Below are 56,576 nucleotides of genomic sequence, written 5' to 3'. Positions count from 1 at the left end.
CCCCGGCCCCGGCTTCGGCCCCGGCTCCGGCTGCGCAGGCCGTCCCGCCGACGCCCCCGGCCCCGCCCGCGCCGCCCGCTCCCCCGGTGGACCCCCGGCTCGCCGCCCCGGCCCCGGCCGCCCCCGCGTCCACCGGCAAGATCAACCTGGACAAGGGCCGGGTCAACCTCCAGAAGAACCAGACGGTGTCCCTGGTCAAGGGCGGCCGTCCGCTGCTCTCCCAGGTCAAGATGGGCCTCGGCTGGGAGCCCGCCCACCGGGGCAAGGACATCGACCTGGACGCGTCCGTCATCGCGTACGGACCCCAGCGCAACCACCTGGACAGCTGCTACTTCGGCAAGCTGGCCATCCTCAACGGCTCGGTCAAGCACTCCGGCGACAACCTCACCGGCGAGGGCGCGGGCGACGACGAGGTGATCGTCGTCGACCTGGGCCGGCTGCCCGCCGAGGTCTCCGGCCTCGTCTTCACGGTCAACTCCTTCTCCGGCCAGAAGTTCACCGAGGTCGCCAAGGCCTACTGCCGGCTGATCGACGCGGCGACGGGCGAGGAGCTGGTCCGCTTCGACCTGACCACCGCCGAGCCGCAGACCGGCGTGATGATGGCGAAGCTCATCAAGCAGTTCTCCGGCGAGTGGGAGATGACGGCGATGGGCGAGTTCGTGAAGTCGCGGACCGTCCGGGGCATGGTGAAGCCGGCCGCCCAGGCCCTCTGAGCGACCGGAGAAGAGGGCTCCCGGGACGTCCCGGGAGCCCTCTTCCGCGCGGTGGACGGGTCGCGGGGGCCGCCTTCCCGCGCCGCGGCGAGCCCGCCCGGAGGCCACCGGCACACCGCCGGGGGCCGGACGACGCCGGGCGTACGGTCACTCCCGGCGTACGGTCACTCCCGGCTTACGGTCACTCCCGGCACCCGGCCGCTCCGGACGCCCGGCCGCTCCCCGCGCCCGGCGGGAGGCGACGTGCCGTCAGGAGGCGGCACACGGCAGGAGGCGGCGGGTCGTCAGGAGGCGGCACACGGCAGGAGGCGGCGGGTCAGGAGCCCGACCGGGAGCGGGCCTTGAAGGCGGCCTTGCGGGCGTCCTTCGCCACGCCCTTGTCCCGGTGCAGCCGGCCCATCGCCTCCAGGACCTCCGCCGTCGCCGGGTGCTCCACCCGCCAGGCCGCCTCGAAGAAGCCGCCGTGGCGCCCGGTGAGGCCCTCGATCAGCTCCTGGAGCTCCTCCAGGTCGCCGTCCGCGTCGAGCTGGGCCGCGATCGTGTCGATCGCCAGCCAGAAGATCATCGACTCCGGCGGCGCGGGCACGTCCGCCGCGCCCCGCTCCGCGAGCCAGACCCGCGCCAGGCCGCCGAGTTCCGCGTCGTCCAGGACCTCCCGCACGGCGGGCTCCGCCTCCGGGCCCACCAGGGAGAGCGTCTGCTGGCAGTGGAGGCGCCGGAGCGGGGAGCCCGCGTCGGAGCCGCGGGCGGCGTGCAGCAGTTCGCGGGCCGCCCCGAGGGCGTCGCGGCCGGCCAGCCAGGCGGCGGTCTCCTCGCGGGCCGCGGCCTCCGGGTAGCCCGCGATCCCGTCGAGGAGGGCGTCGGCGCCCTTGTCGGCCAGGTCGCCGACGGCGGGCGCGTCGACGCCGGCCTCCAGCATCCGGGCCCGGACGCCGTAGAGGCCGAGCGGGGTGAGCCGGACCATGCCGTAGCGGGTGACGTCCTCGTCGTCGACGGAGACGGCGGGCTCCTCGCCCTCCTCGACCATCAGGGCCTCGTCCAGGGGCTGGTACTCCACGAGCCCGATCGGCTCAAGGAGCCGGAACTGCTCGTCCAGCCGCATCATCGCGTCGGAGACCTGCTCCAGGACGTCGTCGGTGGGCTCGCCCATGTCGTCGGGGACGACCATCGACGCGGCGAGCGCGGGCAGCGGCACCGGGCCCTCGCCGGCCCCGCCCTCGCTGACGGTCAGCAGGTAGAGGTTGCCGAGCACGCCCTCCAGGAACTCCGCCTCGGCCTCGGGGTCCCAGTCGAGGGCGTCGACGTCGATCTCGCCGTCCTCCCCGATGAGGTCGTCGAGGTCGTCGAGGACGGGGGCGACGGCGTCCGCGAAGACGGTGTCGAAGCCGTCCAGCCAGAGCGCGAGCACGTCCCGGGGCGAACCGCCGGCGAGGAGCGCCAGGTTCTCGCCGGGCGCGGCCCGCCCGGGGGCGTCCTCCCCGCCGGCCTCTCCCGCCGCCTCGCCGTCCTCGACCTCCACGAGGCCGGTGTCGACGGCGAGCCGCCAGGCGTCGCCCGCCCGGAGCTCGCCCTCCTCGTCGGCGGAGAGGCCCAGGGCCTCGGCGGCCGCCGGGAGCTGCTCGTCGACGAGTTCGCCGCCCGCGTCGACCCGGGTGTCGGGCCCGGCCCAGCGGGCGAGCCGTGCCGCGTCGGCGAGGAGGGGGGCGGCCAGGGCGTCCCGCGCCAGCTCCGCGTCCGCACGCAGCCGAACGGGGGGAAGGGTGGGGTGGTCCGCTGACATCTGGGGGGTCTCCTCGGCGCGTACGGGGTGAGCGGGGGAACGGGGGCTCGGAAGAGCGGTCTCGGAGAGTGGTCTCGGAGAGCCGTCCCAGCGTAGACGCATCCGGGGGGAGGTCCGCCGGTTCACCGGCCCGTCAGCCTTCGTACACCCGTCGACCCTTGACAAGTGGGGTGCCCTGCCAAGAGATTGACGCGCGTAGACCCATCTGCCGTTCCTCCAAGCACCCTCGGAGTCCCTGATGTCTTCCTCCATACCGAGAAGCGCGGCCGTCGCCGCCGTCGTGTCCGCAGCCCTGGCCGCCGGTCTGCTCGCCGGTTCGGCGAGCGCGTCCGCCGAGGACGGCGCGGGTGTCCGCATCCACGACATCCAGGGCACGACCCGCGTCTCGCCCCTGGTCGGGCAGCAGGTCACCGGTGTCACGGGCATCGTGACCGGCGTCCGCGCCTACGGCTCGCGCGGCTTCTGGATCCAGGACCCCACCCCCGACGCGAACCCGGCCACCAGCGAGGGCCTCTTCGTCTTCACCAGCTCCGTCCCGACCGTCGCCGTCGGCGACGCGGTGAGCGTGAACGGCACGGTCACCGAGTACGTCCCCGGCGGCCTCGCCTCCGGCAACCAGTCGCTGACGCAGCTCTCCAAGCCTGTCGTCACCGTCGTCTCGCAGGGCAACCCGGTGCCGGCCCCGGTGACGATCTCGTCCTGGTCCGTCCCCGGCGCGTACGCCCCGGAGGGCGACCCGGCCGCGGCCGGCTCGATCAACGGCCTGACCCTGAAGCCCCGGAAGTACGCCCTGGACTACTACGAGTCCCTGGAGGGCGCCAACGTCCGGATCGGCTCCTCGCGGGTGGTCGGCGCCACCGACCCGTACTCCGAGCTGTGGGTCACGGTGAAGCCGTGGGAGAACGCCAACCGGCGCGGCGGCACGGTCTACGGCTCGTACGAGGACCAGAACACCGGCCGCCTCCAGGTCCAGTCGCTGGTGCCGACCGCCCAGCAGCCGTTCCCCAAGGCGAACGTGGGCGACGTGCTGGCCGGCGCCACCGAGGGCCCGCTCGACTTCAACCAGTACGGCGGCTACACCCTGACGGCCCGCACCCTCGGCACGGTCGTGGACCGGGGCCTGAAGCGCGAGACCACGGACAAGCAGCGCGGGAACGAGCTGGCCGTGGCGACGTACAACGTCGAGAACCTCGACCCGGGCGACCCGCAGGAGAAGTTCGACGCGCTCGCGAAGGCGGTCGTGGAGAACCTCGCCTCGCCCGACGTCATCGCCCTGGAGGAGATCCAGGACGACAACGGCGCCAAGAACGACGGCACCGTGACGGCCGGTCAGACGGTGAAGAAGTTCACCGACGCGATCGTGGCGGCCGGCGGCCCGGCGTACGAGTCGCGCTCGGTCGACCCGGAGAACAACAAGGACGGCGGCGAGCCCGGCGGCAACATCCGTCAGGTCTTCCTCTTCAACCCGGCGCGGGTCTCCTTCACCGACCGCCCGGGCGGCGACGCCGCCACCGCGACCGGCGTCACCGGCCGCAAGGGGCACGCGGCGCTGACCGTCTCCCCCGGCCGGATCGACCCGGCGAACGCGGCCTGGGCGGACAGCCGCAAGCCGCTCGCGGGCGAGTTCGTCTTCCGGGGCCGCACGGTCTTCGTGATCGCCAACCACTTCGGCTCGAAGGGCGGGGACGAGTCGATCGTCTCCCACCACCAGCCGCCGAACCGTTCCTCCGAGGCCAAGCGCCTGCTCCAGGCCCAGGCCGTCAACGGCTTCGTGAAGCAGCTCCTCGCGGTCGAGAAGCGGGCCGACGTGCTGGTGGTCGGCGACATCAACGACTTCGAGTTCTCCGGCACCACGAAGGCGCTGACGGCCGGCGGGGCGCTGTACCCGGCCGTGAAGTCGCTGCCGCGCGGCGAGCGCTACTCGTACGTGTACCAGGGCAACAGCCAGGTCCTCGACCAGATCCTGACCAGCCCGGGGATCCGCCGCTTCGAGTACGACAGCGTCCACGTCAACGCGGAGTTCGCCGACCAGGACAGCGACCACGACCCGCAGGTCCTGCGCTTCCGCCCGTAAGCGCCTCCGCAGGCCCCCTACGCGCCCGCGTCGAGACTCAGCGCGGGCGTGTACCACCGGGCGCCGGCGGGCCCGTCGGCCGGGACGTCCTCCCACTCGGTGAGGACGAGGACGCGGGTGCCGTCGGCGGACCGGTGGACGTGCGCCCCGATCCCGCCCCCGCTTTCGGGCTCGCCCCCGGTCTCGACGACCGAGACGGCCCCGGGCAGCGCGTCCCGGCCGGTCGTGCCGACCGGGCGGGGCGGCGCGTAGCGGTGCAGGACGACCCGCTCGACGCCGGGCACGGCCGCGTCGATCTCGGCGTTCCGGTCGTCGCGGTGGGTGCGGACGAAGTCCTCGTAGACCTCCTCGCCCGTCCACTGCGAGTAGTGCAGCAGCGTGTCCCCGTCCGTCCCGGCGTAAATGCTGTAGGAGAGCAGGCCCGGGTCGGGCCACTCCCGGGCCTCCCAGGTCTTCCGGACGGCCTCGACGGCGGCCCGCTGCCGCTCGGGCGTGCCGACCCGCCAGGTGCTGACGAGGACGGCGCCGACTCCGGGACGGTAGAGGTCGGGGCGGGCGTGGGGGTGCGCGACGGCGTGCATGGAAGGGTCTCCCGTTCTCGGAACTCCGTGTCGTGCGGACGACTCCACCGTCTTCCCTCAACCATGCTTGAGGTCAAGGGCTTCCGTGCACGCGTGCGCACCCTTCAGCAGCCCTTACCTTTCCGGCCAAGAAGATCTAAGTGGACCTTCACCGTCCGCCGCGCGCAGACTTCCGGCATGAGCACCGCACCTCCTTTCGGCCGCGCGCTCTGCGCGATGATCACCCCCTTCACCGCCGCCGGCGCGCTCGACCCCGACGCGGCGGGCGCCCTCGCCGTCCGGCTCGTGGCGGAGGGCTGCGACGGGCTCGTCCTCAACGGGACCACCGGCGAGTCCCCGACCACCACCGACGCCGAGAAGACCGCGCTGGTCCGCGCCGTCCGGGAGGCCGTGGGACCCGGCCCCTCGGTCCTCGCGGGCGTCGGCACCGCCGACACCGCGCACACCGCCGGGCTCGCCCGCGCGGCCGAGGAGGCGGGCGCGGACGGGCTGCTCGTCGTCACCCCGTACTACAGCCGCCCCCCGCAGGCGGCCGTCGAGGCGCACTTCCTGAAGGTGGCGGACGCGACCGGGCTGCCGGTGATGGTCTACGACATCCCCGGCCGCACCGGCACCCGCGTCGAGCCCGCCACGATGCGGCGGCTCGCCGCGCACCCGCGGATCGTGGCGGTGAAGGACTGCGCGTACGACCTGCTCGGCTCGGCCCGGCTGATCGCGGAGACCGGGCTCGCGTACTACTCGGGCTGCGAGGAGCTGAACCTGCCGCTGTACGCGGTGGGCGGCGCCGGGTACGTCAGTACGGTGGCGAACGTGGCGCCCCGTCAGCTGCGGGCGGTCCTGGACGCCTTCGACGCGGGCGACACCGCCGGGGCGGCCCGGCTGAACGCCCGGCTGCTGCCGCTCGCCGAGCGGATGATGGCCGCGGGCCTGCCGGGCACGGTGACCGTCAAGGCCCTCCTCGGCGGCCCGCCGCGGGACCCGCTGCTGCCCGCCGACCGGGAGACGGCCGACGGACTGCGCGCGCTCCACGAGGCGCTGCTGGCGGCGGATCAGGCGGAGTCCCCGCTGTAGGTGCCGCCGAGGATCGCGGCGTGTTCCAGGACGTCCTCCAGGGGGTCGTCGATCTGGCCGGTGGAGACCAGGGAGACGTTCGGGCCGTTGTGCGAGTGCAGGTGCGTCTCGTCCGCCGCCGCCGTCCCGGCGGACAGCAGGACCGCCACCGCCGCGCACACCCCGGTGGCCGTGTGCCTCGTCCTCATGTCGGCTCCTCGCCTCGTCTGCGTACGGGACTCTCCGCCCCGCACTGATAACGCAGCGTCACCGGATCGGTTGTCGTGCGCCCCGCGCGCGTGCTGCCGTGCGACGGGATCTCCACGGCGGCGTCCGGAGTTTCACGGCCCCGTCCCCGTCGCGCATCGTCCCGGGGCGGCGCGCGGCCTCCTGGTCGGCCTGGGGCCGCTCCGGGCGCCGGACGGCCGCCCGGCCGTGGGACGACGGCACGGGCGCGGTCGACACGTGGGTACGCGGCGGCCTCGGGCGGGCGCCTCGCGGCCCCGCGCGGGAAGCGGCCGACCGCCCTGCCGGCCGTCTGACGGCGGGGCGGGGGCGGTCAGTCGCCCACGGGGCCTCAGTTGTGGCTGTGCAGGACCTCGTTGAGGCCGCCCCAGACCGCGTTGTTCGGGCGGGCCTCGACGGCGCCGGTGACCGAGTTGCGGCGGAAGAGGATGTTCGAGGCGCCGGAGAGGTCGCGGGCCTTCACGATCTCGCCGTCGGGCATGGTCACCCGGGTGCCGGCCGTGACGTACAGGCCGGCCTCGACGACGCACTCGTCGCCGAGCGCGATGCCGACGCCCGCCTCGGCGCCGATCAGGCAGCGCTCGCCGATGGAGATGACGACGTTGCCGCCGCCGGAGAGGGTGCCCATGGTGGAGGCGCCGCCGCCGATGTCGGAGCCGTCGCCGACGACGACGCCGGCGGAGATGCGGCCCTCGACCATCGAGGTGCCGAGGGTGCCGGCGTTGAAGTTGACGAAGCCCTCGTGCATGACGGTGGTGCCGGCGGCGAGGTGGGCGCCGAGGCGGACGCGGTCGGCGTCGGCGATGCGGACGCCGGCGGGCGCGACGTAGTCGGTCATGCGGGGGAACTTGTCGATCGAGGTCACCTGGAGGTGCAGCCCCTCGGCGCGCGCGTTGAGCCGGACCTTCTCGACGTCGTCGACGGCGACGGGACCGAGCGAGGTCCAGGCGACATTGGCGAGGAGGCCGAAGACGCCGTCCAGGCTCTGGCCGTGCGGCTTGACCAGGCGGTGGCTGAGCAGGTGCAGGCGCAGGTAGGCGTCGTGGGCGTCGAGCGGCTTCTCGTCGAGCGAGGCGATGACGGTGCGGACGGCGACCACCTCGACGCCCCGGCGGGCGTCCACGCCGAGGGCCTTGACGGCGCCTTCGCCGAGGGCGTTGAGGGCCGCGTCGGGGTCGAGCCGCTCGGTGCCGGCGGGGCCGGGCTCGTCGGTCAGCTCGGGGGCGGGGAACCAGGTGTCGAGGACGGTGCCGTCGCCGGCGAGGGTGGCGAGGCCGGCGGCGACGGCGCCGGTGGTGCGAGGAGCAGTGGTCATGACGGAAAACCTAACCGGCGGGCCCCCGCCCGGGCCAACCGGTCTCAGGTGTCGGTCGGGCGCGCCGTCGGTTCGGACGAGCCGTGACGAGGGCGTTCCGGTGCTTCGTCCGGGGCCCGGGGATCCAGGATCCGGCCCAGCATCGCGCGCGCGTACTCCTCGTCGTACTCCCCGTCGGTGAGCAGGACCTGGAGGCAGACGCCGTCCATGAGGGCGACCAGGGCGCGGGCGGTGACGGGGTCGGTGCGGGGGGCCAGGGCGGCGGTCGCGGCCGCGGTCCACTCGGCGGCGACCGGGCGCAGGGCGGGGCGGCGCAGGGCGGCGAGGTAGAGCTCGTACTCCAGCTCCACGCCGGTGCGTTCGCCGCCCAGCCACTCCCCCAGGAAGCGGGCGAGGACGGCCGCGAGGTCGGCGTCCGGGGCGACGAGGGCGGAGCGCTCGCGCAGTTGGCGCCCGAAGTTCTCGTTGGCCGCGCGGAGGGCCGCGACGAGGAGTTCGTCGAGGGAGGCGAAGTGGTACGTGGTGGAGCCCAGCGGCACGTCCGCCTCGGCGGCCACCGTGCGGTGGCTGAGCCCGGCGATGCCGGCCCGTCCGACGACCCGGAGGGCCGCGTCCACGATGCGCGCGCGGCGGTCGGGGTCGTGGCGGCGGGGCCGGGCCATCAGTGGGCGCCGCCGAGGTTGAGGACGGCGACCCCGGCGACGATGAGGAGGATCCCGGCGACCTTGGCGAGGCTGAGGGTCTCGCCGAGGAAGAGGACGCCGATGGTGGCGACGGCGGCGGTGCCGACCCCGGACCAGATGGCGTACGCGGTGCCGACCTGGAGGGTCTTGAGCGCCTGCGCAAGGAGCGCGAAGGCGATCAGGTAGCCGACGCCGGTGACGAGCGAGGGCCAGAGCCTGCTGAAGCCGTCGCTGTACTTCATCGAGGTGGTGGCGAGGATCTCCGCCGCTATGGCGCCCGCCAGCAGTCCGTAACCCATGCGTACGATCGTACACATCGTTGCGTACGGGCGTACGCACAATTCCGTACGGGTGTGCGAGGCCGGACCGATACGGTGTCGCCCATGACCTATCCCACGGGGCCCTACGGCTACGGCCACGTCCCTCCGCCTCAGGCGCCGAAGCCCGGCGTGATACCCCTGCGACCGCTCTCCCTCAGCGAGATCCTGACGGGCGCCTTCAACACCCTCGGACGTCACTGGAAGCAGCTCGTCGGCGTCACCGCCGTCGCCTACGGGTTCGCCCTCCTGCTGACCGCCGCGGCGGTCGGCGTCGGCTATCTGGCCGTCGCGGACCACGTGTCCGACGTGTTCGACCTGCCGAGGGGCGAGGAACCGTCGCCGGACGACCTCCTGCCGATGCTGATCGCGTTCGGCTGCGTCTGGCTGGTCCTGGCGATCGGCGCGCTGGTCGCGAGCGCCGTGGTGTCGGCGGCGGTGCCCGTGGTCCTCCAGGAGGCGGTCCTGGGCGGCCGCGTCGCGTTCGGGACCGTGTGGGGGCGCGCGTGGGCGCGGATGCCCGCGGTCCTCGGCACGGTCTTCCTGACCGCGCTGTCCATGCTGGCGCCCCTCCTGCTCTTCGCCGGCCTGGCCGCCGGCCTGATGGCCCTGGTGATCGCCAACGACTCCGGCCCGGCCGCGTCGCTGCTGTTCATCCCCCTCTTCCTGCTGGTCCTCCCGCTCGCCGCCTGGCTCTGGGTGAAGTTCGCCCTCGCCCCGACGGCGGCGGTGATCGAGCGCCAGGGCGCCGTGGCGTCCCTGCGGCGGTCCTGGCGCCTGGTGACCGGCTCGTGGTGGCGGACCTTCGGCGGCCTACTGGTGACCGGCCTGATCACGGCCTTCGTCAGCGCGATCTTCCAGCAACTGCTCGGCACGCTGGTGAGCCTGCCCCTCGCCAGTGGTCCGGCGCCGGAGACGGCCGAGGAGTTCGTCGCCCTGATCGTGCCGATGGCGATCGTCATGGTCGTCGGATCGCTGATCGCCCAGGTGTTCTCCGCGCTCTTCCCGCCGCTGGTGTCCGGGCTGCTCTACATCGACCGGCGCATCCGCACGGAGGACCTGGCGACGGTGCTCGCCCGAACGGCGGAGGCGCGGGCGTACGGGTCCTGACGGCCCATCGGAATCCGCCGGCTCAGTCCGTGAGCGACCGCTTCGGCCGCAGCACGCAGAATTCGTTGCCCTCGGGGTCCGCGAGGGTGACCCAGGTCGCGTCCTCGCCCTGCCCGACGTCGATCCGGGTCGCCCCGAGGGCGAGGATCCGCTCCACCTCGGCGTCCCGGTCGTCGGGCGCGAGGTCGATGTGCAGCCGGTTCTTGACGGTCTTGGACTCGGGCACGGGCAGGAAGCACATCCCGGGCAGGCTGTGCTCGTCGGCCCCGACGACGACCTCGTGCTCGTCCTCGTAGAGGACCTTCCAGTCCAGGACCGCGGCCCAGAAGCGGGCCTGGGCGGCGTGGTCGTGGGCGTCGACGGCGAGGTGGTACATGCGAACGGCCGTGCTCCCCAGTCTGTCAGGGGAGCACGGCCGTTCGTACGAGGAGCTCGCTCGGACGTCGAACTCAGACGTTGAAGCCGAGCGCGCGGAGCTGCTCGCGCCCGTCGTCCGTGATCTTGTCCGGACCCCACGGCGGCATCCAGACCCAGTTGATCTTCAGTTCGCTGACGATGCCGTCCGTGGCGGACTTCGCCTGGTCCTCGATCACGTCGGTCAGCGGGCAGGCCGCCGACGTCAGGGTCATGTCCAGCGTCGCGACGTTGGAGTCGTCGATGTGGATGCCGTAGATCAGGCCCAGGTTGACGACGTCGATGCCCAGCTCGGGGTCGACGACGTCGTACAGCGCCTCGCGGACTTCTTCCTCGGAGGCCGGCTTCATGATGGCCCCGGCGTTCTCGGTCATGCCGGCTTCCTCTCTGACTTCTGGTCGTCGTCCCCCAGCGCCTGGGCGGTCGCGTCCTTCCACGCCATCCAGCTCAGCAGGGCGCACTTCACCCGGGCGGGGTACTTGGAGACCCCGGCGAACGCGACCGCGTCCTCCAGGACCTCCTCCATCGCCTCGTCCGGCTCGATCCGGCCCTTGGACTGCATCAGCTCCAGGAAGGTGCCCTGGATCTTCCGCGCCTCGGCCAGCTCCTTGCCGACGAGCAGCTCGTTGAGGACGGAGGCCGAGGCCTGGCTGATGGAGCAGCCCTGGCCCTCGTACGACACGTCCTCGATCCGCGAGCCGTCGTACTTCACACGGAGCGTGATCTCGTCGCCGCACGTCGGGTTGACGTGGTGCACCTCGGCGTCGCCGTCCCGCAGACCGCGCCCGTGCGGGTGCTTGTAGTGGTCCAGGATGACGTCCTGGTACATCGAATCCAGCTTCACGAGCGTCCCCTAGCCGAAGAAGTTCCGTACGTGCTCCAGTCCCTCGACCAGGGCGTCTACCTCGGCCGGGGTGGAGTACAGATAGAACGACGCCCGCGTGGTCGCGGGAATTCCGTAGCGGAGGCAGACCGGCCGCGCGCAGTGGTGGCCGACCCGGACCGCGATGCCCTGCTCGTCGAGGACCTGGCCCACGTCGTGCGGGTGGATGTCGCCGAGCGTGAAGGAGATCGCCGCGCCGCGGTCCTCGGCCGTGGTGGGGCCGATGATCCGCAGGTCCGGGACCTCCTGGAGGCGCCGGACGGCGTACTCGGTGATCGCGTGCTCGTGGCGCGCGATGTTCTCCATGCCGATCGCGGACAGGTAGTCCACGGCCGCGCCGAGGCCGACGGCCTGCGCGATCGGGGGCGTGCCCGCCTCGAACTTGTGCGGGGCCGGCGCGTACGTCGAGGAGTGCATCGAGACGGTCTCGATCATCTCGCCGCCGCCGAGGAAGGGCGGCAGGTCCTCCAGGAGCTCCTGCCGTCCCCACAGCACGCCGATGCCGGTCGGGCCGCACATCTTGTGGCCGGTGAAGGCCACGAAGTCGGCCTGGAGCGCCTGCACGTCCAGCACCATGTGCGGGGCCGCCTGGGAGGCGTCGATGCAGACGAGCGCACCGACCTCCTGGGCGCGGCGGATGATCGTCTCGACCGGGTTGACCGTGCCCAGCAGGTTCGAGACCAGCGTGAACGAGACGATCTTGGTCTTCTCGGTGATGACCTCCTCGATGTTCGAGAGGTCGAGACGGCCGTCGTCGGTGAGGCCGAACCACTTCAGCTTCGCGCCCGTGCGCTGCGAGAGCAGCTGCCACGGCACGATGTTGGAGTGGTGCTCCATCTCCGTGATGGCGATCTCGGTCTCGTGGTCCACGCGGTAGGGCTCGTCGGCCCAGCCCAGCATGTTGGCCACGAGGTTGAGCGACTCGGAGGCGTTCTTGGTGAAGATCACCTCGTCGCGGCTCGGCGCGTTGATGAACGCGGCGACCTTGTCGCGCGCGCCCTCGTAGAGCGCCGTCGCCTCCTCGGCGACCGTGTAGACGCCGCGGTGGACGTTGGCGTTGTGGCGCTCGTAGTACGTGTTGAGCGCGTCGAGGACCTGGCGCGGCTTCTGCGAGGTCGCCGCGGAGTCGAGGTACACGATCTTCTTGCCGTCGTGGACCGTGCGGTCCAGGAGCGGGAAGTCCTTGCGGATCGCCTCGGTGTCGAGGAGGCCGGAGAGCCCCTGATGGGCAGAAGTCACGCGGACGCGCCACCCTTCACGTACTTGTCGTAGCCCTCGTTCTCCAGCACGTCGGCGAGCTCGGCGCCACCGGACTCGGCGATGCGGCCGTTCGCGAAGACGTGCACGAAGTCGGGCTTGATGTAGCGCAGGATGCGCGTGTAGTGGGTGATCAGCAGGGTGCCGACCTCACCGGTCTCGCGGACGCGGTTGACGCCCTCGGAGACGACGCGCAGGGCGTCGACGTCGAGGCCGGAGTCGGTCTCGTCGAGGATCGCGATCTTCGGCTTGAGGAGCTCCAGCTGGAGGATCTCGTGGCGCTTCTTCTCACCGCCGGAGAAGCCCTCGTTGACGTTGCGCTCGGCGAAGGCCGGGTCCATCTGGAGCTGCTCCATCGCGGACTTGACCTCCTTCACCCAGGTGCGCAGCTTGGGCGCCTCGCCGCGGACGGCGGTGGCGGAGGTGCGCAGGAAGTTGGAGACCGAGACGCCGGGGACCTCGACCGGGTACTGCATGGCCAGGAAGACGCCGGCGCGGGCGCGCTCGTCGACCGACATCTCCAGGACGTCCTCGCCGTCGAGGGTGACGGTGCCGCCGGTGATCGTGTACTTCGGGTGGCCGGCCAGCGAGTACGCCAGGGTCGACTTGCCGGAGCCGTTGGGGCCCATGACGGCGTGGGTCTCGCCCTGCTTGATGGTCAGGTCGACGCCCTTGAGGATCTCGCGGGGGCCGTTCTCCGCCTCGACGGAGACGTGCAGGTCGTGGATTTCAAGCGTAGCCATGGGTGACTCAGGACTCCTGGGTGACGGAGACGAGCACATCGTCCCCTTCGATCTTTACGGGGTATACGGGGACGGGGCGCGTCGCGGGAAGGCCGGAGGGCTTGCCGGTGCGCAGGTCGAAGCTGGACCCGTGCAGCCAGCACTCGATGGCGCAGTCCTCGACCTCGCCCTCCGAGAGGGAGACGTTGGCGTGCGAGCAGATGTCGTTGATCGCGAACACCTCGCCCTCGGTGTGGACGACCGACACCGGCGTGCCGTCGACCTCGACCCGCTTCGGGGTGTCGGTCTCCAGCTCGCTCAGCGCGCAGACTCGGACGAAGGCCATCAGACGGAGGCCTCCAGCTCCGCCTCGATCTTGGCGAGCAGGCGCTCCTGGACGTCGGGCAGGCCGATCTGCTGGACCAGCTCGGCGAAGAAGCCGCGGACGACGAGGCGGCGGGCCTCGATCTCCGGGATGCCGCGGGACATCAGGTAGAAGAGCTGCTCGTCGTCGAAGCGGCCGGTGGCCGAGGCGTGACCGGCGCCGGCGATCTCGCCGGTCTCGATCTCCAGGTTGGGCACGGAGTCGACGCGGGCGCCGTCCGTGAGGACCAGGTTCCGGTTCAGCTCGTACGTGTCGGTGCCCTCGGCGGCGGCCTGGATGAGCACGTCGCCGATCCAGACGGCGTGCGCGTCCTGGCCCTGCAGCGCGCCCTTGTAGGCCACGTTGGACTTGCAGTGCGGGGTGTTGTGGTCGACCAGGAGGCGGTGCTCCTGGTGCTGGCCCGCGTCGGTGAAGTACAGGCCGAAGAGCTCGGCCTCGCCGCCGGGGGCCGCGTACGCCACGCGCGGGTGGATGCGGACGACGTCGCCGCCGAAGGTGACGACGACCGACTTGAAGGAGGCGTCGCGGCCGACCAGCGCGTTGTGCTGGGCGACGTGGACGGCCTTCTCGTCCCAGTCCTGGACGGAGACGACGGTGAGCTTCGCGCCGTCGCCGAGGACGTAGTCGACGTTGGCGGCGAGGACGGCGTCACCGGTGTGGTCGATGACCACGACGGCCTCGGCGAAGGCGCCGAGCTCGATCACCTGGTGGCCGAAGGCGGTCCCGCCGTGGCCGTGCACGGCGATGCGGATCGGCTCGGTGAGGACGGCGTCCTTGGCGACGGTGACGACCGAGGCCTTCTCGAACGAGGAGTACGCCTGGGCGGCGACCCGGTCGACGGGCGTGCCCGCCCGGCCGAGGCGCTCGTCGTCGCGGCCGACGGTCTCCACGGTGACGCCCTCGGGGGCGTCGATGTCGACCTTGACGCCCTCGCCGGTGGCGACGGCGGTGCCGTCGTGCAGACCCCGCAGGCGCTCCAGCGGGGTGAACCGCCACTCCTCCTCGCGGCCGTGCGGGACGGGGAAGTCCGCGACGTCGAAGGACGGGGGCGCGCTCATGCGCGTGGCGACGGTGGACTCGGCGGCCACCGCGATCGAGCCGGCAGTGGTCGAACCTGCCGGGATGTACTGAGCCTCAGCCATGGCTGTCGTCTTGCTCTCTTCCTGCGTACGGGGAAACGGTCGCTGCGGGTGGGGGACGGTCAGCCGACCGAGCCCTCCATCTGCAGCTCGATCAGCCGGTTGAGCTCCAGGGCGTACTCCATCGGGAGCTCCTTGGCGATGGGCTCGACGAAGCCGCGGACGATCATCGCCATGGCCTCGAACTCGGTGAGGCCGCGGCTCATCAGGTAGAAGAGCTGGTCCTCGGAGACCTTGGAGACGGTGGCCTCGTGGCCCATGGAGACGTCGTCCTCGCGCACGTCCACGTAGGGGTACGTGTCGGAGCGGGAGATGGTGTCGACGAGCAGCGCGTCGCAGAGCACGTTCGACTTGGCGCCCGGGGCGCCCTCGCCGATCTCGATGAGGCCGCGGTAGGAGGTGCGGCCGCCGCCTCGTGCCACCGACTTGGAGACGATGTTGGAGGAGGTGTTCGGGGCCATGTGGACCATCTTGGCGCCGGCGTCCTGGTGCTGGCCCTCGCCCGCGAAGGCGATGGACAGGGTCTCGCCCTTGGCGTGCTCGCCCATGAGGTAGACGGCCGGGTACTTCATGGTGACCTTGGAGCCGATGTTGCCGTCGACCCACTCCATGGTGGCGCCCTCGTAGGCGACGGCGCGCTTGGTCACCAGGTTGTAGACGTTGTTCGACCAGTTCTGGATGGTCGTGTAGCGGCAGCGGCCGCCCTTCTTCACGATGATCTCGACCACGGCGCTGTGCAGCGAGTCCGAGGAGTAGATCGGGGCGGTGCAGCCCTCGACGTAGTGGACGTAGGCGTCCTCGTCGACGATGATCAGCGTCCGCTCGAACTGGCCCATGTTCTCCGTGTTGATGCGGAAGTAGGCCTGGAGCGGGATCTCGACGTGCACGCCCTTCGGCACGTAGATGAAGGAGCCGCCGGACCACACGGCCGTGTTCAGCGAGGCGAACTTGTTGTCGCCGACCGGGATGACGGTGCCGAAGTACTCCTTGAAGAGCTCCTCGTGCTCCTTCAGGGCGGTGTCGGTGTCGACGAAGATGACGCCCTGCTCCTCCAGGTCCTCGCGGATCTGGTGGTAGACGACCTCGGACTCGTACTGGGCGGCGACGCCGGCGACGAGGCGCTGCTTCTCCGCCTCGGGGATGCCGAGCTTGTCGTACGTGTTCTTGATGTCCTCGGGCAGTTCCTCCCAGGAAGCGGCCTGCTTCTCGGTGGAGCGCACGAAGTACTTGATGTTGTCGAAGTCGATGCCGGAGAGGTCGGAGCCCCAGGTCGGCATGGGCTTCTTGCCGAAGAGCCGCAGACCCTTGAGACGCAGCTTCAGCATCCATTCGGGCTCGTTCTTCTTCGAGGAGATGTCGCGGACGACGTCCTCGTTCAGTCCGCGCTTGGCGGTGGAGCCGGCGGCGTCGGAGTCGGCCCAGCCGTACTCGTACCGACCCAGGCCCTCGAGCTCGGGGTGGCTGATCTCGGTGGTCATGCGGGGTTCCTCCCGGCCGTACTTGCGGATGCTGATTCGGTGGTCTGTGGAGCGCCGTGCGGGATGAACGTGGTGCAGACGCCGTCACCATGGGCGATGGTGGCCAGGCGCTGGACGTGCGTTCCCAGGAGACGGGAGAAGAATTCCGTCTCCGCCTCGCACAGCTGGGGGTACTGCTCGGCGACGTGGGCGACCGGGCAGTGGTGCTGGCAGAGCTGCTCGCCGACCGGCGCGTTCCGCGCAGTGGCAGCGTACCCGTCCGCCGTGAGGGCCTTGGCGAGCGCCTCGGTCCGCCGCGCGGGCTCGGCCGCCTCGACGGCCTCGCGGTACGCGCTTCCCTGGCTCTCGATCCGGTCCCGGGCGAAGGCGGCGACGGCCTCCTCGCCGCCGGCGTTGCGCTCGATCCAGCGGAGCGCCTCGACGGCGAGCGAGTCGTACGACTGGTCGAAGGCGTCCCGGCCGCAGTCGGTCAGTGCGAAGACCTTCGCGGGGCGGCCGCGGCCGCGGTTGCCGTAGACGCGCTTCTCGCGCGCCTCGACGACGTTCTCCGCGACCAGCGAGTCGAGGTGGCGGCGGACGGCGGCCTGGGTGAGGCCGAGCCGTTCGGCCAGATCGGCGACGGTCGACGGCCCGTGGTCCAGGATCGACCGCGCGACCCGGTTGCGAGTGGAACGCTCCCGGGTCGCGAGTTCCTCCACCGGAGCCGCGCCAACGTTTTTCACAACACCATTGTTGCGTAATTAATCGGGGAGTGACAAGCGGCACCCGACGCGCGGACGGTGCCGTGCGTCACTCAGGTAAGGCTTACCTGACCTGCGATGATGATCATTCATGGGATGAATTCGACCACTCTTCGGGACCCGCGCCCGAAGGACCCCCGGCCGCTCTCTAGACTTCCCGGCATGCACGGGAAGCCCGCGAGTGAGTCCGTCGTCCAGGTCCGCGGCCTGGTCAAGCGGTACGGAGACAAGACCGCCGTCGACGGCCTGGACCTCGACGTACGGGCCGGCACCGTCACCGCCGTCCTCGGTCCCAACGGGGCCGGCAAGACCACCACGATCGAGACCTGCGAGGGCTACCGCCGGCCCGACGGCGGCACCGTGCGGGTCCTCGGCCTCGACCCGGCCGCCGACGCGGCGGCCCTGCGCCCCCGGATCGGCGTCATGCTCCAGTCCGGCGGCGTCTACTCCGGCGCCCGCGCCGACGAGATGCTCCGGCACATGGCGAAGCTGCACGCCCACCCGCTGGACGTGGACGCCCTGATCGAGCGCCTCGGCCTCGACTCCTGCGGCCGTACGAGCTACCGGCGCCTCTCCGGCGGCCAGCAGCAGCGCCTCGCGCTCGCCATGGCCGTCGTCGGCCGCCCCGAGCTGGTCTTCCTCGACGAGCCCACCGCCGGGCTCGACCCGCAGGCCCGCCGCGCCACCTGGGACCTGGTCCGCGAGCTGCGCGCCGACGGGGTGACCACGGTCCTCACCACCCACTTCATGCAGGAGGCCGAGGAGCTGGCCGACGACGTCGCCATCGTCGACGCCGGCCGGATCGCCGCCCAGGGCAGCCCCGAGGAGCTGTGCCGGGGCGGCGCCGAGAACACCCTGCGCTTCACCGGCCGCCCCGGGCTCGACCTGGACTCCCTGCTCAAGGCGCTCCCGGACGGCACGGCCGCCGCGGAGACCCTGCCGGGCACGTACCGGATCACCGGCGACGTCGACCCGCAGCTGCTCGCCACGGTCACCAGCTGGTGCGCCCAGCACGGTGTGATGCCGGACGGCATCGCGGTCGAGCGCCACACGCTGGAAGACGTCTTTCTCGAACTGACCGGCAAGGAGCTGAGGTCATGAGCACGGGAACCCGCCTCCCGAAGTCCGCCGGCACGGGCGCCTACTCCCCCCGGCCCGGCGCGGCCCCCGTCGGGCGGATGATCGCCGCGCAGACCGCCCTGGAGACCAGGATGCTGCTGCGCAACGGCGAGCAGCTGCTCCTGACGGTGATCATCCCCTCGCTGCTCCTGGTGCTGTTCTCCACCGTCGACGTCGTCGACACCGGGGCCGGGAAGCCCGTCGACTTCCTCGCCCCCGGCGTCCTCGCGCTCGCCGTGATGTCCACCGCCTTCACCGGCCAGGCCATCGCGACCGGTTTCGAGCGCCGGTACGGGGTGCTCAAGCGCCTGGGGGCCTCGCCGCTCCCCCGCAGGGCCCTGATGACCGCCAAGACGCTCTCCGTCCTGGTCACCGAGGTCCTCCAGGTCGCGCTCCTGACGGCGATCGCGCTCGCGCTCGGCTGGTCCCCGCACGGGAACCCGCTCTCGGTGCTGCTGCTCCTGCTCCTCGGCACGGCCGCCTTCTCCGGCCTCGGCCTGCTGATGGCCGGCACGCTGAGGGCCGAGGCCACCCTGGCCGCCGCCAACCTGGTCTTCCTGCTGCTCCTGGTGGGCGGCGGGGTGATCGTGCCCCTGGAGAGGTTCGGCGCCGCGGGCGACGTGCTCGCCCTGCTGCCGATCGCGGCCCTCTCGGACGGCCTGCGGGACGTCCTGCAGGGCGGGGCCCCGATGCCGTGGGGCGACGCGCTGGTCCTCGCGGTCTGGGCGGTCCTGGGACTCGGCGCGGCGGCGAGGTTCTTCCGCTGGGAGTAACCGTAAGGTTCCGTTCGGCCACATACGCCCCCCCTCGTGAAAGCGCGCACAAGCGCCGTCCTACGATAGGGCCCGTGCTGACCCCCCTCGCCCTCATCGCCCGGCGCTGGACCCCGTCCCCCCGGACGCTCCGGCGCGCCGCGCTCTCCGCCGTCGTGATGAGCGTGCTCATCATCGTCACGGGCGGCGCGGTCCGGCTGACCGGCTCCGGTCTCGGCTGCGACACCTGGCCCAAGTGCACGGACGACAGCCTCTTCGCCACGCCCGAGCAGGGCCTCCACGGGGCCATCGAGTTCGGCAACCGGATGCTGACGTACGTCCTGTCGGCCGCCGTCGGCTGGGCCATCATCGCCGTGCGCTCGGTCAAGCCGCGCCGGCGCGGCCTCACCCGGCTCGCCTGGGCCCAGTTCTGGATCGTGATGAGCAACGCCGTCCTCGGCGGCATCACGGTGTGGATGGGCCTCAACCCGTGGACGGTCGCCGGCCACTTCCTCGCCGCGAACGCGCTGCTCACGGTCGCCGTCGTCACCTGGCACCGGACCGGCGAGGGCGACACCGCCCCCCGCCCGCGCGCGCCGCGCCCGGTCCGCAGGCTGGCCTGGGCGATCACGATCACCTCGGGCCTGCTGATCGCGCTCGGCACGACGGTGACGGGCTCCGGCAAGCACGCCGGCGACAGCAGCGACGTCCCGCGCATGCCGTGGGACTGGACGAACGCCGCGCACCTGCACGCGATCGCCGCCTGGGTCGTCTGCGCGCTCGCGGTCGCGATGTGGCTGGTCCTGCGCGCGGTGGACGCCCCGGACGACACCCGGGCCCGCGCCCGCGACCTGCTGATCGTGCTCCTCGCCCAGGGCGGCATCGGCTACGTCCAGTACTTCACCGGGGTCCCCGAGATCCTGGTCGCCGCCCACATGCTCGGCTCCTCGCTGATGTGGATCGCGGTCCTGCGGCTCGCCCTGAGCATGCGCGAGCGCCCGCCGAGCGCGCCGGCGATCCCGGCCCGGGCGGACCAGGAGCTCGCGAAGGCCTGAGGCCCCGCCCGCTCTCCCGTACGCGCACACAGAAGGGCCCACCGGTTCCCGCGGAGCCGGTGGGCCCTTCGTGCGTGCGCGTGCGCCGCTTCAGCGGTCGGAGGGGCCGCCGATCTGGATGCCCGCCATCCGGGACCACTCGTACGGACCGGTGACGACCTTCGCGGCGAACTCGCCGTCGAACTCCTCGTGGAGCGTCAGCCCGGCCTTCTCGGCGGCCCGCTCCGCGATCGCGTACGTCGGGGCGACCAGGTCGCCCCAGAGGCCGTCCGCGCCGACGAGGACGATCCGGGTGCCCGCCTGGCCGATGTGCTCCAGGTGTCCCTCGGAGCCGCCGTGCTCCTCGGAGAAGGCCTGGATCTGCTTGGTGAGCCGGGCGACCCTGCGCTCGTCCTTCTTGGTGTCTGCCTTCGTGTCTGCCATGCCAGGGATGCTACCGACGGGTAGATCGAACGGCGACGGCCGGGCCGCGTGGTGTTTCCCACGCGGCCCGGCCGTCGCCGGGCGGTTCTCCACGGGTCAGCGGAGGAAGGGGTCCACCGCGACCGCCACGAAGAGCAGCGAGACGTAGGTGATCGACCAGTGGAAGAGCCGCATCTCCTTGAGCTTGGCGCCCGTCGCGCCGTCCTTGGCGCGGCTGAGCAGCCCGTGCGCCTCCCAGAGCCACCAGCCGCCGGTGACGAGGGCCACCGCGGTGTAGAACCAGCCCGTGTAGCCCAACGGGGTGAGCAGCAGCGAGACGGCGACCATGACCCAGCTGTAGGCCACGATCTGCTTGGCGACGACCTTGTTGGAGGCGACCACCGGGAGCATCGGGACGCCCACGCGCGCGTAGTCGTCCTTGACCTTCATCGACAGCGGCCAGTAGTGCGGCGGCGTCCAGAAGAAGATGACCATGAAGAGGATGACGGCGGCCCAGGACATCGAGTTCGTGACCGAGGACCAGCCGATGAGCACGGGCATGCAGCCGGCGATGCCGCCCCAGACGATGTTCTGCGCGGTCCGCCGCTTCAGGATCATCGTGTAGACGACCACGTAGAAGAGGAGCGCGCCGAGCGACAGCCAGGCGGAGAGCCAGTTGACGAGCAGCCCGAACCAGAGGGTGGAGACCACCGCGAGCGTGAGGCCGAAGACCAGGCCCTCGCGCGGCGAGACCATGCCCGTGACCAGCGGACGCTGCGACGTGCGGTCCATCAGGGCGTCGATGTCGCGGTCGATGTACATGTTCAGCGCGTTCGCGCCGCCCGCCGACAGGTAGCCGCCGAAGCAGGTGGCGAGCACCAGCCAGAGGTTCGGCACGCCCTGCTCGGCGAGGAACATCACCGGGACGGTCGTGATGAGCAGCAGCTCGATGATCCGCGGCTTGGTCAGCGCCACGAATGCCTTGACGCGGGCCCCGAACGGCCGATGGCCCCCCGGGCTGGGAGTCAAGACGACCCCTGCGGGTCGGGACTCGACGGCCGTCACGCACACCCCTGACAGAGAAATCCCAGCAAGCTCCCCGGACGAAAGCGGGGCGAAGCTTGCGCGTACCACGCCACTCTAGACGTTGCCCAGACGCCGATCTTCGCGGGGGTGGGGTCGTGTTGAAGGGGTAGGTCCACCAGGGGCGGACCCGTTCGGGAGGCGAAGTCCCACGGCCACCGGCAGTCTTGCCGTGTGCGCTCATTTGAGGGGCATGAGCACGAAAAGAGGGCCGTCCGACGGGGGTAGGCTCGACACCGCCGGTACACCCTCAGTCACCGGCTTCAGAACATGTGGAGAGGAGCCCTGACCCAGGGTGAGCACTAAGCCGACCACCACAGACCTCGAGTGGACCGAATTGGACCAGCGGGCCGTAGACACCGCCCGCGTCCTGGCCGCGGACGCCGTACAGAAGGTCGGCAACGGCCATCCCGGTACGGCGATGAGCCTGGCGCCCGTCGCGTACACCCTCTTCCAGAAGGTGATGCGGCACGACCCGGCCGACCCCGAGTGGGTCGGGCGCGACCGGTTCGTCCTCTCCGCCGGCCACTCGTCCCTGACCCTCTACACCCAGCTCTACCTGGGTGGATTCGGTCTCGAACTGGACGACCTGAAGGCCTTCCGCACCTGGGGTTCGAAGACCCCCGGCCACCCGGAGTACGGCCACACCGCCGCCGTCGAGACGACCACGGGCCCGCTGGGCCAGGGCGTCGCCAACGCCGTGGGCATGGCGATGGCCGCCCGCTTCGAGCGCGGCCTGTTCGACCCGGAGGCGCCGACCGGCACCTCTCCGTTCGACCACCACATCTACGCGATCGCCGGTGACGGCTGCCTCCAGGAGGGCATCTCCGCCGAGGCGTCCTCGCTGGCCGGCCACCAGAAGCTCGGCAACCTGATCCTGCTGTGGGACGACAACCACATCTCGATCGAGGGCGACACCGAGACGGCCGTGTCCGAGGACACGATCAAGCGGTACGAGGCGTACGGCTGGCACGTGCAGCGCGTCGAGCCGCAGGAGAACGGCGACCTGGACCCGGCCGGCCTCTACGCGGCGATCCGGGCCGCCGAGGCCGAGACCGAGCGCCCGTCGTTCATCGCGATGCGCTCGATCATCGCCTGGCCCGCCCCGAACGCGCAGAACACCGAGGCCGCCCACGGCTCGGCGCTCGGCGACGACGAGGTCGCGGCCACCAAGCGCGTCCTGGGCTTCGACCCGGAGCGGACCTTCGAGGTCTCCGACGAGGTCATCGCGCACACCCGCGCGCTCGGCGACCGCGGCCGCGAGGCCCGCGCGGAGTGGGAGAAGTCCCTCGCCGAGTGGCGCACGGCCAACCCGGAGCACGCGGCGCGCTTCGACCGCGTCCAGGCCAACGAGCTGCCCGAGGGCTGGGCGGAGAAGCTCCCGGTCTTCGAGCCGGGCAAGGGCGTCGCCACCCGCGCCGCCTCGGGCCAGGTCCTCAAGGCGCTCGGCGCGGTCGTCCCGGAGCTGTGGGGCGGCTCGGCCGACCTCGCCGGCTCGAACAACACGACGATCGACAAGGACTCGTCGTTCCTGCCCGAGGGCAACCCGCTGCCGGAGGCCGACAAGTACGGCCGCACGATCCACTTCGGCATCCGCGAGCACTCGATGGCCGCCGAGATGAACGGCATCGCGCTGCACGGCAACACGCGGATCTACGGCGGCACCTTCCTGGTGTTCTCCGACTACATGCGCAACGCGGTGCGCCTCTCGGCCCTGATGCACCTGCCCGTCACCTACGTCTGGACCCACGACTCGATCGGTCTGGGCGAGGACGGCCCCACCCACCAGCCGGTGGAGCACCTGGCCTCGCTGCGCGCGATCCCGGGTCTGAACCTGGTCCGTCCGGCCGACGCCAACGAGACGGCCCTGGCCTGGCGCGAGATCATGCAGCGCCACACCAAGGTCTTCGGCAAGGGCGCCCCGCACGGTCTGGCGCTCACCCGCCAGGGCGTGCCGACGTACGCGCCGAACGAGGACACGGTCAAGGGCGGCTACGTGCTGTTCGACGCCGAAGGCGGCGAGCCGGAGGTGGTCCTGATCGCGACCGGCTCCGAGGTGCACCTGGCCGTCGAGGCCCGCGAGCAGCTCCAGGCCGCCGGCACGCCCACCCGGGTGGTCTCGATGCCGTCCGTGGAGTGGTTCGAGGAGCAGGACCGGGCGTACAAGGACTCCGTCCTGCCGCCGTCGGTCCGGGCCCGGGTCGCGGTCGAGGCCGGCATCGGCCTGACCTGGCACAAGTACGTCGGCGACGCCGGCCGGATCGTCTCCCTGGAGCACTTCGGCGCCTCGGCGGACGCGAAGGTCCTCTTCCGCGAGTTCGGCTTCACGCCCGAGGCGATCGTCGCCGCCGCCCGGGAATCGATCGACGCCGCCGCGCGCTGACGCCCCTACGTACGACTTATTGGAGATGCAACTCTCATGACAGACGCACTCAAGCGCCTCTCCGACGAAGGCGTCGCGATCTGGCTGGACGACCTCTCGCGCCAGCGGATCACCTCCGGCAACCTGGCGGAGCTCATCGACCAGAACCACGTGGTCGGGGTCACCACCAACCCGTCGATCTTCCAGAAGGCGATCTCCGAGGGCCACGGCTACGACCAGCAGGTCTCCGACCTCGCCGCCCGCCGGGTGACCGTCGAGGAGGCGATCCGGATGATCACGACGGCGGACGTCCGCGACGCCGCCGACATCCTGCGGCCGGTCTTCGACTCGACGGACGGCCAGGACGGCCGGGTCTCCATCGAGGTCGACCCCCGTCTGGCGCACGACACCAAGGCCACCGTCGCCGAGGCCAAGCAGCTGGCCTGGCTGGTGGACCGCCCCAACACGCTGATCAAGATCCCGGCCACCGAGGCGGGTCTGCCGGCGATCACCGAGGTCATCGGCCTCGGCATCAGCGTGAACGTGACGCTGATCTTCTCGCTGGAGCGCTACCGCCTGGTCATGGAGGCCTACCTGGCGGGTCTGGAGAAGGCCCGCGAGCGCGGCCTGGACCTGGCCAAGATCCACTCGGTGGCCTCCTTCTTCGTCTCCCGCGTGGACACGGAGATCGACAAGCGCCTGGACGGCGTCGGCACCGACGAGGCCAAGGCCCTCAAGGGCAAGGCGGCCCTCGCCAACGCGCGCCTGGCGTACGAGGCGTACGAGGAGGTCTTCTCCGGCGAGCGCTGGGAGTCCCTCGACAAGGCGCACGCCAACAAGCAGCGTCCGCTGTGGGCCTCGACCGGTGTCAAGGACCCGGCCTACAAGGACACGCTGTACGTGGTGGACCTGGTCGCCCCCGGCACGGTCAACACCATGCCCGAGGCCACCCTGGAGGCCACCGCCGACCACGGCGAGGTCACCGGTGACACGATCCGGGGCACGTACGACGACTCCCGGGCCGTCCTGGAGGCCGTCGCGAAGCTGGGCATCGGCTACGACGAGGTCGTCCAGCTGCTGGAGGACGAGGGCGTCCAGAAGTTCGAGGCGTCCTGGAACGACCTGCTCACGTCCACCGAGGCGGAGCTGAAGCGCCTCGCACCTTCGGAGGCGTAACACCTTGAGCGCAGTCCACGGAGCCAACCCGCTCCGTGACGCCGCAGACCGACGGCTCCCGCGCATCGCGGGGCCGTCGGGTCTGGTGATCTTCGGCGTCACGGGCGATTTGTCCCGAAAGAAGCTGATGCCCGCCGTCTACGACCTGGCCAACCGCGGCCTGCTGCCGCCGGGCTTCTCGCTCGTCGGCTTCGCCCGGCGCGAGTGGCAGGACGAGGACTTCGCGCAGGAGGTCTACGAGGCCGTCAAGCAGCACTCGCGCACCCCCTTCCGCGAGGAGGTGTGGCAGCAGCTGATCCAGGGCATGCGGTTCGTCCAGGGCGACTTCGACGACGACGAGGCCTTCGAGCAGCTGAAGACCACCGTCGAGGAGCTGGACAAGGCCCAGGGCACCGGAGGCAACTTCGCCTTCTACCTGTCGGTCCCGCCGAAGTTCTTCCCCAAGGTCGTCCAGCAGCTCAAGAAGCACGGGCTGGCCGACCAGAAGGACGGTTCCTGGCGCCGCGCGGTCATCGAGAAGCCCTTCGGGCACGACCTGGCCTCCGCCAAGGAGCTCAACGAGGTCGTCCACGAGGTCTTCCCGCCGCACGAGGTCTTCCGGATCGACCACTACCTCGGCAAGGAGACCGTCCAGAACATCCTGGCGCTCCGCTTCGCCAACACCCTCTTCGAGCCGATCTGGAACCGGTCGTACGTCGACCACGTGCAGATCACCATGGCCGAGGACATCGGCATCGGCGGCCGCGCCGGCTACTACGACGGCATCGGCGCCGCCCGTGACGTCATCCAGAACCACCTGCTCCAGCTGCTCGCGCTGACCGCGATGGAGGAGCCCGCCTCCTTCGACGCCGACGCGCTGGCCGCCGAGAAGACCAAGGTCCTCGGCGCGGTGAAGGTCCCCAGGGACCTGGGCGCCTCCACGGTCCGCGGCCAGTACGCGGCCGGGTGGCAGGGCGGCGAGAAGGCCGTCGGCTACCTCCAGGAAGACGGCATCGACCCGCAGTCGAAGACCGACACCTACGCGGCCGTCAAGCTGGAGATCGACAACCGCCGCTGGGCGGGCGTCCCCTTCTACCTGCGCACCGGCAAGCGCCTGGGCCGCCGCGTCACCGAGATCGCGGTCGTCTTCCAGCGCGCCCCGCACTCCCCCTTCGACCACACCGCGACCGAGGAGCTCGGCCGCAACGCCATCGTCATCCGGGTGCAGCCGGACGAGGGCGTGACGGTGCGGTTCGGCTCCAAGGTGCCCGGCACCCAGATGGAGATCCGGGACGTGTCGATGGACTTCGCGTACGGCGAGTCCTTCACCGAGTCCAGCCCGGAGGCGTACGAGCGGCTCATCCTCGACGTCCTGCTCGGCGACTCGAACCTCTTCCCGCGCGTGGAGGAGGTCGAGCTGTCCTGGAAGATCCTCGACCCGATCGAGAGGTTCTGGGACGAGCACGGCAAGCCCGCGCAGTACCAGTCCGGGACCTGGGGTCCGGTCGAGGCGGACGAGATGCTCGCACGAGACGGCAGGAGCTGGCGCCGGCCATGAAGACCGACCTGACGGACACCACGTCCTCCAAGATCAACAAGGCGCTGGTGCTCGGGCGGCGGGCGATCGGCGCGCCGGCCGTCGGCATGGTGCTCACCCTCGTCATCGTCACCGACGAGGAGAACGCCTACGACGCGCTGAAGGCGGCCAACGAGGCGTCCCGCGAGCACCCCTCGCGGACCCTCGTCGTCATCAAGAGGGTCTCGCGCTCGCCGCGGGACCGCGCCAAGGCACGGCTCGACGCCGAGGTCCGCCTCGGCGCCGACGCCAGCGCCGGCGAGACGGTGGTGCTCCGGCTGTACGGCGAGGTCGTCGACCACGCCCAGTCGGTGGTGCTGCCGCTGCTGCTCCCGGACGCGCCGGTCGTCGTCTGGTGGGCGGTGGACGCGCCGACCGACCCGGCGAAGGACCCGCTGGGCGCGCTCGCCCAGCGCCGGGTGACCGACACGTACGCCGCCGAGCAGCCCATCGAGGAGCTGACGGCGCGGGCGGAGACGTACACCCCCGGCGACACGGACCTGTCGTGGACCCGGATCACGCCGTGGCGTTCGATGCTCGCCGCCGCGCTCGACCAGGTCGTGTGCGAGGTCTCCGCCGCCGAGGTGGAGGGCGAGGAGTTCAACCCGAGCGTGGAACTGCTCGCGATGTGGGTGGCGGACCGGCTGAAGGTGCCGGTGCGGCGCTCGAAGTCGGCGGGCCCCGGCCTCACCTCCGTACGCCTGGAGACCGACTGCGGGCCGATCGTGCTCGACCGGCCGGACGGCTCGCTCGCGACGCTCTCCATCGAGGGGCAGCCGGACCGCGGGGTGGCGCTCAAGCGCCGCGACACGGCCGAGCTGATCGCGGAGGAGCTGCGCCGGCTCGACCCGGACGACACCTACGCGGCGGCGCTGAAGTTCGGCGTCGGGCGGCTCGACGAGCGGGCGGCGGTCACCGCGCCCGAGCCGGAGGAGGAGGCCGAGGCGACGGTGGACGTGGAAACCGCCGGAGCCGCTTCCGACGCCCCCTCCGGGGAGGAGGCCGCTCCCGCCGCCAAGCCCGCGGCGAGGAAGGCCCCGGCCAGGAAGGCGGCCAAGTGAGCGCCCCCCAGCTGGTCGTCCACCGCGACAAGGAACTGATGGCGCAGGCCGCCGCGGCCCGGCTGATCACCCGGATCGTGGACGCCCAGGCCGCCCGGGGCTCCGCCTCGGTGGTGCTGACCGGCGGACGCAACGGCAACGGCCTGCTCGCCGCGCTCGGCGCGGCGCCCGCGCGGGACGCGGTCGACTGGTCGCGGCTCGACCTGTGGTGGGGCGACGAGCGGTTCCTGCCCGACGGGGACCCGGAGCGCAACGTCACCCAGGCCCGTGAGGCCCTGCTCGACCGGGTGCCGCTGGACCCCGCGCGGGTGCACGCGATGCCCGCGTCGGACGGGCCGTACGGCGACGACGTGGAGGCCGCCGCCGCTGCCTACGCGGAGGAGCTGGCCGCCGCGGCCGGTCCCGGCGACCACGGCGGCGTGCCCGCCTTCGACGTGCTGATGCTGGGCGTCGGCCCGGACACGCACGTGGCCTCGCTCTTCCCCGAGCTGCCCGCCGTGCGCGAGACCGGGCGGACGGTGGTCGGGGTGCGCGGCGCGCCGAAGCCGCCGCCGGTCCGGATCTCGCTGACGCTTCCGGCGATCCGGGCGGCGCGGGAGGTCTGGCTGCTCGCGGCCGGCGAGGACAAGGCGAAGGCGGCGGCGATCGCGCTGTCGGGCGCGGGCGAGGTGCAGGCCCCGGCGGCCGGCGCCCGCGGCCTCTCGCGCACGCTGTGGCTGCTCGACGCGGCGGCGGCCTCGGAGCTGCCGAAGAGCCTGTATCCGCCGGCCACGGCCTGACCCGGTACGGCTCAGGAGGCCCGGTTCACCCCTCGGTGGACCGGGCCTCCGGCGTCTCCGGCGTCTCCTCCGGCTCCAGGAAGGGCGCGAGGAGGCCCGGTACGGCCCCGGCGGCGAAGGCCAGCCCCTGGCTCCGGCCGGCATCGAGGATCTCGTACGCGCCCGATCCGGCCGCCGTCGTCGCGGTCAGGGTGAGCAGTCCGGCGCGGCGCTGGAAGTACGACTGCTTGACGGTCCAGCCGATGACTCCGGAGCGCTGGAGGGCGACCGTGGTCCGCCGGACCGTACCCGAACGGGTGACCAGATACGCCCCGCCGACGCCGTGCGCGAGGTTCCGGTACGCGTCGAGGGCGAGGAGCACGGCGAGCGGGGTGAGGACGACGGTCCAGCCGGCCGCCGCGTACAGCAGGGTCGGGGTGAGCAGGAGGCCGAGGGCGGCGAGGAGCGCGGCGGGCGTCAGGGCGCTCCACAGGGCCCAGCGGATCCGCCGGTTCCGGGCGGCCCGGGGGTGGGCGGCGAGCGGTGCCCCGGTGGGCGGTTCCGGCTCGCGCAGGACCTGGGCGGCGACCCGGTCGGCGAGCGGGCGGGGGGCGGCCGGCAGCAGGTTCTTGAGGTCGCCGTGCTCGTCCCCGTCCTTCTGGGCGAGGCCGGTGGCGACGGCGTCGACGCGGGCCGCCCCGAAGAGGCGGACGCCGAGCGGCTCGACGATCTCGACGCCGCGCAGCCGGCGCTCCTCGATGGAGACCGAGCGGGCGGTGAGGAGGCCCCGGGTGACGCGCAGGGTGCCGCCGGGCTCGCGCTCCAGGCGGTAGTTCCACCACATCTCGACCCACAGGCCGAGGGCGCCGACGGCCCCGACGGCGAGGGCGACGAGGACCAGCCAGAGGATCATCCAGGGGATCGCGACGGAGCTGAAGCGCTCCCCTATCCAGTCGATGACCTCGCCCTGGGCGCCGAACCACTCGCTGACCTGCATGACCGCTCCGGCGGCGGCGCCGCCGAGGGCGGGGGCGACGAAGGAGACGGGGGCGTAGCGGATCCAGCGGAGGTCGAGGGCGGCGAGGGCGCCGTCGTGGCGGGGGTCCTCGGGCGCGGCGGCGCGGGTGAGGAGTGCGCGGCGGAGCCGTTCGCCCTCGGCGCGGGCGACCAGGTCGAGTTCGAGGGCGGCGTCGCCGCCGCTGTGCTCGCCGGTCCCGATGCGGACCTTGACCAGGCCGAGGAGGCGCTGGAGGGGGTTGGCGGTGAGGTCGACGCTGCGGATGCGCTCGCGGGCCAGGGACCGGCGCTTGAGGAGGAGCAGGCCGGTGTGGAGGTCGACCCGCTCGGGGCCGACGCGGTAGCGGGTGCGGCGCCAGCGGACGTAGTCGGCCCCGGTGCCGCCGGCGACCAGGAGCAGGGCGCCGGCGAGGACCCAGGCCAGGGTCTGCCCGAGCGGCCGGGAGCCGGCGAGGCCGAGGGCGACGGGGAGCCCGGTGCCGCCGGCCACTCCGCACAGCAGGGCGGCGGTGGCGAGGAGGGTGCGCCGGTCGAGCCGCTGCCATTCCGCCTCGGGCGCGTCGGTTTCCGGTGCGTCGAGCCGCCCCCGCTCCCCCTCGGCGGCGGGCGTGGTCACGTGGCGTCCCCGGGTGTGGCCTGGGTGACGGCGGTCAGCCGTTCCGCCAGGCCGGCGGCCAGCTCGTGGTCGAGCCACTCGATCCGGACCGCGCCCTCGGAGGAGGCGGTGGTCACGGTGACGGTGGCGAGCCGGAAGTACTGCTCCAGGGGGCCGCGCGAGGTATCGACGGTCTGGATCCGGGACATCGGGGCGATCCGCCACTCCTGCCAGAGGGCCCCGGTGCGCACGTAGACGGCCTCGTCGGTGACCTCCCAGCGGTGCACCCGGAACCACCAGGCGGGGAGGAACGCGGTACAGGCCAGGCCCGCCGCCGCCACGGCCCCGGCCGCGACGAGCAGCCAGGTCCTGGCGGGTCCGACGAACGCTCCGAGGACGGCGAGGACCGCCACCGGTACGGCGGTGGCGACCAGGAGCTGGGTCCGCCACCAGGTGACGGCCCGCCCGTCCACGGCGTTCCTCGGCGGCCTCAGCCGCACCGCGTTCTCCCCCCGCACGCTGCTACCGTCCGCGCAGGGAGCGGTAGGCGGCGACCAGGCCGGCGGTGGAGCCGTCGAGCTCCTCCGCGCCCTCTCCGGTCGTCAGGACCGGTTCGATCCGCTTGGCGAGGACCTTGCCGAGCTCGACGCCCCACTGGTCGAAGGAGTCGATGTTCCAGATCGCGCCCTGGACGAAGACCTTGTGCTCGTAGAGCGCGACCAGCTGTCCGAGGACGGACGGGGTGAGCGCGTCGGCGAGGATCGTGGTGGTGGGGCGGTCGCCCCGGAAGGTCTTGTGCGGGACGAGTTCCTCGGGGACGCCCTCGGCCCGCACCTCCTCGGGCGTCTTGCCGAAGGCGAGCGCCTGCGTCTGGGCGAAGAAGTTGGCCATGAGCAGGTCGTGCTGGGCGACGAGGCCGGGTTCCAGGTCGTCGACGGGCCGGGCGAAGCCGATGAAGTCGGCCGGGATCAGCTTGGTGCCCTGGTGGACCAACTGGTAGTAGGCGTGCTGGCCGTTGGTGCCGGGGGTGCCCCAGACCACGGGTCCGGTCTGCCAGTCGACCCGGTTCCCCTCGCGGTCCACCGACTTGCCGTTGGACTCCATGTCGAGCTGCTGGAGGTAGGCGGTGAACTTCGACAGGTAGTGGGAGTACGGCAGGACGGCGTGCGACTGGGCGTCGAAGAAGTCGCCGTACCAGACGCCGAGGAGGCCGAGGAGCAGCGGCGCGTTCTCCTCGGGCGGGGCGGTGCGGAAGTGCTCGTCGACGAGGTGAAAGCCGTCGAGCATCTCGCGGAAGCGCTCCGGGCCGATGGCGATCATCAGGGAGAGGCCGATGGCGGAGTCGTAGGAGTAGCGGCCGCCGACCCAGTCCCAGAACTCGAACATGTTCGTGGTGTCGATGCCGAACTCCTCGACCTTCTCCGCGTTGGTGGAGAGGGCCACGAAGTGCTTGGCCACGGCCTCCTGGCCGGCTCCGAGGCCGGCCAGGAGCCAGTCGCGGGCGGAGGTGGCGTTGGTGATGGTCTCGATGGTGGTGAAGGTCTTCGACGCGACGACGAAGAGCGTCTCGGCGGGGTCGAGGCCGTGGAGGGCCTCGTGGAGGTCGGCGCCGTCGACGTTGGAGACGAAACGGAGCGTCAGGTCCCGCCGGGTGTAGGAGCGCAGGACCTCGTAGGCCATGGCGGGGCCGAGGTCGGAGCCGCCGATGCCGATGTTGACGACGTTCTTGACCGGCTTGCCGGTGTGGCCGGTCCACTCGCCCGCGCGGACCTTCTCGGCGAAGTCGCCCATCCGGTCGAGGACGGCGTGGACGCCGGGGACGACGTTCTCGCCGTCGACCTCGACCACGGCGTCGCGGGGGGCGCGCAGCGCGGTGTGGAGGACCGCCCGGTCCTCGGTGGTGTTGATCTTCTCGCCGCGGAACATGGCGTCGCGCAGCTCGGCCACGCCGGTGGCGGCGGCCAGCTCCCGCAGCAGGGTCAGCGTCTCGTCGGTGACGAGGTGCTTGGAGTAGTCCAGGTAGAGGTCGCCGACCCTCAGGGTGAGGTCGGTGCCGCGCGTCGGGTCGGCGGCGAACAGCTCGCGCAGCCGGGGTTCGCCCAGCTGCTCGCGGTGCTTGCCGAGGGCCGCCCACTCGGGCAGCCGGTTGAGCCTCGTACGGCCTTCGTTCTTCATCTCGGACATCGCCCACTTCTCTCGTACGTGTCTGCCCCGCTGCCCCTCCAACCTAATTGATCAGAGGGGCCGACGAGGCGACGGCGAGCGGGGCGCCCCGGTGCGGTCCCGGCGGCCGGGGTCCCCGGGAACGGCGGACGGGCCCGGCCCGCGAATCGAGTTCGCGGGCCGGGCCCGTCCGTCACGTCGTCACACCGTGCTCAGATCTCGCCGCGCAGCTTGGCGAGGGCTTCGGCGAGGATCGCCTCGCCGTCCGCGTCGCTGCGCCGCTCGCGCACGTACGCGAGATGGGTCTTGTACGGCTCCGTGCGGGGCGGGTCCGGCGGGTTGTCGCGGTCCTGGCCGGCCGGGAAGCCGCAGCGCGGGCAGTCCCAGGTGTCCGGGACCTGCGCGTCGCTGGCGAAGCTCGGCTGTGTCTCGTGCCCGTTCGAGCACCAGAAGGAGATGCGGAGGCGCGGCGCCGACTCGCCCCGCTCGGCCTCGCCCATCGGCCCCGCTCCGACCCGGCTTCCCCGGATCGCGTTGCCACTTGCCACGGTCGTAACTCCCTGCGTGATGGTGCTCGAAGGTGCCCCAGTCTACGTAAGGCCCAACGCGCGTCCAGTGATTGGAGTTACCCGTCCAACTTCATCAGCAGACCGAGCACCACGATGCAGGCGAACCAGAGCAGACCGACCACGACGGTGATGCGGTCCAGGTTGCGCTCGGCGACCGAGGAGCCGCCGACGGAGGACTGCATGCCGCCACCGAACATGTCGGAGAGGCCGCCACCCTTCCCCTTGTGCATCAGCACGAGCAGCATCAGCAGCCCGCTGAAGACGATCAGGGCGATCGAGAACCCCATAACCACGGCTGGACCAACTTCCTCGGACTTATACGGACGGGGGCCGGGCGCCTGCCCGACCCCCGCAAGGGTACGACGTAACTCCGCTACCGCATACTCACTGGTCGCGGAAGCGGACGATCTTGACGAACTCGTCGGCGTCCAGGGCCGCGCCGCCCACCAGGGCGCCGTCGACGTCCGGCTGGGCCATGATCGCGGCGACGTTCCCGGACTTCACCGAGCCGCCGTACTGGATGCGGACCTTGTCGGCGAGCTCCTGGGAGTACAGCTCGGCGAGGCGGCCGCGGATCGCCCCGCAGACCTCCTGGGCGTCCTCGGGGGTGGCGACCTCGCCGGTGCCGATGGCCCACACCGGCTCGTACGCGATCACGACGGTCTCGGCCTGCTCGGCCGGGACGTCCTTCAGACCGCCGTCGAGCTGGGCGAGGGTGTGCTCGACCTGCTGTCCGGCCTTGCGGACGTCGAGGCCCTCGCCGACGCAGAGGATCGGGGTGATGCCGTGCTTGAAGGCGGCCTTCACCTTGGCGTTGCAGACCTCGTCGTCCTCGGCGTGGTACTGGCGGCGCTCGGAGTGGCCGACGGCGACGAAGGAGGCCTTCAGTTTGGACAGCATCAGGCCGGAGATCTCGCCGGTGTAGGCGCCGGAGTCGTGGGCCGAGATGTCCTGGGCGCCGTACTCGATCCTCAGCTTGTCGCCGTCGATCAGGGTCTGGACGGACCGCAGGTCGGTGAAGGGGACCAGGACGGCGACCTCGACCGCGTCGTAGTCCTTGTCGGTCAGGGCGAAGGCGAGCTTCTGGACGTGGGCGATGGCCTCGAGGTGGTTGAGGTTCATCTTCCAGTTGCCCGCCATCAGCGGGGTGCGGGTGCTCATGGGTGGGTCAGTCCTCCAGTGCGGCGAGGCCGGGAAGCGTCTTGCCCTCGAGGTATTCGAGGGAGGCGCCGCCGCCGGTCGAGATGTGTCCGAACGCGTTCTCGTCGAAGCCCAGGATGCGGACCGCGGCGGCGGAGTCGCCACCGCCGACCACGGTGAAGGCCGGGGAGTCGACGAGCGCCTGGGCGACGGCCTTGGTGCCCTCGGCGTAGTCGGGGTGCTCGAAGACGCCCATCGGGCCGTTCCAGAAGACGGTGGCCGCGTCGGCGAGCTTCGAGGCGTAGAGCTTGCGGGTCTCGGGGCCGATGTCGAGCCCCTCCTCGTCCGCCGGGATGGCGTCCGCGGCGACCGTGGTGGGGTTCGCGGGGGCCTTGGTCTTCAGGTCCGGGAACTCGGGCGAGACCAGGACGTCGACGGGGAGCACGAACTCCACGCCGCGCTCCTTCGCGCGCGTCAGGTACTCCTGGACCGCCGGGATCTGGTCCTCCTGGAGCAGCGAGATGCCGACCTCGTGGCCCTGGGCCTTGAGGAAGGTGTACGCCATGCCGCCGCCGATGAGGATGCGGTCGGCCTTCTCCAGGAGGTGGTCGATCACGCCGAGCTTGTCGGAGACCTTGGCGCCGCCGAGGGCGACCACGTAGGGGCGCTTGACGTCGTCCGTCAGCTTCTTCAGGACGCCGACCTCGGTGGCGATGAGGTGGCCCGCGGCGTGCGGGAGGCGCGCCGGGAGGTCGTAGACCGAGGCGTGCTTGCGGTGCACGGCGCCGAAGCCGTCGCCGACGTAGAGGTCGGCGAGGGCGGCGAGGCTGTCCGCGAAGGCGCCGCGCTCGGCGTCGTCCTTGGAGGTCTCGCCGGGGTTGAAGCGGAGGTTCTCCAGGACGGCGACCTGTCCGTCGCCGAGGCCCGCGACGGTCGCGGTGGCGGAGTCGCCGACCGTGTCGGTCGCGAACGCCACGTCGGCGCCGAGCAGTTCGCCGAGGCGGGCGGCGGCCGGGGCGAGCGAGAACGCCGGGTCCGGGGCGCCCTTGGGGCGGCCCAGGTGCGAGGCGACCACGACGCGGGCGCCGGCGCCGGTGAGCGCCTCGACCGTGGGGACGACGGCGCGGATGCGTCCGTCGTCGGTGATGGTGGTGCCGTCGAGCGGCACGTTGAGGTCGGCGCGGACGAACACCCGCTTGCCTTCGACGCCCTCGTGGAGAAGCTCGTCGATCGTCTTCATCTGTTAACTGACTCCTTGGTACGCGGTGGAGCACACGAACAGGGCTCGCGCAGCGCGGCGTTGCGCTGCCCGAGCCCTGCTCACCATCGAAAGTCCGCCCTGAAGCTTAGAGCTGACCGCCGACGAAGACGGTGAGGTCGACGAGACGGTTGGAGTAGCCCCACTCGTTGTCGTACCAGCCGAGGATCTTGACCGACTTGCCGTCCTGGACCATCGTCAGGGAGGCGTCGAAGGTGCAGGACGCCGGGTCGCCCACGATGTCCGAGGAGACGATCGGGTCCTCGGTGTAGAACAGGACGCCCTTCAGGTCGCCGTCGTCGGCGGCCTTCTTGAACGCGGCGTTGACCTCGTCCTTGGTGACCTCGCGGTCCAGGGTGACGACCAGGTCGGTGGCGGAGCCGGTCGGGACCGGGACGCGCATCGCGATGCCGTCGAGCTTGCCCTTGAGCTGCGGGAGGACCAGGGCGGTGGCCTTGGCGGCACCGGTCGTGGTCGGGATGATGTTCTCCGCGGCGGCGCGGGCGCGGCGCAGGTCCTTGTGCGGGAAGTCCAGGATGCGCTGGTCGTTGGTGTACGCGTGGACCGTGGTCATCAGGCCCTTGACGATGCCGAAGTTTTCGTCGAGGACCTTGGCCATCGGCGCCACACAGTTGGTGGTGCAGGACGCGTTCGAGATGATGTCGTGCTTCGCCGCGTCGTACTTGTCCTGGTTGACGCCCATGACGATGGTGATGTCCTCGTCGCTGGCCGGAGCCGAGATGAGGACCTTCTTGGCGCCGCCGGCGAGGTGCTTCTGAGCGTCGGCCTTCTTGGTGAAGATGCCGGTCGACTCGATGACGATGTCGACGCCCAGCTCGCCCCAGGGGATGTCGGCCGGGTTGCGCTCGGAGAGCACCTTGATGGTGTGGCCGTCGACGGTGATGGTGTCGTCGGTGTGGGTCACCTCGGCCTTGAGGCGGCCCAGGATGGTGTCGTACTTCAGCAGGTGGGCCGTGGTCGCGGTGTCACCCAGGTCGTTGACAGCCACGATCTCGATGTCGGCACCCTGCTCAAGGAGCGCGCGGAAGTAGTTCCGGCCGATGCGGCCAAAGCCGTTGATGCCTACGCGGATCGTCACGAACCGATCTCCTCGTTAGGTACGCCGGTGTGTTCGACGCCGGCGAGATTTTTGTTTTTGGGATGTCCCCGACCGCTTACGACCCTACCTCGCCGGGACCGCCGGAGTGACATCGGCCGCATCCGCGCGAGCCCGGAAAGTAAGGGAAACCGGTCGTCGGCCCGTACCTACCAGCGGGTAAGGGCCGCCGTGGGACTTTTGTCCCGACTACTCTCCGTCAAACGGTCGGGGTGCTCCCCTCAGCGGCGAAGGGTCTTGAGGGCGCGGCCCAGGAGCCTGGCCCGCTCCGCCGTGCCGGGCACGTGCTCCAGGCCGAAGCCGAGGAGGACGGTGTCCCGGGTGGTGACCGCCGCCTGCGAGTGGAAGAGCGCGCCGGAGCGCGTCCAGTCGGACCCGTTGCCGGGGCTGCCGGCCGGGGCGCCGGGCGTGGACCAGGCGCCGAGGGAGGTCTCGAAGCCCTCGGCCTCGGTGGTGGTCCCGGTGACGAGCCGGACGTCGTCGACGAAGGCGCCCGTCTCGCCCGTACCGGGGTCGGAGACGTAGGAGAGGGAGAGCTCGACCTGCCGGCCCGCCCAGGCGCTCAGGTCGACGGAGGCCTGGCGCCAGCCGTTGGAGGGGCCGGTGAAGGCGTTCCAGAAGCCGGTGGTGCCGGTGGGCGCGCAGCCGTCCTCGCCGACGGTGAGGTAGTGGGCGAGGAAGGGGTGGCCGCGGACGTAGTAGCCCTCGCCGCAGTCGGCCGGGGGCTCGGCGGAGGTGCCGCCGTGGGTGTCGGGCAGGGTGGTCCAGTCGTCCCGTCCGACGGTGCGGGCCTCGACGACGAGGTTGTCGTAGCCGGGCTCGGTGTCGTGGCTGACCTGGAAGTCCAGGCGGGGCTTCGCGCCCGCCGGGACGCCGGTGAGGTCGACGGTCCTGGAGAGCCGGGCCCAGGTGTCGTCGGCGTGCTTCACCGCCGCGAAGGAGGCGCCCTCGGCGGGCTCGAAGGGGGTGCGGACGCCCGGGTAGTCGCCGGCGGAGGCGCTGCTCGCGAACTGCGGGAAGTCCTCCGGCCTCAGGGTGTCGGAGGTGACGGTGTACGCGCCCGCGTCGTCCAGCGGGTTTCCGGCGGCGGCGCCGAGGGCCGCCCGGACGCCTCCGAAGGCGCCCGCGCCGGCGAAGGCGGACGGGTCCTTCAGTCCGGCGCGGTGGTGGGCGCCGAGGTAGTACTGGGCGAAGTCGTTGGTCTCGGCGGCGCCGACCCGGGTGAGTCCGCCGGCCTTCTCCCCGGCGTTGATCAGCTTGCCGCCCTCGTTGAGGTAGGAGCGGACGGCGAGTTCGGCGTTCCCGGAGGGGCGCCCGGCGCCGGTGTACCAGACGACGGCGCCGAAGTGGGAGAGGACGCCGAGGGCGTCCGGGGCGCCCTGGACGGCGACGTCCCAGACGGCGGCCTTCCGTCCGCCGTCGGCGAGCGCCTTCACGTAGGCGGCGGTGTGGCGTTCGGCGGTGGTGCCGCCCTCGTCGGCGAGGACGAGGACGTCGCCGCGCGGCCGTTCGGCCACCGCGTAGGAGAAGGGGGCGGAGGAGGTGGTCCGGCCGTCGCGGGTGCGGGCGGTGAACCAGACCTGGACGGAGTCGCCGGGCCGGGCGCCCCCGACCTCGCCGCGGTACTCGTCGAAGTAGAGGTTGTCCTCGCCGCCGTAGGTCTCGCCGCCCTTCCAGGCGCGGAGCTCCTCGCTGTGGACGCGGCCGCCGTTGATCCGGTACTTGAGGGTCTTGCCGCGCAGCGACTTGCGGGCGGTGACGGCGACCTCCTGCTCCCCGCCGCGGGCGTAGGAGGTGGTGAAGGCCTTCGGGGTGAAGTCGGGGGCGTCGACGCCGACCGGGGAGACGGGCCGGTCCGGGTGGGCGGCGGACTCGGCGACGGCGAGCGCGAAGGGCACGTTCTTGGCGAACTCGGCCCGGATCAGCTTCTCGTCGTCCGGGAAGGTGAAGACGGAGGCGCAGTCGGCCGGGTTCCAGGCGTCGTTCGGGTCGACCCGGGAGGCGGTGGCGCAGGTGGACATCTCCGGGGTGAACATCTGCATGCCGTTGACGTTGGCGGCGTGTCCGTCGGCCTCGCCGTTGGTGGTGTACAGCTCGGAGGAGACCTGCGGCCGGTAGCCGGGCACGGCGGAGTTCTGCGGGGTGCCGGCGAGGGCCTTGAGGGCCACGTCGTCGGGGGTGTCGGTGGCGACCTGCCAGCCGACGCCGTACAGCAGGAGCTGGGCGGCGGAGTGGTAGTTGATGCCGTACGCGAAGCCGATGCGCTTCTGGAAGGCGTCGATCGCCCTGGTCTCGGGCTCCGACATGGGGCCCTTGCCGCGGAAGGTCTCGTCGGCCGGGTCGGGGGACGAGCCCTCGTTGTCGTAGCCCCACTTGTAGGCGAAGTTGCGGTTGAGGTCGACGCCGTCGCCGGGGCCCGTCCTGCCGTCGCCGTCGTTGTCGCGGAGGTTCTTGCGCCACTGGCGGTGGGCGGGGTCGGCGTGGGTGTGGTCGTAGCCGTCGGGGTTGGCGGAGAGCACGAACCACAGCTCGGTGGTGTCGACGATCCGGGTGATCCGCTCGTCCTTGCCGTAGCCGTCGAGGTAGTGGTGCATCAGCCGCCGGGTCATCTCGGGGGTGATCCACTCGCGCGCGTGCTGGTTGGACATGTAGAGCGTGGCGGGCTTCGAGCCGTCCTTGCTCCGCCCGGCGCCCTTGCTGATCTTGAGGGCGAGGATGTCCTGGCCCTTGAGGGTCTTGCCGATCGGGACGACCTTGGTCAGTCCGGGGTGGGTCCGGGCGGTGTCCTGGATCTCCTGCTTGAGGCCGCCGGGGCCGCCGTACGGGCGGAAGACGCCGTCGCCGGCGGCGGCGACCCGCTGCTCGGCCCGGTCGGACAGGGCGTGCTCGGCGAGTTCGACGCCCCGGCCGCGCAGCTGTCCGGCCTGGGCGCCGGTGAGGAAGAGCTCGACCGTGGCGGTGCCCTTCGCGGGCACCCGCTCGGTCAGTTCGTGGGCGTCGGCGCCGGCTTCGAGGAGGAGCGGGACCTGCTCCTGGGTGACCTCGGCGTGCCATACGGAGAGGGCGTCGCCGTTCCGGTCGTCCGGCCGCGCTCCGGCGACGGGCGCCGCCGCCACTCCGGCGATCAGCAGTGAAGCCGCGGCGAGGATCGATCTCGCTCTGCGTCTCATGAGCTCCCCTTGGTGTCGTCCGTCTCGAAGGTGAACAGATCTCACGGGTGGAACGGTTCTCCCGGAGGCCACAGCCCTCGCGGGTGCCACAGCCCTCGCGGGTGCCACAGCCCTCGCGGGTGAACAGACGACAGACTCATGGGCGCCCCGGGGGGCGTCAAGGGTGCCTCCCGGCGCGTCGCGCACACCGGGAAAGAAACTGCCGGTGCGTCAGGAACGCACCGGCAGTGAAGAGTTGACCGAAAAGCCACCGGCCTCAGCCGACCAGGCTGTCGTCCAGCTCCTCGGTGAGGTTGGACTCGGTCCCGGGGATGCCCAGGTCCTGCGCCCGCTTGTCGGCCATGGCGAGCAGCCGGCGGATCCGGCCGGCCACCGCGTCCTTGGTCAGCGGCGGGTCGGCGAGCGCGCCCAGCTCCTCCAGGGAGGCCTGCTTGTGCTCCATGCGGAGCCGGCCGGCGGCGGCGAGGTGCTCGGGCACCTCCTCGCCGAGGATCTCCAGGGCGCGCTGCACCCGGGCCCCGGCGGCGACCGCGGCGCGGGCCGAGCGGCGCAGGTTGGCGTCGTCGAAGTTGGCCAGGCGGTTGGCGGTGGCGCGGACCTCGCGCCGCATCCGCCGCTCCTCCCAGGCGAGCACCGACTCGTGCGCGCCGAGCCGGGTGAGCAGGGCGCCGATCGCGTCGCCGTCGCGGACGACGACCCGGTCCACGCCCCGCACCTCGCGGGCCTTCGCCGCGATGGAGAGCCGGCGGGCGGCGCCGACCAGGGCGAGGGCGGCCTCGGGTCCCGGGCAGGTGACCTCCAGGGAGGAGGACCGGCCGGGCTCGGTCAGCGAGCCGTGCGCGAGGAAGGCCCCGCGCCAGGCGGCCTCCGCGTCACAGGTGGCCCCGGAGACCACCTGCGGGGGGAGGCCCCGGATGGGGCGGCCCCGGCCGTCGACCAGACCCGTCTGGCGGGCCAGCTGGTCGCCTCCGGCCACCACCCGCACCACGAAGCGCGAGCCGCGCCGCAGACCGCCGGGGGCCATCACGATCAGTTCGGAGCTGTGTCCGAAGATCTCCAGGATGTCCCGCTTGAGGCGGCGGGCCGCCATCGCGGTGTCGAGCTCCGCCTCGATCACGATGCGGCCGCTCACCAGGTGCAGCCCGCCCGCGAACCGCAGGATCGACGAGACCTCTGCCTTCCTGCAGCAGGTCCGGGTGACGGGAAGCCGGGAGATCTCGTCCTTCACCGCTGCCGTCATCGCCATGGGCCGATCCTTCCATGCATCCGAAAAATACGGTCGTACGCGGCGGCCAGCAGCTCCGGGTCGTGCTTCGCGGAGCCGTCGGGCCGGGCGACCGGCGCCAGCTCGACCGCGGCGCCGAACCGCTTGGCGGCGTCGGCGAGGGAGTCGCGGTCGGGCACGGCGGCCTCGTCGGCCAGCACCACGTCCAGGGCGAGTTTAGGGGCGTGTCGCCCCAAAACCTCCAAATGACGCTGCGGGGAGAAGCCGTCGGTTTCTCCGGGCTGCGGCGCGAGGTTCAGGGAGAGCACCTTCCGGGCCTTCGTCTCGACCAGGGCGTCGAGGAGGTCGGGGACCAGGAGGTGCGGGATCACCGAGGAGAACCAGGAGCCGGGGCCCAGGACGACCCAGTCGGCGTCCAGGACCGCGGCGACCGCCTCGGGGACGGCCGGCGGGTCGTTCGGCACGAGGTGCACGGACTGCACCTCGCCGGGGGTGAGCGCCACCGTCGCCTGGCCGGCCACGATGTCCACGTCGTCCGGGCGCTCCGGGTCGTGGCCCTTGACCAGGGCCTGGAGCTCCAGGGGCACGGCGGACATGGGCAGCACCCGGCCCTGGGCGCCGAGCAGCAGACCGACCAGGTCCAGGGCCTGCACGGGGTCGCCGAGCTGTTCCCAGAGGGCGACGATCAGCAGGTTGCCGACGGCGTGCCCGTTGATCTCGCCCTTGGACTGGAAGCGGTGCTGGATGACCCGGGCCCAGGTCTGGCCCCAGTCGTCGTCGCCGCAGAGCGCGGCGAGCGCCTTGCGCAGGTCGCCGGGGGGCAGCACGCCGAGCTCCTCCCGGAGCCGGCCGCTGGAGCCGCCGTCGTCGGCGACGGTGACGACGGCGGTGAGGTCGCCGGTGATCCGGCGGAGCGCGGCGAGGGAGGCCGAGAGACCCATGCCGCCGCCGAGCGCGACGACCTTCGGCTGGGTACCGCGTCTGTGGAGCGTGCGGCGCGCCGCGAGGGTGGAGGCGCGCCGGCGGTACGGCTTCACTCGCGCCCCATGTCCCGGTGCACGACGACGGTCTCGACCCCTTCGGAGGCGAGGCGGGCGGCGAGGCGCTCGGTGGTGGCCACCGAGCGGTGCTTGCCGCCCGTGCAGCCCACGGCGATCGTCACGTACCGCTTGCCCTCGCGGCGGTAGCCCGCGGCGATCAGCTGGAGCAGCTCGGTGTAGCGGTCCAGGAACTCCTTGGCGCCGGGCTGGTTGTAGACGTAGTTCGACACCTCCTCGTTGAGGCCGGTGAAGGGGCGCAGCTCGGGGACCCAGTGCGGGTTCGGCAGGAAGCGCATGTCCACGACGAGGTCGGCGTCGACGGGCAGGCCGTACTTGAAGCCGAAGGACATCACGGTGGCCCGCAGCTCGGGCTCCTCGTCGCCGGCGAACCGGGCGTCCATCTTGGCGCGCAGCTCGTGGACGTTGAGGCTGGAGGTGTCGATCACCAGGTCGGCGTCGCCGCGCAGCTCGCGCAGCAGGTCGCGCTCGGCGGCGATGCCGTCGGTGATGCGGCCGTCGCCCTGGAGCGGGTGGGGCCTGCGGACCGACTCGAAGCGCCGGACGAGGGCCTCGTCGGAGGACTCCAGGAAGACGATCCGGCGGGTGACCCGCTTGGCGTCCAGATCGGCGAGGGACTCCCGCAGGTTGTCGAAGAACTGCCGGCCGCGGACGTCCACGACGACGGCGATCCGGGCGACGTTGCCCTGGGAGCGGGCGCCGAGCTCCACCATGGTGGGGATCAGCGCGGGCGGCAGGTTGTCCACGACGAACCAGCCGAGGTCCTCCAGACACTTCGCCGCGGTGGACCGGCCGGCCCCGGACATGCCGGAGATGATCACCAGCTCGGGAATGGCCTCGGCGCCGTTGTCGCCGGGGGTCTCCTTGGTGCCCGTACTCACGTGTCCTGCTCCGTCTTCTCGGTGGTGCTCGTCGTGCCGTTCGCGCGCGGCCGTGCCGTGACGCCCGCGTCGTCCTCCATGATCCCCCCCGTCGCCGTGTGCACGACGGGGACGGCCGGAGCCGCCGGGGCGGGAACCACGTCGTCCTCCATGATCTCTCCCGTCGCCGTGTTGACGGCGGGAGCGGCCGGGGCCGCCTGTGCCAGGGCCACGGCGACCGCCTCCGCGGTCTTCCGGCCCATGCCGGGGACCTCGCAGATCTGCTCGATTGTCGCCTGCCGGAGCCGCTTCACCGAGCCGAAATGCTTGATCAGGGCCTGCTTCCGGGTCTCCCCGAGGCCGGGGACGGCGTCGAGGGGCCCGGTCCTGATGCGTTTCGTCCGCTTGGACCGCTGGTAGCGGATGGCGAAGTCGTGAGCGGTGTCACGCACCCGCTGGAGAAGGTACAGGCCCTCGCTGGAGCGGGGCAGCACCACGGGGTCGTCGTCGCCGGGCAGCCAGACCTCCTCCAGGCGCTTGGCGAGGCCGCAGACCGCGATGTCGTCGATGCCGAGCTCGTCCAGGGCCCGCCGCGCGGCGGCGACCTGGGGCTGTCCGCCGTCGACCACGACGAGCTGCGGCGGGTACGCGAACCGCTTGGGTCGCCCGTCGTCCTCGGGGTCCTCGGCCGGGACCTCGCCGTCCCCCCACTCCCCCGTCCTCTCCTTCTCGGCGAGGTAGCGCCGGAAGCGGCGGCCGATCACCTCGTGCATGGAGCGGACGTCGTCCTGGCCCTCGAAGCCCTTGATCTGGAAGCGGCGGTACTCGCTCTTGCGGGGCAGCCCGTCCTCGAAGACGACCATGGAGGCGACGACGTCCTCGCCCTGGAGGTGCGAGATGTCGAAGCACTCGATCCGCAGCGGCGCCGAGTCCAGGTCCAGGGCCTCGGCGATCTCCTCCAGGGCCCGGGAGCGGGTGGTGAGGTCGCTGGCGCGCTTGGTCTTGTGGAGCACGAGCGCCTGCTGGGCGTTGCGCGCGACGGTCTCCATCAGGTCCTTCTTGTCGCCGCGCTGCGGCACGCGCAGCGAGACGAGGGAGCCGCGGCGGCCGGAGAGCCAGGCGGAGACGGCTTCGGCGTCCTCGGGGAGCGCGGGGACCAGGACCTCCTTGGGGACCGCCTCGCCGCTCTCCTCGCCGTACAGCTGCTGGAGGGCGTGCTCGACGAGTCCGGCGGTGTCGACGGCCTCGACCTTGTCGGTGACCCAGCCGCGCTGGCCGCGGACGCGTCCGCCGCGCACGTGGAAGATCTGGACGGCGGCCTCCAGCTCGTCCTCGGCGAGGGCGATCAGGTCGGCGTCGGTGGCGTCGGCGAGGACGACCGCGTTCTTCTCCATGGCCCGGCGCAGGGCCGTCACGTCGTCGCGGAGCCGGGCGGCCCGCTCGTACTCCATGTCCTCGGCCGCGATCGTCATCTGCTTTTCGAGTCGGCGGATGTACGTGCCGGTGCGGCCGGCCATGAAGTCGCTGAACTCCTCGGCCAGTTCGCGGTGCTCCTCGGGGGTGACCCGGCCGACGCAGGGCGCCGAGCACTTGCCGATGTAGCCGAGGAGGCAGGGCCGGCCGGCCGAGGCGGCGTTGCGGAAGACGCCCGCCGAGCAGGTGCGGACGGGGAAGACCCGCAGCATCAGGTCGACGGTCTCGCGGATCGCCCACGCGTGCGCGTACGGCCCGAAGTAGCGCACGCCCTTCTTCTTGTGGCCGCGCATGACCTGGACGCGGGGGAACTCCTCGTTCATGGTCACCGCGAGGTAGGGGTAGCTCTTGTCGTCCCGGTACTTGACGTTGAACCGGGGGTCGAACTCCTTGATCCAGGAGTACTCCAGCTGGAGCGCCTCGACCTCGGTGGACACGACGGTCCACTCCACGGAGGCGGCCGTGGTCACCATGGTGGCCGTGCGCGGGTGCAGGCTCGTGAGCGGCTGGAAGTAGTTGGCGAGGCGCTGGCGCAGGGACTTCGCCTTGCCCACGTAGATCACCCGGCGGTGCTCGTCGCGGAACTTGTAGACCCCCGGGGAGTCGGGGATCTGACCCGGCTTGGGGCGGTAGCTGGAGGGGTCTGCCATGCTCCCCACCCTACTGGCGGGGACCGACACTCCGGCCGGCCCCGCGCGCGCGTGCGGGCCTCGTGCGGGCGGGGTGGGGACCCGGCCGCACGAGGCCCGTCCGGTCGGGGCGGGGTCAGGCCGCCGGGCCGCTCCGGGCCGCCCTGCGGCGGCGTATCGCGGCCGTGGCCGCCAGGGCGAGGGCCAGGGAGGTCCCGACGCCGACCGCGGTGGCGGCGGACCCCTCGGAGGCGTCCGTACGGGGCCCGGGGGCGGCCAGGGGCGCGGGAGCGGCACCGGGCGCGGGGGCGGCCAGGGGTGCGGCCTCCCGTCCCGCGGCCTCCTGCGGCCCGTACCCGCCCGCCGCGCCCTTCTTCGCGTAGGCGGAGCCGGGGAGCTTGTCGCCGTACGCCCGGGCGACCCGCTCCCGGTACGCGGCGAGGCTCGTCCCGTTCTTCCCGACGGCCCGCACCGCGTCCTCGTCGAGCGGGAGCACCTTCGCGCCCTTCTGGACGTACCAGGCGTCGATCTGCGGCTCGCGGAAGACCAGGCCGCCGGGCAGCAGGCGCCCGCCCCGCTCCGCGTACCGGATCTCGTCGTCGCCGGTGGCGATGTTCACCACCTGCCAGCCGTCGGCGCTCTCGACCGTCCACAGGGAGGCCTTCCGGCCGTCCGGGGCGACGGCCCGGCTGGCGCGGAACTCGACGCGGGCGACCGGCGCCCCGGCCTTCCCGGCGACGAAGTCCGGGGAGAGGATCCGGACCGGGACGGAGGCGCCCTCGATCCGCGGGGTGCCCGCCGCGCGGGCGGCCGCGGCCGGGGCCCCGGCCCCGTCACCGGCGAAGAACCGGGACAGGGTGTCCAGGGTCCCCGGCGCGGAGGCGGCCCGCTCGGGGGTGGGGGCGGACGGCGGGCCCCCGGCGGCGGCCGGGAGCGTTCCGAGGGCGACGAGGGCGGCGGTCAGGAGGCCGGCGGCGGTGGCACGCGCGCGTGTCGTGGTCGTGGTGATCACGGTGGTCACGCCCCGATCCGGTAGAGCGAGTGGGTCCAGGAGAAGGAGGCGTTGTCGACGTACCAGGCGTGCGAGGCCCAGTTGTAGCGGTCGCTGGAGGGCCAGGGGTCGCCCCAGTAGACCCAGCTGTTCGCGTCGTCGTAGCCGTAGACCACGTGCATGTGCCCGCCGCCGCTCGACCACTGGATCCGGGTCTCGACCGGCCGGTCGGCGTTGATCTCGGTCTGCACGGTGGGGTAGCGCAGCCAGCCGGTGACGTACGAGCCGGGGCGGACCCCGGCCCAGCTCAGACCGGTCTGGACGTTGCCGAGGGTGGCCTGGTTGTTGGGGCAGTCGTAGCCCTGCTGGCGGTTGAAGGCGGCGTTGCAGAACTGGTTCTGGCTGTAGCCGCGGCCGAACCAGGTGGCGATGGTGTTGCCGCCCGCCGCCCAGCACCAGTTGGTCTTCTGCTGGGCCTGCATGGTGATGTTCAGGCGCTTGGAGGCGAGGGCCGAGGCGTCCTCACCGGCCGGCGCGGCGGACGCCGAGGTGGTGGGGACGAGGAAGAGGGCGGCTGCGGCGAGTGCCGCGAGGTTCAGCTTTCTTCTGCGCATCGCGTTCCTCCCGGGTGGGGTGGGGGTGTGGAGGAGCGCGTCCGGACGCTGGTCAGGAGCATCTGCCGTTGTCCGGTCCGGGTCAACACGCTTCAATGCGGGATGACGTCGGACTGTGAACGGTGTGACCCGGGTGTGAACGGAAGCCCCCGGCCCACCTGCCCGCTCGTCCCCGGCGGCACGGCGGTCCGCTCCCCCACCGTGAACGTTCACCGAGGAGTCCTCGTGAGCCACACCGAGGCCGATCTTGCGCAGCTGCTGCACACCGGTCCCTTCCATCTGGCGCTGCGCACCGCGCTCGCCGTGCGCGGGCTGCCGCTCCAGCGGGTCCAGCACCATCTCGCGCACCGGGGCGTCCGGGTCGGGGTGACGAGTCTGAGCTACTGGCAGCAGGGCGCCCGCCGGCCGCAGCGCCCGGAGTCCCTGAAGGCCGTCCGCGCCCTGGAGGAGGTGCTCCAGCTCCCGGGGAACTCGCTCCTGCGGCTCCTGTCGGAGGACACGGCCGCCCGGACCGAGGTGGAGCGCCCGGCGGGCCGCTCGTACCGCTCACTGGTGGAGGCGTCCGGCTCGGTCGAGGAGCTGCTCGCGGAGCTGGAGTGCCCGACGGACGGGGGGCTGCACACGGTGGGGCACCAGGAGCGGGTGCGGATCGGGGCCGGGCGGGAGCTGGTGGGGCGCGAGTCCCAGCACGTGGTGCGGGCGCACCGGGACGGGGTGGACCGCTATCTGGCCATCCACCACGGGGACCCGGACTGCGACCCGTCGCGGGTGGTGGTGCGGGCGGTGGAGAACTGCCGGACCGGTCGGGTGCGGTGGCACGCCGGGACGGGGGTGCTGGTCGCGGAGCTGCTCTTCGACGCGCGGCTGCGGGCCGGGGACACGTACCTCTTCTCGTACGGCTTCGAGGACGGTACGGCGGGGGCGAGCGGGGAGTACGTGCGCGGGTTCAGCTTCGCGGGCGGGCAGTACGTGCTCCAGGTGCGCTTCGACGAGGCGGCGCTTCCGGTGCGGTGCCGGAGGTTCGCGCAGGTCTCGGCGGGGGCGCCGCGCGGCGGCCGTGCGGAGCTGACCCTGAGCGGCCGGCACCGCACGGTGCACCTGGTGGAGCAGGGCGTGCGCCCGGGGATCCTGGGGATCGACTGGGACTGGTCCTGAACCGCCGGTCCCGTCAGGCCCCGGGCCCGGCGACGAGCTCGCCGCCCTCGACGCGGATCGGGACCTCGGGGAGCGGGACGGTGGCCGGGCCCCGGAGCGCCTTGCCGGTCGTCACGTCGAAGCGGCTGCCGTGGCAGGGGCAGTTGCCCTCGTTCTCCTCGACCTTGTCGAGGACGCAGCCCGCGTGGGTGCACTGGGCGCTGAAGGCCTTGTACTGCCCCTCGGCGGGGCAGCTCACCACGAGGCGCTGCTCGCGGTAGAGCCGGGCGCCGCCGACCGGGACCTCGTCGGGGGAACCGAGGGAGACCGGGGCGGTCGGGGTCGGGACCTGGGCGTGGCCGAGCTTGGACTCGGTGGAGCAGGCGGCGACCCCCAGCCCGGCGGCACCGGCGAGGGCGGCGCCTTTCAGTACGGTGCGACGGCTGGACTGGCCGGACATGAGCCCTCCACGGTGAGATCGGTGAGATCGGTGAGATCGGTGAGATCGGGGACGAGACACCCCAGCGGTGACCGAACCGACGATACCGGCGCCTCCCGCCCGGGGGCCGCGGGGGCCCGGGGCCCCCGTACACGAGAGCCCGTCGGCACGGCGAAGCCCCCGGCGCGGAGCCCGCCGGGGCGGCGGGGTCCGTGCGCGGGGGCGCGCCGGTGCGGCAGGCCCCGGGGCGGGGGCCTGCCGGGTGGCGGGTCAGGCCTTGCGGGTGCGGGTCGCCGCCTTCTTGGCGGCGGCCTTGGTCGCGGTCGCCTTGGTGGCGGTCGCCTTGGTCGCGGTCGCCTTCTTGGCCGGAGCGGCCTTCTTGGCCGGGGTGGCCTTCTTCGCCGCCGTCGCCGTCTTCTTCGCCGCCGTCCTCTTCGTGCCGCGCGCGGCCGGGATCGCCGCGTCGCTGATCCGGTCGGCGCCGAGGACCTCGCGGAGGAACTTGCCGGTGTGGCTCGCCGGGACCGAGGCGACCTCCTCCGGCGTTCCCTCGGCGACGACCACGCCGCCGCCGCTGCCGCCCTCCGGGCCCATGTCGACGACCCAGTCCGCGGTCTTGATGACGTCGAGGTTGTGCTCGATGACGATCACCGAGTTGCCCTTGTCGACGAGCCCGGAGAGGACCTTGATCAGCTTCGAGATGTCCTCGAAGTGCAGACCGGTGGTCGGCTCGTCCAGGACGTAGACCGTGCGGCCGGTCGAGCGCTTCTGGAGCTCGGAGGCGAGCTTCACGCGCTGCGCCTCGCCGCCGGAGAGCGTCGGCGCCGACTGCCCGAGGCGGACGTAGCCGAGGCCGACCTCGGTCAGGGTGCGCAGGTGACGGGCGATGGTCGGGACGGCCTCGAAGAAGTCGAGGGCCTCCTCGATCGGCATGTTCAGGACTTCGGCGATGGACTTGCCCTTGTAGTGGACCTCCAGGGTCTCCCGGTTGTACCGGTCGCCGTGGCAGACCTCGCACGGGACGTAGACGTCCGGGAGGAAGTTCATCTCGATCTTGATCGTGCCGTCGCCGGAGCAGTTCTCGCAGCGGCCGCCCTTGACGTTGAAGGAGAAGCGGCCGGGCAGGTAGCCCCGGACCTTGGCCTCCATCGTCTCGGCGAAGAGCCTGCGGACGTGGTCGAAGACGCCGGTGTAGGTCGCCGGGTTCGACCGCGGGGTGCGGCCGATCGGGGACTGGTCGACGTGCACGACCTTGTCGACGAGGTCGTCGCCCTCCACGCGCGTGTGCCGCCCGGGGACCGACTTGGCGCCGTTCAGCTCGCGCGCCAGGTGGGTGTAGAGGATGTCGTTGACCAGGGTCGACTTGCCGGAGCCGGAGACGCCGGTGACGGCGGTGAGGACGCCGAGCGGGAAGGAGACGTCGATGTCCCGCAGGTTGTTCTCACGGGCCCCGTGCACGGTGAGCCGGCGCCCGGGGTCCACCGGCCGGCGGACGTCCGGGGTGACGATCGACCTGCGGCCGGACAGGTACTGCCCGGTCATCGACTCCTCGTTGGCGAGGAGCTCCTTCAGGGAGCCGGAGTGGACGACCTTGCCGCCGTGCTCGCCGGCGCCGGGGCCGATGTCCACGACCCAGTCGGCGACCTTGATGGTGTCCTCGTCGTGCTCGACCACGATGAGCGTGTTGCCCATGTCCCGGAGGCGCACCAGGGTCTCGATCAGCCGGTGGTTGTCGCGCTGGTGGAGGCCGATGGAGGGCTCGTCGAGCACGTAGAGCACGCCGACCAGGCCGGAGCCGATCTGGGTGGCGAGCCGGATGCGCTGGGCCTCGCCGCCGGAGAGCGTCCCGGCGGCCCGGTTGAGCGAGAGGTAGTCGAGGCCGACGTCGACGAGGAAGCGCAGCCGCTCGTTGACCTCCTTGAGGACCCGCTCGGCGATCTTCTTGTCCCGGGCGCTGAGGGTGAGCCGGGAGAGGAACTCGGCGCAGTCGCTGATGGACATCGCGGAGACCTCGGCGATGGACTTGTCCATGACCGTGACCGCGAGGACGATCGGCTTCAGCCGGGTGCCCTCGCAGGTGGGACAGGGCACCTCGCGCATGTAGCCCTCGAAGCGCTCGCGGCTGGAGTCGCTCTCGGCCTCGGTGTGGCGCCGCTTGACGAAGGGGACGGCGCCCTCGAAGGCCGGGGTGGTGTACGCCCGCTCCCGCCCGTACCGGTTGCGGTAGCGGACCTCGACCTGGGTCTTGTGGCCGTACATCAGCGCCTTCTTGGCGCGCTGCGGCAGCCCCGCGTACGGGATGTCCGTGCGGAAGCCGAGGGCCTGGGAGAGACCGCCGATGAGCCGGCCGAAGTACTCCTTGGTGTGGCCGTGCGACCAGGGGTGGATGGCGCCCTCGTCGAGGGACTTGTCCTGGTCGGGGACGATCAGCTCCGGGTCGACCTCCATGCGGGTGCCGATGCCGGTGCAGTCCGGGCAGGCGCCGAAGGGCGAGTTGAAGGAGAAGGAGCGCGGCTCCAGCTCCTCGAAGGAGAGGTCGTCGTACGGGCAGTAGAGGTGCTCCGAGTACATCCGCTCGCGCTCGGGGTCGTCCTCGGGGAGGTCGACGAAGTCGAGCACGACCATGCCGCCGGAGAGTCCGAGCGCGGTCTCGACGGAGTCGGTGAGCCGGCGCTTGGCGCTGTCCTTGACGGTGAGGCGGTCGATGACCACCTCGATGGTGTGCTTCTCCTGCTTCTTGAGCGTCGGCGGCTCGCTGAGCTGCACGGTCGTGCCGTCGACCCGGGCGCGGCTGTAGCCCTTGGTCTGGAGATCGGCGAAGAGGTCGACGAACTCGCCCTTGCGCTCGCGCACGAGCGGGGAGAGCACCTGGAAGCGGCTGCCCTCGGGGAGCTCCAGGACCTTGTCGACGATGGCCTGCGGCGACTGGCGCGAGATGGGGCGGTGGCACTCGGGACAGTGCGGCTTGCCGATGCGCGCGAAGAGCAGGCGGAGGTAGTCGTAGACCTCCGTGATGGTGCCGACCGTCGAGCGCGGGTTGCGCGAGGTCGACTTCTGGTCGATGGAGACGGCGGGCGACAGACCTTCGATGAAGTCGACGTCCGGCTTGTCCATCTGGCCGAGGAACTGCCGGGCGTACGAGGAGAGCGACTCGACGTACCGGCGCTGCCCCTCGGCGAAGATCGTGTCGAACGCGAGGGAGGACTTGCCCGACCCCGAGAGCCCCGTGAAGACGATGAGGGAGTCGCGCGGGAGGTCGAGGGAGACGTTCTTGAGGTTGTGCTCGCGAGCGCCACGGACGATGAGACGGTCGGCCACGCCGGTCCGCACCTTTCTTGAGAGAGCGGATGTGCCTACACACCAACAACCGGGGACGCCGGATGCTTCCATCGAGCGTATAGCACGCATATTCGATTTCCGGTCTTCCGGAGACCTCTTCACCCGAACGAGTGGTCCGGGCCGGTCGGCGCTAGGGTCGGCGCCATGATCGATCACGAGCGTGACCTCGTTTCCCTGCAAGAGGCGACCGATCGGCTCCTGGACGCCGCCTCCTCCTGGGACAACGCCGCCGCGGCCGAGCCGTCACGGCTTTCCGGCTGGACCCGCGGCCATGTCCTCGCCCACCTCGCCCGCAACGCCGACGCCCTGGTGAACGTCTTCGAGGGCCGCCCCATGTACGTGGACGCCGCGACCCGCGAGGCCGACATCGAGCGCGACGCGTACCGTCCGCTCGACGTACAGCTCGCCGACGTGCGCGAGAGCGCCGACCGGCTGCGGGCGGTGTGCGAGAGGCCCGCCGACTGGAACCGGACGGTCGAGCTGCGCAACGGCGTCACCGACAGCGCCTCCCGGGTCCCCTTCCGCCGCTGGGTGGAGGTGGAGCTGCACCACGTCGACCTGGGCGCCGACTACGGCCTGGACGACCTTCCGGAGGAGTTCGTCCTGCGCGAGATCGAGTTCCTGGCCGACCGCTGGTCGGGACGCCCGGAGGTCCCCCCGGTGACGCTCGGCCTCGGACAGGACGGATCCGGCCCCACCTGGCGGACCGGTGGCACCGAGGGTACTCCCGTCGTCCTCGCGGGCACCGGCCCCGAGCTGCTCGGCTGGCTGTCCGGCCGCGGCGACAAGGGCGCCCGGCTCGTCGTCCTCTCCGGCGACGGCCTCCCGGACCTGCCCCCGCTATAGGCTGAGCGCATGACGTACAGCGGAGTGGTGAAGGTCGGCGGCCCTGCGGACGTGCACGAGCTGGCGGACCTGATGATCTCGAAGGTCGCGGTCGGCCCGATGGAGAACAACGCCTATCTGCTGCGCTGTCGGGCGACCGGCGAGCAGCTGCTGATCGACGCGGCGAACGAGGCCGGGACCCTGCTCACGCTGATCGGTGACGACGGCGTCCGCGCCGTCGTCACCACCCACCGGCACGGCGACCACTGGCAGGCCCTGGCCGAGGTGGTCGCCGCGACCGGCGCGCGCACCTACGCGGGCGCGTACGACGCGGACGGCATCCCGGTCGCGACCGACGTCCCCGTCGAGGACGGCGACACGATCCGGGTGGGCCGGGTCGAGCTCACCGCCCGCCGCCTCGTCGGCCACACCCCGGGCTCGATCGCCCTCGTCTACGACGACCCGCACGGCCACCCCCACGTCTTCACCGGCGACTGCCTCTTCCCCGGCGGCGTGGGCAACACCCACCAGGACCCGGAGGCCTTCGCCAGCCTGCTCCACGACGTGGAGACCAAGCTCTTCGAGGCCCTCCCGGACGAGTCCTGGGTCTACCCCGGCCACGGCAGGGACACGACGCTCGGTGACGAGCGCCCCCACCTCGCGGAGTGGCGCGAGCGCGGCTGGTGACCCGACGGCGGACGGAGGGCGCGCGCCCCACCAGCGGCGCGCTCCCGCACGCCCCCGTAGCCGGGGTGATCGGCGGGTAGATCGCGGGACATGCACCGCCGTCACTCTCCGTCGCGCCCCACCGCCCCCTCGATGGGCCGGATCGCCGCCGCCTCGCTCGTCGGCACCGCCATCGAGTTCTTCGACTTCTACGTCTACGGGACCGCCGCCGCCCTCGTCCTGGGCCCGCTCTTCTTCCCGACCTTCTCCCCGCTCGCCGCGACCCTGGCCGCCTTCGGCACCTTCGCCGTCGGTTTCGTGGCCCGGCCGCTCGGCTCGGTCCTCTTCGGCCACGTCGGCGACCGGTACGGCCGGCGCCCGGTCCTCTTCGCCTCGCTGCTCCTGACCGGCTGCGCCACGGTCGCGGTCGGCTGCCTCCCCACGTACGCGACGCTCGGCATCGCCGCCCCCGTCCTGCTGCTCCTGCTCCGCTTCCTCCAGGGGCTCGGTCTGGGCGGCGAGTGGGGCGGGGCGGTGCTGCTCACCGCTGAGCACGCCCCGGAGCACCGGCGCGCGCTGTGGGCGAGCTTCCCGCAGATCGGCCCGGCGGTCGGCTTCCTCCTGGCGAACGGGGTGATGCTGGGGCTCACGGCCGGGCTGGGCGACGCGGAGTTCCGCTCCTGGGGCTGGCGGGTGCCGTTCTGGGCGGCGGGGCTGCTCGCGGCGGGCGGGCTGCTGCTGCGCTCCTCGCTCGCGGAGACCCCGCAGTTCGAGGAGCTGTCCGCGTCCGGGCGGCGCGCGGGCGCCCCGCTGGCGGAGGTCGTCCGGAACCACTGGCGGCTCGTGCTGCTGACGGCGGGGGCCCTCGCGGTCGGGTACGCCGTCTTCTACGCGGTCTCCACCTGGGCCCTGGCCTACGGCACCGGGCGGCTCGGCCTGAGCGGTCCGGTGATGCTGGGCTGCGTCATGGCGGCGGTGGCGGTGATGGGCGCGGCCACTCCGTTCGTGGCGCTCCTGGCCGACCGCTGGGGCCGCCGGACGCTCTGCCTGGCCGGGTGCGCGGGCTGCGCGCTCTGGATGTTCCCGATGGTGGCGCTGCTGCACACCGCGCGGCCGCCGCTGATGTTCCTGGGCTTCCTGGGCGCGCTGCTGGCCTTCATCACGATGTTCGCGGTGGTCGCCGCGTACCTGCCGGAGCTGTACGAGCCCCGGGTCCGCTGTACGGGCGCGGCCGTCGGCTACAACCTCGCGGGCGTCCTGGGCGGCGCCCTGACGCCCCTCGCGGCCACCGCGCTGTCCGAGGGCGGCTCCGGCCCGCCCTGGGGCGTGGCGGCCTATCTGACCCTGGTGGCCCTGGTCAGCCTGGGCTGCTTCGCGCTCCTCCCGGAGACCCTGCCCGCGCGCACCGCGGTGAAGGAGCCCGCGCCCGCGTAGGGCCCGTCCGGCGGAAGGGCGCGGAAACGGCGAAGGCCGACCGGGGAGGGGGTCCCGGGTCGGCCGTCGCCGTGTGTGCCGCGTCAGGCGCCGATGCTGTCCTTCTCGGTGCCGTCGGCGTCGGCCACGCTCTGGGCGGCCTCCCGCTCGGCCTGCCGCTTGGAGGCGATCAGGCTGGTGATCGTGGTGATGATCAGAACACCGCAGATGACCGCGAGGGAGACCGGGATGGAGATCTCCGGGACGTGCACCCCGGACTCGTGCAGGGCGTGCAGCACCAGTTTGACGCCGATGAAGCCGAGGATCACCGACAGGCCGTAGCTGAGGTGGACCAGCTTCTTGAGCAGGCCGCCGATCAGGAAGTACAGCTGCCGCAGACCCATGAGGGCGAAGGCGTTGGCGGTGAAGACGATGTACGGGTCCTGGGTGAGGCCGAAGATCGCCGGGATGGAGTCGAGGGCGAAGAGGATGTCGGTGGTGCCGATGGCCAGCATGACCACCATCAGCGGGGTCAGCACCCGCTTGCCGTTGACCCGGATGAAGAGCTTGGTGCCGTGGTAGCGGTCGGCGACGCCGAACTTCTTCTCCACGCTCTTGAGGAGGCGGTTCTCCTCGAACTCGTCCTCCTCCTCGTCGGCACGCGCCTCCTGGATGAGCTTCCAGGCGGTGTAGATCAGGAACGCGCCGAAGATGTAGAAGACCCAGGAGAAGCTCGCGATGATCGCGGCGCCGGCGGCGATGAAGATCGCGCGGAGCACCAGGGCGATCAGGACGCCGATCAGCAGCACGCGCTGCTGGAGGTGCGAGGGGACCGAGAACTTCGCCATGATCAGGACGAAGACGAAGAGGTTGTCGACGCTGAGCGACTTCTCGGTGATGTATCCGGCGAAGAACTCGCCGGAGGCCTGGGCGCTGCCGAAGAACAGCAGGCCGACGCCGAAGAGCGCGGCGAGCACGATCCAGACGATCGTCCAGATGCCGGCTTCCTTGACCGACACGTCATGGGGCTTGCGCCCGATGAAGAAGTCGGCACCGATCAGGGCACCCAGACCGAGAATGGTCAGGACCCACAGGGTCGTCGAAACGTCCATTGCGCCTCCGGCGTCGTACGGCTACTGATCAGCGTCGTCGCTGCCGGAGGTCTCTTCCACCCGGACGACGGGCGAACCGCCGCCGGGCCGACGCCCCGGGATCGGATCACTGGGATCCCTCCGTACTGACGGGCACGCCGCGCTTGGGGAGTACTCCCCTCCGCACGAAGAACACTACCCGAAACACCAAGAGAAGGTAAAGGGCAGGCTAAAGGATCATCAAGACGCCAGGTCAGGACCGCTTCTCCCGGCGGGCGGCCGCCACTTGGGCGAGGACCTGCCGCAGGACCCCGCTGCCCGGCGGAAGCACCGGCGGCTCGTACGACCAGGCGTGTCCCACCCACGGATCGGCGAGGTGGTCGTCCGGGACGGGGGTGAGCCGCAGCAGCGAGCGCCACAGCGGGTCGAGCAGCGGCCCGTACGCGGCCGCGTCCGCCCGGTCCGCCACCATCAGCAGGTGGACGCCGACCGAGGGGCCCTCGTCGGCGAGGTACCGGAGCCGGGTGACCGCCCGGTCGTCGAAGCCGTGCGGGAAGTCGTGCACGATCAGCAGCTGCCGGGCCGTGTCCAGGCCGGGCGGCAGCGCGTCGGCCGCGCCGGCCCGCACCGCCATCTGGAGCAGGTCGACCCGCTCGGTGAGCTGCTCCAGGACCGCGGAGACACCGGCCGCGCCCCGGGCCGGCGGGGTCGCGAGGACGTCCGCCTCCACGAGCGGGGCGAGGGACGCGGCGCCCGCCCCGGCCGCGTCGAGGACGTGGACGGCGAAGGCGCCCGCCGGGTGCGCCGCGAGCAGCCGGGCCGCGTGCGCGACCGCGCTGTCCAGGGCGAGCCGCCGCAGCTCGACCTCGTCGAGGAGGCCGGCCGCCTCCGAGTGGCCGCGCCCGCCGTCCACCCACAGTCCCCGCTCCAGCGGCAGCCGGACGAGCATGGGGATCCGCAGCTCGGTGCGCTCGGGCAGGTGGAGGTCGCCGAGCCGGACGGCCATCGGCTCCTCTGCCGGGACGCGGTAGGCGTGCCAGACGGGGTTGTCCCAGCGGGCGTAGGCGGCCGGCAGGGCCGGTTCGACCACCTCGGACTCGGCCGCGAGCTGGGCGAGGTCCCGGTCCAGGACCGCGCGGGCCCGGTCCACCAGTTCGTCGTGCCGGGCCCTGGCGGCCGCCCGGGCCGCGTCGTTCGCGCCCCCGTTCCTGGCGCGGTAGTCGGAGAGCGTCTGGTCGAGCTCCCGGTCGAGCCGGGACTCGGCGAAGTCGCAGGCGCTGCGATAGGCGGCGGCGGTACGGGCCAGGTCCTCGAACATCCCCCACACCTGGTTGTAGAGGCGCTCGTCCATGGACCAGCCGGAGGCGTCCCCGGCGACCGGCACGGGCGGGGCCTGCGGCGGCTCCGGCGCGGCGGCGGGCCCGCGGCGGGGGTGGGAGTAGTCGATGGGGCCGCCCGGGGCCCGCGCGCCGGTGTCCGTGCCCGAGGGCGGGGTCACCGGCACGGTCGGCGTCGGGTCGGAGACCGCCTGCGGGAGTGGCGGGGGCGGGGGCGTGGGGTCCGCCGTCGTCGGGGAGGCG

At 72.1% G+C, this 56,576-nt stretch carries 52 protein-coding genes (1 of these 52 running past the window's edge); 16 read left to right on the top strand and 36 right to left on the bottom strand.

Annotation, left to right across the window (positions count from 1 at the left end; translation table 11 throughout):
• Positions 1-713: the 3' portion of a TerD family protein gene (locus tag ADL08_RS11985; RefSeq protein WP_053642078.1), read on the top strand. 505 nt of this gene lie to the left of the window's left edge; only the last 713 of its 1,218 coding nucleotides appear in the window; its start codon lies beyond the left edge, outside the window; its stop codon occupies positions 711-713.
• 316 nt (positions 714-1,029) lie between these two features.
• Here the strand turns inward: ADL08_RS11985 and ADL08_RS11980 are convergent, their stop codons facing one another.
• Positions 1,030-2,493, bottom strand: coding sequence for a hypothetical protein (locus ADL08_RS11980; RefSeq protein WP_053642077.1), 1,464 nt, complete (start codon positions 2,491-2,493; stop codon positions 1,030-1,032).
• Positions 2,494-2,731: 238 nt separating this feature from the next.
• On the opposite strand from ADL08_RS11980, the gene ADL08_RS11975 reads away from it, so the two are divergent.
• A complete protein-coding gene (locus tag ADL08_RS11975; RefSeq protein ID WP_053642076.1) occupies positions 2,732-4,567 on the top strand; it encodes an endonuclease/exonuclease/phosphatase family protein in 1,836 nt (611 codons plus the stop codon).
• Between the two features lie 17 nt (positions 4,568-4,584).
• On the opposite strand, the gene ADL08_RS11970 is transcribed toward ADL08_RS11975, so the two are convergent.
• Positions 4,585-5,148 (bottom strand): hypothetical protein, encoded by a 564-nt coding sequence (locus ADL08_RS11970; protein WP_053642075.1) that lies wholly within the window; start codon positions 5,146-5,148, stop codon positions 4,585-4,587.
• A 177-nt stretch (positions 5,149-5,325) separates the two neighbouring features.
• Between ADL08_RS11970 and dapA the strand changes: the two genes are divergently transcribed.
• Entirely contained in the window at positions 5,326-6,219 is an 894-nt protein-coding gene (gene dapA, locus ADL08_RS11965) for a 4-hydroxy-tetrahydrodipicolinate synthase (RefSeq protein ID WP_053642074.1), read from the top strand.
• On the opposite strand, the gene ADL08_RS11960 is transcribed toward dapA, so the two are convergent.
• The 4 genes from ADL08_RS11960 to ADL08_RS11945 all read right to left on the bottom strand — a co-directional run bounded on the left by ADL08_RS11960 (position 6,198) and on the right by ADL08_RS11945 (position 8,741).
• On the bottom strand, positions 6,198-6,407 hold the full coding sequence (locus ADL08_RS11960) for a hypothetical protein (protein ID WP_053642073.1): 210 nt from the start codon (positions 6,405-6,407) through the stop codon (positions 6,198-6,200). The two genes, dapA and ADL08_RS11960, sit on opposite strands and share 22 nt — an antisense overlap.
• A 368-nt stretch (positions 6,408-6,775) precedes the next feature.
• Positions 6,776-7,759 (bottom strand): 2,3,4,5-tetrahydropyridine-2,6-dicarboxylate N-succinyltransferase, encoded by a 984-nt coding sequence (dapD, locus tag ADL08_RS11955; protein ID WP_053642072.1) that lies wholly within the window; start codon positions 7,757-7,759, stop codon positions 6,776-6,778.
• A gap of 44 nt (positions 7,760-7,803) precedes the next feature.
• Entirely contained in the window at positions 7,804-8,421 is a 618-nt protein-coding gene (locus ADL08_RS11950; protein ID WP_078968312.1) for a TetR/AcrR family transcriptional regulator, read from the bottom strand.
• A complete protein-coding gene (locus ADL08_RS11945; RefSeq protein WP_053642071.1) occupies positions 8,421-8,741 on the bottom strand; it encodes a DMT family transporter in 321 nt (106 codons plus the stop codon). The genes ADL08_RS11950 and ADL08_RS11945 overlap by 1 nt, the downstream gene beginning before the upstream one ends.
• Positions 8,742-8,825: 84 nt before the next feature.
• Between ADL08_RS11945 and ADL08_RS11940 the strand changes: the two genes are divergently transcribed.
• Entirely contained in the window at positions 8,826-9,869 is a 1,044-nt protein-coding gene (locus ADL08_RS11940; RefSeq protein ID WP_053642070.1) for a hypothetical protein, read from the top strand.
• A gap of 22 nt (positions 9,870-9,891) precedes the next feature.
• Here the strand turns inward: ADL08_RS11940 and ADL08_RS11935 are convergent, their stop codons facing one another.
• The 9 genes from ADL08_RS11935 to ADL08_RS11895 form a co-directional block, all read right to left on the bottom strand.
• On the bottom strand, positions 9,892-10,245 hold the full coding sequence (locus tag ADL08_RS11935; protein ID WP_053642069.1) for a VOC family protein: 354 nt from the start codon (positions 10,243-10,245) through the stop codon (positions 9,892-9,894).
• Positions 10,246-10,318: 73 nt separating this feature from the next.
• Complete coding sequence (locus ADL08_RS11930) at positions 10,319-10,657, bottom strand: metal-sulfur cluster assembly factor (protein WP_053642068.1); 339 nt, start codon at positions 10,655-10,657, stop codon at positions 10,319-10,321.
• A complete protein-coding gene (gene sufU / locus ADL08_RS11925) occupies positions 10,654-11,127 on the bottom strand; it encodes a Fe-S cluster assembly sulfur transfer protein SufU (protein WP_053642067.1) in 474 nt (157 codons plus the stop codon). Before sufU ends, ADL08_RS11930 begins: the two co-directional genes overlap by 4 nt.
• Positions 11,128-11,136: 9 nt before the next feature.
• Positions 11,137-12,405 carry a cysteine desulfurase gene (locus ADL08_RS11920; RefSeq protein ID WP_053642066.1) on the bottom strand — a complete coding sequence of 423 codons (1,269 nt, stop codon included), beginning with the start codon at positions 12,403-12,405 and terminating at the stop codon, positions 11,137-11,139.
• Entirely contained in the window at positions 12,402-13,166 is a 765-nt protein-coding gene (gene sufC / locus ADL08_RS11915) for a Fe-S cluster assembly ATPase SufC (protein ID WP_015032758.1), read from the bottom strand. Before sufC ends, ADL08_RS11920 begins: the two co-directional genes overlap by 4 nt.
• Before the next feature lie 7 nt (positions 13,167-13,173).
• Complete coding sequence (locus tag ADL08_RS11910; RefSeq protein WP_030205123.1) at positions 13,174-13,491, bottom strand: bifunctional 3-phenylpropionate/cinnamic acid dioxygenase ferredoxin subunit; 318 nt, start codon at positions 13,489-13,491, stop codon at positions 13,174-13,176.
• The gene (gene sufD, locus ADL08_RS11905; protein WP_053642065.1) at positions 13,491-14,672 is read right to left on the bottom strand and encodes a Fe-S cluster assembly protein SufD; all 1,182 of its coding nucleotides are present in this window, start codon (positions 14,670-14,672) and stop codon (positions 13,491-13,493) included. The genes ADL08_RS11910 and sufD overlap by 1 nt, the downstream gene beginning before the upstream one ends.
• A 59-nt stretch (positions 14,673-14,731) precedes the next feature.
• Entirely contained in the window at positions 14,732-16,147 is a 1,416-nt protein-coding gene (sufB, locus tag ADL08_RS11900) for a Fe-S cluster assembly protein SufB (RefSeq protein WP_053642064.1), read from the bottom strand.
• Positions 16,144-16,869 (bottom strand): helix-turn-helix transcriptional regulator, encoded by a 726-nt coding sequence (locus ADL08_RS11895; protein ID WP_053642063.1) that lies wholly within the window; start codon positions 16,867-16,869, stop codon positions 16,144-16,146. Before ADL08_RS11895 ends, sufB begins: the two co-directional genes overlap by 4 nt.
• Before the next feature lie 180 nt (positions 16,870-17,049).
• Here ADL08_RS11895 and ADL08_RS11890 point away from each other — a divergent pair, with 180 nt between their 5' ends.
• From ADL08_RS11890 to ADL08_RS11880, 3 genes are all read left to right on the top strand, one after another.
• A complete protein-coding gene (locus ADL08_RS11890) occupies positions 17,050-17,988 on the top strand; it encodes an ABC transporter ATP-binding protein (protein ID WP_053642062.1) in 939 nt (312 codons plus the stop codon).
• Entirely contained in the window at positions 17,985-18,779 is a 795-nt protein-coding gene (locus ADL08_RS11885; RefSeq protein WP_053642061.1) for an ABC transporter permease, read from the top strand. The genes ADL08_RS11890 and ADL08_RS11885 overlap by 4 nt, the downstream gene beginning before the upstream one ends.
• Positions 18,780-18,844: 65 nt before the next feature.
• A complete protein-coding gene (locus ADL08_RS11880; RefSeq protein ID WP_053642162.1) occupies positions 18,845-19,813 on the top strand; it encodes a COX15/CtaA family protein in 969 nt (322 codons plus the stop codon).
• A gap of 90 nt (positions 19,814-19,903) precedes the next feature.
• Here the strand turns inward: ADL08_RS11880 and ADL08_RS11875 are convergent, their stop codons facing one another.
• On the bottom strand, positions 19,904-20,236 hold the full coding sequence (locus tag ADL08_RS11875; RefSeq protein WP_053642060.1) for a hypothetical protein: 333 nt from the start codon (positions 20,234-20,236) through the stop codon (positions 19,904-19,906).
• A 96-nt stretch (positions 20,237-20,332) separates the two neighbouring features.
• Positions 20,333-21,280 carry a heme o synthase gene (locus tag ADL08_RS11870; protein ID WP_053642161.1) on the bottom strand — a complete coding sequence of 316 codons (948 nt, stop codon included), beginning with the start codon at positions 21,278-21,280 and terminating at the stop codon, positions 20,333-20,335.
• Positions 21,281-21,593: 313 nt separating this feature from the next.
• Here ADL08_RS11870 and tkt point away from each other — a divergent pair, with 313 nt between their 5' ends.
• From tkt to pgl, 5 genes are read left to right on the top strand one after another with little or no spacing between them, the layout of a single operon-like run.
• Positions 21,594-23,681: a transketolase gene (gene tkt / locus ADL08_RS11865; RefSeq protein WP_053642059.1), complete on the top strand. Its 2,088-nt coding sequence runs from the start codon at positions 21,594-21,596 to the stop codon at positions 23,679-23,681.
• 36 nt (positions 23,682-23,717) lie between these two features.
• Positions 23,718-24,836 carry a transaldolase gene (gene tal, locus ADL08_RS11860; protein ID WP_053642058.1) on the top strand — a complete coding sequence of 373 codons (1,119 nt, stop codon included), beginning with the start codon at positions 23,718-23,720 and terminating at the stop codon, positions 24,834-24,836.
• A 4-nt stretch (positions 24,837-24,840) separates the two neighbouring features.
• On the top strand, positions 24,841-26,373 hold the full coding sequence (zwf, locus tag ADL08_RS11855; RefSeq protein WP_053642057.1) for a glucose-6-phosphate dehydrogenase: 1,533 nt from the start codon (positions 24,841-24,843) through the stop codon (positions 26,371-26,373).
• Positions 26,370-27,452 (top strand): glucose-6-phosphate dehydrogenase assembly protein OpcA, encoded by a 1,083-nt coding sequence (gene opcA / locus ADL08_RS11850; protein WP_053642056.1) that lies wholly within the window; start codon positions 26,370-26,372, stop codon positions 27,450-27,452. Before zwf ends, opcA begins: the two co-directional genes overlap by 4 nt.
• Positions 27,449-28,231, top strand: a complete 783-nt coding sequence (gene pgl / locus ADL08_RS11845; protein WP_053642055.1) for a 6-phosphogluconolactonase — start codon at positions 27,449-27,451, stop codon at positions 28,229-28,231. Before opcA ends, pgl begins: the two co-directional genes overlap by 4 nt.
• A gap of 25 nt (positions 28,232-28,256) precedes the next feature.
• Here pgl and ADL08_RS11840 read toward each other — a convergent pair whose 3' ends face one another.
• From ADL08_RS11840 to ADL08_RS11770, 15 genes are all read right to left on the bottom strand, one after another.
• Positions 28,257-29,843: a PH domain-containing protein gene (locus ADL08_RS11840; RefSeq protein WP_053642054.1), complete on the bottom strand. Its 1,587-nt coding sequence runs from the start codon at positions 29,841-29,843 to the stop codon at positions 28,257-28,259.
• Entirely contained in the window at positions 29,840-30,340 is a 501-nt protein-coding gene (locus tag ADL08_RS11835; RefSeq protein WP_053642053.1) for a PH domain-containing protein, read from the bottom strand. Before ADL08_RS11835 ends, ADL08_RS11840 begins: the two co-directional genes overlap by 4 nt.
• Positions 30,341-30,344: 4 nt before the next feature.
• Positions 30,345-32,006, bottom strand: coding sequence for a glucose-6-phosphate isomerase (gene pgi / locus ADL08_RS11830; RefSeq protein ID WP_420709627.1), 1,662 nt, complete (start codon positions 32,004-32,006; stop codon positions 30,345-30,347).
• 191 nt (positions 32,007-32,197) lie between these two features.
• Entirely contained in the window at positions 32,198-32,533 is a 336-nt protein-coding gene (locus tag ADL08_RS11825; RefSeq protein ID WP_003957010.1) for an RNA polymerase-binding protein RbpA, read from the bottom strand.
• A 77-nt stretch (positions 32,534-32,610) separates the two neighbouring features.
• The gene (secG, locus tag ADL08_RS11820) at positions 32,611-32,841 is read right to left on the bottom strand and encodes a preprotein translocase subunit SecG (RefSeq protein ID WP_017238647.1); all 231 of its coding nucleotides are present in this window, start codon (positions 32,839-32,841) and stop codon (positions 32,611-32,613) included.
• A 97-nt stretch (positions 32,842-32,938) separates the two neighbouring features.
• Positions 32,939-33,715: a triose-phosphate isomerase gene (tpiA, locus tag ADL08_RS11815; protein WP_053642052.1), complete on the bottom strand. Its 777-nt coding sequence runs from the start codon at positions 33,713-33,715 to the stop codon at positions 32,939-32,941.
• Between the two features lie 7 nt (positions 33,716-33,722).
• Complete coding sequence (locus ADL08_RS11810; protein WP_053642051.1) at positions 33,723-34,934, bottom strand: phosphoglycerate kinase; 1,212 nt, start codon at positions 34,932-34,934, stop codon at positions 33,723-33,725.
• Positions 34,935-35,040: 106 nt separating this feature from the next.
• On the bottom strand, positions 35,041-36,051 hold the full coding sequence (gene gap / locus ADL08_RS11805; RefSeq protein ID WP_053642050.1) for a type I glyceraldehyde-3-phosphate dehydrogenase: 1,011 nt from the start codon (positions 36,049-36,051) through the stop codon (positions 35,041-35,043).
• Between the two features lie 239 nt (positions 36,052-36,290).
• On the bottom strand, positions 36,291-39,239 hold the full coding sequence (locus ADL08_RS11800) for a M14 family metallopeptidase (RefSeq protein WP_053642049.1): 2,949 nt from the start codon (positions 39,237-39,239) through the stop codon (positions 36,291-36,293).
• Between the two features lie 256 nt (positions 39,240-39,495).
• Positions 39,496-40,485, bottom strand: coding sequence for a DNA-binding protein WhiA (gene whiA / locus ADL08_RS11795; protein WP_030205188.1), 990 nt, complete (start codon positions 40,483-40,485; stop codon positions 39,496-39,498).
• The gene (locus tag ADL08_RS11790; protein ID WP_053642048.1) at positions 40,476-41,501 is read right to left on the bottom strand and encodes a gluconeogenesis factor YvcK family protein; all 1,026 of its coding nucleotides are present in this window, start codon (positions 41,499-41,501) and stop codon (positions 40,476-40,478) included. The genes whiA and ADL08_RS11790 overlap by 10 nt, the downstream gene beginning before the upstream one ends.
• On the bottom strand, positions 41,498-42,403 hold the full coding sequence (gene rapZ, locus ADL08_RS11785; protein ID WP_053642047.1) for an RNase adapter RapZ: 906 nt from the start codon (positions 42,401-42,403) through the stop codon (positions 41,498-41,500). Before rapZ ends, ADL08_RS11790 begins: the two co-directional genes overlap by 4 nt.
• Entirely contained in the window at positions 42,400-44,505 is a 2,106-nt protein-coding gene (gene uvrC, locus ADL08_RS11780; RefSeq protein WP_234352108.1) for an excinuclease ABC subunit UvrC, read from the bottom strand. Before uvrC ends, rapZ begins: the two co-directional genes overlap by 4 nt.
• 115 nt (positions 44,506-44,620) lie before the next feature.
• Positions 44,621-45,505, bottom strand: coding sequence for a hypothetical protein (locus ADL08_RS11775; RefSeq protein ID WP_420709628.1), 885 nt, complete (start codon positions 45,503-45,505; stop codon positions 44,621-44,623).
• Positions 45,502-46,089: a papain-like cysteine protease family protein gene (locus tag ADL08_RS11770; protein ID WP_053642046.1), complete on the bottom strand. Its 588-nt coding sequence runs from the start codon at positions 46,087-46,089 to the stop codon at positions 45,502-45,504. The genes ADL08_RS11775 and ADL08_RS11770 overlap by 4 nt, the downstream gene beginning before the upstream one ends.
• 225 nt (positions 46,090-46,314) lie before the next feature.
• Between ADL08_RS11770 and ADL08_RS11765 the strand changes: the two genes are divergently transcribed.
• Positions 46,315-47,244, top strand: coding sequence for a hypothetical protein (locus ADL08_RS11765; protein WP_053642045.1), 930 nt, complete (start codon positions 46,315-46,317; stop codon positions 47,242-47,244).
• Positions 47,245-47,257: 13 nt separating this feature from the next.
• Here ADL08_RS11765 and ADL08_RS11760 read toward each other — a convergent pair whose 3' ends face one another.
• Both ADL08_RS11760 and uvrA read right to left on the bottom strand, forming a co-directional pair.
• On the bottom strand, positions 47,258-47,683 hold the full coding sequence (locus tag ADL08_RS11760; protein ID WP_053642044.1) for a Rieske (2Fe-2S) protein: 426 nt from the start codon (positions 47,681-47,683) through the stop codon (positions 47,258-47,260).
• Between the two features lie 249 nt (positions 47,684-47,932).
• On the bottom strand, positions 47,933-50,980 hold the full coding sequence (gene uvrA, locus ADL08_RS11755) for an excinuclease ABC subunit UvrA (RefSeq protein WP_053642043.1): 3,048 nt from the start codon (positions 50,978-50,980) through the stop codon (positions 47,933-47,935).
• Between the two features lie 165 nt (positions 50,981-51,145).
• Here uvrA and ADL08_RS11750 point away from each other — a divergent pair, with 165 nt between their 5' ends.
• The 3 genes from ADL08_RS11750 (at position 51,146) to ADL08_RS11740 (ending at position 53,926) form a co-directional block, all read left to right on the top strand.
• Entirely contained in the window at positions 51,146-51,847 is a 702-nt protein-coding gene (locus ADL08_RS11750; protein WP_053642042.1) for a maleylpyruvate isomerase family mycothiol-dependent enzyme, read from the top strand.
• A gap of 9 nt (positions 51,848-51,856) precedes the next feature.
• A complete protein-coding gene (locus tag ADL08_RS11745) occupies positions 51,857-52,513 on the top strand; it encodes an MBL fold metallo-hydrolase (RefSeq protein WP_053642041.1) in 657 nt (218 codons plus the stop codon).
• Between the two features lie 132 nt (positions 52,514-52,645).
• Entirely contained in the window at positions 52,646-53,926 is a 1,281-nt protein-coding gene (locus ADL08_RS11740; protein WP_053642040.1) for an MFS transporter, read from the top strand.
• Positions 53,927-54,009: 83 nt separating this feature from the next.
• Here the strand turns inward: ADL08_RS11740 and ADL08_RS11735 are convergent, their stop codons facing one another.
• Together ADL08_RS11735 and ADL08_RS11730 are read right to left on the bottom strand one after the other, a co-directional pair.
• Entirely contained in the window at positions 54,010-55,017 is a 1,008-nt protein-coding gene (locus tag ADL08_RS11735; RefSeq protein WP_053642039.1) for a TerC family protein, read from the bottom strand.
• A gap of 232 nt (positions 55,018-55,249) precedes the next feature.
• On the bottom strand, positions 55,250-56,576 hold a 1,327-nt coding region (locus tag ADL08_RS11730), incomplete at its 5' end, for a hypothetical protein (RefSeq protein WP_053642038.1).

Source organism: Streptomyces sp. NRRL F-6492 (assembly GCF_001280125.1).
Classification (GTDB): Bacteria; Actinomycetota; Actinomycetes; order Streptomycetales; family Streptomycetaceae; genus Streptomyces.
Note: the sequence above shows the minus strand (reverse complement) of the source record. Positions and strands in the feature narration are given on the sequence as shown.

Coding starts and splice junctions, on each gene's coding strand:
- ADL08_RS11935 (WP_053642069.1), bottom strand. CDS start 10,245: ATGTACCACCTCGCCGTCGACGCCCACGACCACGCCGCCCAGGCCCGC.
- ADL08_RS11875 (WP_053642060.1), bottom strand. CDS start 20,236: ATGGCAGACACGAAGGCAGACACCAAGAAGGACGAGCGCAGGGTCGCC.
- secG (WP_017238647.1), bottom strand. CDS start 32,841: ATGGGGTTCTCGATCGCCCTGATCGTCTTCAGCGGGCTGCTGATGCTG.
- pgi (WP_420709627.1), bottom strand. CDS start 32,006: ATGTCCGAGATGAAGAACGAAGGCCGTACGAGGCTCAACCGGCTGCCC.
- ADL08_RS11975 (WP_053642076.1), top strand. CDS start 2,732: ATGTCTTCCTCCATACCGAGAAGCGCGGCCGTCGCCGCCGTCGTGTCC.
- ADL08_RS11980 (WP_053642077.1), bottom strand. CDS start 2,493: ATGTCAGCGGACCACCCCACCCTTCCCCCCGTTCGGCTGCGTGCGGAC.
- ADL08_RS11740 (WP_053642040.1), top strand. CDS start 52,646: ATGGGCCGGATCGCCGCCGCCTCGCTCGTCGGCACCGCCATCGAGTTC.
- ADL08_RS11810 (WP_053642051.1), bottom strand. CDS start 34,934: ATGAAGACGATCGACGAGCTTCTCCACGAGGGCGTCGAAGGCAAGCGG.
- ADL08_RS11960 (WP_053642073.1), bottom strand. CDS start 6,407: ATGAGGACGAGGCACACGGCCACCGGGGTGTGCGCGGCGGTGGCGGTC.
- ADL08_RS11745 (WP_053642041.1), top strand. CDS start 51,857: ATGACGTACAGCGGAGTGGTGAAGGTCGGCGGCCCTGCGGACGTGCAC.
- ADL08_RS11760 (WP_053642044.1), bottom strand. CDS start 47,683: ATGTCCGGCCAGTCCAGCCGTCGCACCGTACTGAAAGGCGCCGCCCTC.
- ADL08_RS11735 (WP_053642039.1), bottom strand. CDS start 55,017: ATGGACGTTTCGACGACCCTGTGGGTCCTGACCATTCTCGGTCTGGGT.
- ADL08_RS11800 (WP_053642049.1), bottom strand. CDS start 39,239: ATGAGACGCAGAGCGAGATCGATCCTCGCCGCGGCTTCACTGCTGATC.
- ADL08_RS11970 (WP_053642075.1), bottom strand. CDS start 5,148: ATGCACGCCGTCGCGCACCCCCACGCCCGCCCCGACCTCTACCGTCCC.
- sufB (WP_053642064.1), bottom strand. CDS start 16,147: ATGACCACCGAGATCAGCCACCCCGAGCTCGAGGGCCTGGGTCGGTAC.
- ADL08_RS11885 (WP_053642061.1), top strand. CDS start 17,985: ATGAGCACGGGAACCCGCCTCCCGAAGTCCGCCGGCACGGGCGCCTAC.
- ADL08_RS11890 (WP_053642062.1), top strand. CDS start 17,050: ATGCACGGGAAGCCCGCGAGTGAGTCCGTCGTCCAGGTCCGCGGCCTG.
- sufC (WP_015032758.1), bottom strand. CDS start 13,166: ATGGCTACGCTTGAAATCCACGACCTGCACGTCTCCGTCGAGGCGGAG.
- ADL08_RS11930 (WP_053642068.1), bottom strand. CDS start 10,657: ATGACCGAGAACGCCGGGGCCATCATGAAGCCGGCCTCCGAGGAAGAA.
- tal (WP_053642058.1), top strand. CDS start 23,718: ATGACAGACGCACTCAAGCGCCTCTCCGACGAAGGCGTCGCGATCTGG.
- dapD (WP_053642072.1), bottom strand. CDS start 7,759: ATGACCACTGCTCCTCGCACCACCGGCGCCGTCGCCGCCGGCCTCGCC.
- uvrC (WP_234352108.1), bottom strand. CDS start 44,505: ATGGCAGACCCCTCCAGCTACCGCCCCAAGCCGGGTCAGATCCCCGAC.
- opcA (WP_053642056.1), top strand. CDS start 26,370: ATGAAGACCGACCTGACGGACACCACGTCCTCCAAGATCAACAAGGCG.
- sufD (WP_053642065.1), bottom strand. CDS start 14,672: ATGGCTGAGGCTCAGTACATCCCGGCAGGTTCGACCACTGCCGGCTCG.
- ADL08_RS11940 (WP_053642070.1), top strand. CDS start 8,826: ATGACCTATCCCACGGGGCCCTACGGCTACGGCCACGTCCCTCCGCCT.
- tpiA (WP_053642052.1), bottom strand. CDS start 33,715: ATGAGCACCCGCACCCCGCTGATGGCGGGCAACTGGAAGATGAACCTC.
- ADL08_RS11945 (WP_053642071.1), bottom strand. CDS start 8,741: ATGGGTTACGGACTGCTGGCGGGCGCCATAGCGGCGGAGATCCTCGCC.
- ADL08_RS11910 (WP_030205123.1), bottom strand. CDS start 13,491: ATGGCCTTCGTCCGAGTCTGCGCGCTGAGCGAGCTGGAGACCGACACC.
- ADL08_RS11750 (WP_053642042.1), top strand. CDS start 51,146: ATGATCGATCACGAGCGTGACCTCGTTTCCCTGCAAGAGGCGACCGAT.
- whiA (WP_030205188.1), bottom strand. CDS start 40,485: ATGGCGATGACGGCAGCGGTGAAGGACGAGATCTCCCGGCTTCCCGTC.
- dapA (WP_053642074.1), top strand. CDS start 5,326: ATGAGCACCGCACCTCCTTTCGGCCGCGCGCTCTGCGCGATGATCACC.
- ADL08_RS11950 (WP_078968312.1), bottom strand. CDS start 8,421: ATGGCCCGGCCCCGCCGCCACGACCCCGACCGCCGCGCGCGCATCGTG.
- ADL08_RS11770 (WP_053642046.1), bottom strand. CDS start 46,089: ATGCGCAGAAGAAAGCTGAACCTCGCGGCACTCGCCGCAGCCGCCCTC.